General features: G+C 60.1%; 49 protein-coding genes (1 of these 49 running past the window's edge). 34 read left to right on the plus strand and 15 right to left on the minus strand.

From position 1 onward, the window contains the following. Nucleotides 1-153 precede the first annotated feature (153 nt). Together hutC and L901_RS15305 are read right to left on the minus strand one after the other, a co-directional pair. Entirely contained in the window at nt 154-879 is a 726-nt protein-coding gene (gene hutC / locus L901_RS15300; RefSeq protein ID WP_059758272.1) for a histidine utilization repressor, read from the minus strand. 51 nt (nt 880-930) lie between these two features. After that, the gene (locus L901_RS15305; protein WP_059758274.1) at nt 931-2,277 is read right to left on the minus strand and encodes a formimidoylglutamate deiminase; all 1,347 of its coding nucleotides are present in this window, start codon (nt 2,275-2,277) and stop codon (nt 931-933) included. Between the two features lie 114 nt (nt 2,278-2,391). On the opposite strand from L901_RS15305, the gene hutI reads away from it, so the two are divergent. The 5 genes from hutI (at nt 2,392) to L901_RS15330 (ending at nt 8,303) form a co-directional block, all read left to right on the plus strand. Next, nucleotides 2,392-3,651, plus strand: coding sequence for an imidazolonepropionase (hutI, locus tag L901_RS15310; RefSeq protein ID WP_059758277.1), 1,260 nt, complete (start codon nt 2,392-2,394; stop codon nt 3,649-3,651). Further along, entirely contained in the window at nt 3,648-5,183 is a 1,536-nt protein-coding gene (hutH, locus tag L901_RS15315) for a histidine ammonia-lyase (RefSeq protein WP_059758282.1), read from the plus strand. The genes hutI and hutH overlap by 4 nt, the downstream gene beginning before the upstream one ends. Nucleotide 5,184: 1 nt before the next feature. Beyond that, nucleotides 5,185-5,985 (plus strand): N-formylglutamate deformylase, encoded by an 801-nt coding sequence (gene hutG / locus L901_RS15320; protein ID WP_059758285.1) that lies wholly within the window; start codon nt 5,185-5,187, stop codon nt 5,983-5,985. A gap of 11 nt (nt 5,986-5,996) precedes the next feature. After that, nucleotides 5,997-7,670: a urocanate hydratase gene (hutU, locus tag L901_RS15325; protein WP_059758288.1), complete on the plus strand. Its 1,674-nt coding sequence runs from the start codon at nt 5,997-5,999 to the stop codon at nt 7,668-7,670. Nucleotides 7,671-7,733: 63 nt separating this feature from the next. Next, complete coding sequence (locus L901_RS15330) at nt 7,734-8,303, plus strand: HutD family protein (protein ID WP_059758290.1); 570 nt, start codon at nt 7,734-7,736, stop codon at nt 8,301-8,303. Nucleotides 8,304-8,361: 58 nt separating this feature from the next. Here L901_RS15330 and L901_RS15335 read toward each other — a convergent pair whose 3' ends face one another. The 4 genes from L901_RS15335 to L901_RS15350 all read right to left on the minus strand — a co-directional run bounded on the left by L901_RS15335 (nt 8,362) and on the right by L901_RS15350 (nt 13,175). Then, nucleotides 8,362-9,840 carry a M81 family metallopeptidase gene (locus tag L901_RS15335; protein WP_059758292.1) on the minus strand — a complete coding sequence of 493 codons (1,479 nt, stop codon included), beginning with the start codon at nt 9,838-9,840 and terminating at the stop codon, nt 8,362-8,364. A 71-nt stretch (nt 9,841-9,911) separates the two neighbouring features. Continuing rightward, nucleotides 9,912-11,000: a D-TA family PLP-dependent enzyme gene (locus tag L901_RS15340; protein WP_059758365.1), complete on the minus strand. Its 1,089-nt coding sequence runs from the start codon at nt 10,998-11,000 to the stop codon at nt 9,912-9,914. Nucleotides 11,001-11,031: 31 nt separating this feature from the next. Further along, nucleotides 11,032-11,427, minus strand: a complete 396-nt coding sequence (locus L901_RS15345) for a RidA family protein (RefSeq protein ID WP_059758295.1) — start codon at nt 11,425-11,427, stop codon at nt 11,032-11,034. 362 nt (nt 11,428-11,789) lie between these two features. Continuing rightward, nucleotides 11,790-13,175 carry an FAD/NAD(P)-binding protein gene (locus L901_RS15350; RefSeq protein ID WP_059758297.1) on the minus strand — a complete coding sequence of 462 codons (1,386 nt, stop codon included), beginning with the start codon at nt 13,173-13,175 and terminating at the stop codon, nt 11,790-11,792. Between the two features lie 435 nt (nt 13,176-13,610). Here L901_RS15350 and repA point away from each other — a divergent pair, with 435 nt between their 5' ends. The 6 genes from repA (at nt 13,611) to L901_RS15375 (ending at nt 19,569) form a co-directional block, all read left to right on the plus strand. Further along, nucleotides 13,611-14,825: a plasmid partitioning protein RepA gene (repA, locus tag L901_RS15355; protein WP_026363408.1), complete on the plus strand. Its 1,215-nt coding sequence runs from the start codon at nt 13,611-13,613 to the stop codon at nt 14,823-14,825. Then, entirely contained in the window at nt 14,822-15,835 is a 1,014-nt protein-coding gene (gene repB, locus L901_RS15360) for a plasmid partitioning protein RepB (protein ID WP_059758299.1), read from the plus strand. The genes repA and repB overlap by 4 nt, the downstream gene beginning before the upstream one ends. Before the next feature lie 185 nt (nt 15,836-16,020). Then, nucleotides 16,021-17,298 carry a plasmid replication protein RepC gene (gene repC, locus L901_RS15365; protein WP_082710658.1) on the plus strand — a complete coding sequence of 426 codons (1,278 nt, stop codon included), beginning with the start codon at nt 16,021-16,023 and terminating at the stop codon, nt 17,296-17,298. A gap of 459 nt (nt 17,299-17,757) precedes the next feature. Beyond that, a complete protein-coding gene (locus tag L901_RS15370) occupies nt 17,758-17,970 on the plus strand; it encodes a hypothetical protein (RefSeq protein ID WP_059758366.1) in 213 nt (70 codons plus the stop codon). Between the two features lie 68 nt (nt 17,971-18,038). Beyond that, the gene (locus L901_RS26345) at nt 18,039-18,323 is read left to right on the plus strand and encodes a hypothetical protein (RefSeq protein WP_082710659.1); all 285 of its coding nucleotides are present in this window, start codon (nt 18,039-18,041) and stop codon (nt 18,321-18,323) included. A gap of 46 nt (nt 18,324-18,369) precedes the next feature. Next, nucleotides 18,370-19,569: a low temperature requirement protein A gene (locus L901_RS15375; RefSeq protein ID WP_059758304.1), complete on the plus strand. Its 1,200-nt coding sequence runs from the start codon at nt 18,370-18,372 to the stop codon at nt 19,567-19,569. A 7-nt stretch (nt 19,570-19,576) separates the two neighbouring features. Here the strand turns inward: L901_RS15375 and L901_RS15380 are convergent, their stop codons facing one another. Beyond that, nucleotides 19,577-21,046 (minus strand): glycosyl transferase family protein, encoded by a 1,470-nt coding sequence (locus L901_RS15380; RefSeq protein ID WP_059758307.1) that lies wholly within the window; start codon nt 21,044-21,046, stop codon nt 19,577-19,579. A gap of 147 nt (nt 21,047-21,193) precedes the next feature. Between L901_RS15380 and L901_RS15385 the strand changes: the two genes are divergently transcribed. Both L901_RS15385 and soxR read left to right on the plus strand, forming a co-directional pair. Continuing rightward, nucleotides 21,194-23,302, plus strand: coding sequence for a TonB-dependent siderophore receptor (locus L901_RS15385; RefSeq protein ID WP_059758308.1), 2,109 nt, complete (start codon nt 21,194-21,196; stop codon nt 23,300-23,302). 159 nt (nt 23,303-23,461) lie between these two features. Further along, entirely contained in the window at nt 23,462-23,917 is a 456-nt protein-coding gene (soxR, locus tag L901_RS15390) for a redox-sensitive transcriptional activator SoxR (protein WP_003519761.1), read from the plus strand. A gap of 30 nt (nt 23,918-23,947) precedes the next feature. Here soxR and amyA read toward each other — a convergent pair whose 3' ends face one another. From amyA to L901_RS15420, 6 genes are all read right to left on the minus strand, one after another. Then, nucleotides 23,948-25,435, minus strand: a complete 1,488-nt coding sequence (gene amyA / locus L901_RS15395; RefSeq protein WP_059758311.1) for an alpha-amylase — start codon at nt 25,433-25,435, stop codon at nt 23,948-23,950. Nucleotides 25,436-25,546: 111 nt separating this feature from the next. After that, a complete protein-coding gene (locus L901_RS15400; protein ID WP_059758312.1) occupies nt 25,547-27,280 on the minus strand; it encodes a biotin carboxylase N-terminal domain-containing protein in 1,734 nt (577 codons plus the stop codon). Further along, nucleotides 27,277-28,893: a 5-oxoprolinase/urea amidolyase family protein gene (locus L901_RS15405; RefSeq protein ID WP_059758315.1), complete on the minus strand. Its 1,617-nt coding sequence runs from the start codon at nt 28,891-28,893 to the stop codon at nt 27,277-27,279. Before L901_RS15405 ends, L901_RS15400 begins: the two co-directional genes overlap by 4 nt. 7 nt (nt 28,894-28,900) lie before the next feature. Then, nucleotides 28,901-29,710, minus strand: coding sequence for a putative hydro-lyase (locus L901_RS15410; RefSeq protein ID WP_059758318.1), 810 nt, complete (start codon nt 29,708-29,710; stop codon nt 28,901-28,903). Nucleotides 29,711-29,721: 11 nt separating this feature from the next. Further along, a complete protein-coding gene (locus L901_RS15415; protein ID WP_059758319.1) occupies nt 29,722-30,489 on the minus strand; it encodes a LamB/YcsF family protein in 768 nt (255 codons plus the stop codon). A gap of 79 nt (nt 30,490-30,568) precedes the next feature. Continuing rightward, nucleotides 30,569-31,810, minus strand: coding sequence for an NRAMP family divalent metal transporter (locus L901_RS15420; protein WP_059758322.1), 1,242 nt, complete (start codon nt 31,808-31,810; stop codon nt 30,569-30,571). A gap of 265 nt (nt 31,811-32,075) precedes the next feature. On the opposite strand from L901_RS15420, the gene L901_RS15425 reads away from it, so the two are divergent. The 12 genes from L901_RS15425 (at nt 32,076) to L901_RS15485 (ending at nt 47,521) form a co-directional block, all read left to right on the plus strand. Next, on the plus strand, nt 32,076-32,741 hold the full coding sequence (locus L901_RS15425) for a GntR family transcriptional regulator (protein ID WP_035260455.1): 666 nt from the start codon (nt 32,076-32,078) through the stop codon (nt 32,739-32,741). Nucleotides 32,742-32,841: 100 nt separating this feature from the next. Next, the gene (locus L901_RS15430; RefSeq protein WP_035260459.1) at nt 32,842-33,429 is read left to right on the plus strand and encodes an ANTAR domain-containing response regulator; all 588 of its coding nucleotides are present in this window, start codon (nt 32,842-32,844) and stop codon (nt 33,427-33,429) included. 34 nt (nt 33,430-33,463) lie between these two features. Next, a complete protein-coding gene (locus L901_RS15435; protein WP_059758325.1) occupies nt 33,464-34,750 on the plus strand; it encodes a CmpA/NrtA family ABC transporter substrate-binding protein in 1,287 nt (428 codons plus the stop codon). Nucleotides 34,751-35,130: 380 nt separating this feature from the next. After that, a complete protein-coding gene (locus tag L901_RS15440) occupies nt 35,131-36,423 on the plus strand; it encodes a CmpA/NrtA family ABC transporter substrate-binding protein (RefSeq protein WP_035263483.1) in 1,293 nt (430 codons plus the stop codon). A gap of 115 nt (nt 36,424-36,538) precedes the next feature. After that, nucleotides 36,539-37,432, plus strand: coding sequence for a nitrate ABC transporter permease (gene ntrB, locus L901_RS15445; RefSeq protein ID WP_035263481.1), 894 nt, complete (start codon nt 36,539-36,541; stop codon nt 37,430-37,432). A gap of 14 nt (nt 37,433-37,446) precedes the next feature. Continuing rightward, the gene (locus L901_RS15450) at nt 37,447-38,244 is read left to right on the plus strand and encodes an ABC transporter ATP-binding protein (protein ID WP_035225183.1); all 798 of its coding nucleotides are present in this window, start codon (nt 37,447-37,449) and stop codon (nt 38,242-38,244) included. A 5-nt stretch (nt 38,245-38,249) separates the two neighbouring features. After that, complete coding sequence (nirB, locus tag L901_RS15455; protein WP_059758326.1) at nt 38,250-40,697, plus strand: nitrite reductase large subunit NirB; 2,448 nt, start codon at nt 38,250-38,252, stop codon at nt 40,695-40,697. Between the two features lie 5 nt (nt 40,698-40,702). After that, nucleotides 40,703-41,038, plus strand: a complete 336-nt coding sequence (nirD, locus tag L901_RS15460) for a nitrite reductase small subunit NirD (protein ID WP_003505867.1) — start codon at nt 40,703-40,705, stop codon at nt 41,036-41,038. Between the two features lie 214 nt (nt 41,039-41,252). After that, nucleotides 41,253-43,901, plus strand: coding sequence for a nitrate reductase (locus L901_RS15470; protein WP_059758330.1), 2,649 nt, complete (start codon nt 41,253-41,255; stop codon nt 43,899-43,901). Further along, nucleotides 43,873-45,330 (plus strand): siroheme synthase CysG, encoded by a 1,458-nt coding sequence (cysG, locus tag L901_RS15475; RefSeq protein ID WP_059758333.1) that lies wholly within the window; start codon nt 43,873-43,875, stop codon nt 45,328-45,330. The genes L901_RS15470 and cysG overlap by 29 nt, the downstream gene beginning before the upstream one ends. A 316-nt stretch (nt 45,331-45,646) precedes the next feature. Continuing rightward, nucleotides 45,647-46,714: a cupin domain-containing protein gene (locus L901_RS15480; protein WP_059758369.1), complete on the plus strand. Its 1,068-nt coding sequence runs from the start codon at nt 45,647-45,649 to the stop codon at nt 46,712-46,714. A 21-nt stretch (nt 46,715-46,735) separates the two neighbouring features. Then, entirely contained in the window at nt 46,736-47,521 is a 786-nt protein-coding gene (locus L901_RS15485; protein WP_059758335.1) for a maleylpyruvate isomerase family mycothiol-dependent enzyme, read from the plus strand. Nucleotides 47,522-47,596: 75 nt separating this feature from the next. Here the strand turns inward: L901_RS15485 and L901_RS15490 are convergent, their stop codons facing one another. Together L901_RS15490 and L901_RS15495 are read right to left on the minus strand one after the other, a co-directional pair. After that, on the minus strand, nt 47,597-48,427 hold the full coding sequence (locus L901_RS15490) for an IclR family transcriptional regulator (RefSeq protein WP_035263466.1): 831 nt from the start codon (nt 48,425-48,427) through the stop codon (nt 47,597-47,599). Further along, nucleotides 48,424-48,825 carry a thioesterase family protein gene (locus L901_RS15495; RefSeq protein ID WP_059758338.1) on the minus strand — a complete coding sequence of 134 codons (402 nt, stop codon included), beginning with the start codon at nt 48,823-48,825 and terminating at the stop codon, nt 48,424-48,426. The genes L901_RS15490 and L901_RS15495 overlap by 4 nt, the downstream gene beginning before the upstream one ends. An 82-nt stretch (nt 48,826-48,907) precedes the next feature. On the opposite strand from L901_RS15495, the gene L901_RS27430 reads away from it, so the two are divergent. The 9 genes from L901_RS27430 to L901_RS15540 all read left to right on the plus strand — a co-directional run. After that, the gene (locus tag L901_RS27430; protein WP_059758372.1) at nt 48,908-50,050 is read left to right on the plus strand and encodes an FAD-dependent monooxygenase; all 1,143 of its coding nucleotides are present in this window, start codon (nt 48,908-48,910) and stop codon (nt 50,048-50,050) included. Between the two features lie 11 nt (nt 50,051-50,061). Next, a complete protein-coding gene (locus tag L901_RS27435; protein ID WP_059758341.1) occupies nt 50,062-51,729 on the plus strand; it encodes a benzoate-CoA ligase family protein in 1,668 nt (555 codons plus the stop codon). Nucleotides 51,730-51,817: 88 nt separating this feature from the next. Continuing rightward, nucleotides 51,818-52,546 carry a fumarylacetoacetate hydrolase family protein gene (locus L901_RS15510; RefSeq protein ID WP_059758343.1) on the plus strand — a complete coding sequence of 243 codons (729 nt, stop codon included), beginning with the start codon at nt 51,818-51,820 and terminating at the stop codon, nt 52,544-52,546. Then, nucleotides 52,543-53,193 (plus strand): maleylacetoacetate isomerase, encoded by a 651-nt coding sequence (gene maiA, locus L901_RS15515; protein WP_059758346.1) that lies wholly within the window; start codon nt 52,543-52,545, stop codon nt 53,191-53,193. Before L901_RS15510 ends, maiA begins: the two co-directional genes overlap by 4 nt. A 30-nt stretch (nt 53,194-53,223) precedes the next feature. Next, nucleotides 53,224-54,408 carry an ABC transporter substrate-binding protein gene (locus tag L901_RS15520; protein ID WP_059758349.1) on the plus strand — a complete coding sequence of 395 codons (1,185 nt, stop codon included), beginning with the start codon at nt 53,224-53,226 and terminating at the stop codon, nt 54,406-54,408. Between the two features lie 44 nt (nt 54,409-54,452). Beyond that, on the plus strand, nt 54,453-55,367 hold the full coding sequence (locus L901_RS15525) for a branched-chain amino acid ABC transporter permease (protein ID WP_059758375.1): 915 nt from the start codon (nt 54,453-54,455) through the stop codon (nt 55,365-55,367). 4 nt (nt 55,368-55,371) lie between these two features. Then, nucleotides 55,372-56,382, plus strand: coding sequence for a branched-chain amino acid ABC transporter permease (locus L901_RS15530; protein ID WP_082710661.1), 1,011 nt, complete (start codon nt 55,372-55,374; stop codon nt 56,380-56,382). Continuing rightward, on the plus strand, nt 56,379-57,128 hold the full coding sequence (locus L901_RS15535; RefSeq protein WP_059758353.1) for an ABC transporter ATP-binding protein: 750 nt from the start codon (nt 56,379-56,381) through the stop codon (nt 57,126-57,128). Before L901_RS15530 ends, L901_RS15535 begins: the two co-directional genes overlap by 4 nt. Beyond that, on the plus strand, nt 57,128-57,671 hold the 5' portion of the coding sequence (locus L901_RS15540; RefSeq protein WP_059758356.1) for an ABC transporter ATP-binding protein. The gene runs 158 nt beyond the window's last position; only the first 544 of its 702 coding nucleotides appear in the window; its start codon is at nt 57,128-57,130; the stop codon falls past the right edge of the window. The genes L901_RS15535 and L901_RS15540 overlap by 1 nt, the downstream gene beginning before the upstream one ends.

Below are 57,671 nucleotides of genomic sequence, written 5' to 3' on the forward strand. Positions count from 1 at the left end.
GATATGTACCTGATTGTAAAAGGGAATTTGAAAATTATCGTATAGATTAACGACTTTTAACCGTTTTTCCCGTCGGTGACTGCCAAGCTTGATGGGACTTCCCCTATATAGGGGCTCCATATCGCAATAACAGGGGCGAAGGCCTTGCGGATATCAGTCGGAAGACGGGCTGAAGCGGGCGACCAGCGCATGCGCATTGCCGGGATAGGTGAAGCGTACATAGGTGACAGCGCCCGAATTGCTCCAGGTGCGTCGCTCCACGACAAGACACGCCTGCCTGTCCGAAATGCCGAGCAGGCGCGCGATCTCCTTCGACGGTGTTTCGGCGCTGATCCGGTGTTCGGCAGTGCTCCAGGGAACATGGCCGAGCAGCCAGGGGCCGGGCGCAATTTCGGTGAAGTCGGTTTCAGCCGCTTCCGGCACGGCCGTCAGATTGATGAGGCGCTGTTCGACACAGAACTCGCGCGCACCGGCGAAATGGATGCAGAGAATGTCGAGCAAGGGTGTCCCGACGGAAACATCGAGCCGCTCACGATCCGCGCTTTTCGCGCTGCGCCTTTCGTGCTCCAGGATTTTGAAGCCATAGTCGAGGCCAAGGGATTCGACCTCAGCCCCGATATCGTGAATTTGAAGAACGGCGGACTGGATCTGCGGCTGGCGAACGAAACTGCCGGATTTCTTGCGGCGTTCGATCAAACCGGCCTTGGCGAGCTGGCCCATGACCTTGTTCACGGTCATGCGCGAACAATGATATTGATCGGCGAGGTCGACCTCGAAAGGCAACCGATGGCCCGGCGGCCATTCTCCCGAAACGATACGGCCCTCGATCTCACCGAGGATACGCTGGTGCAGGGTCTGCCCGGCTGATGCTTTCGTCACGTCCGCAATGCCTTTCCCCGCTGGCTTTTTCCTGTTTCCGCCGAGCCCATATCAGCTATCGAGAAGTTCAGCCATGACCTTGTTGAAACGATCGGATATTTCGCGGCGATGGATATGCCGGCCGGCCTGCACGCGCTTTTTGCCGCGCACCCAAACGGAATCGACAGAAACGCCGCCCGCGAATATCCACTGATCGAGAATCTGGGATATCGGAAGATAAGAAACGGCGGAAACATCAAGAGCGACGAAATCGGCGCTTTTTCCATTTTCCAGAGCGTTTCGCGACGCCAGAGCCCTGCCGCCGCCTTCGAGCGCCTGCCGGAAGAGTTTTTCTCCCGTGGAATGGCCGGCATCGGCAATGACATTGCGTGCCCGATGCGAGAGGCGTTGCGAATATTCGAGCGTTCGCAATTCTTCCGGCACGGAAATCAGAATGTTGGAATCGGATCCGACGCCATAATGGCCGTTTTCAGCAAGAAACGCCGGAGCCGGGAAGATGCCGTCGCCGAGATTGGCTTCCGTGATCGGGCAGAGACCGGCAACAGCACCGCTTTTTGCCATGCCTCGCGTTTCGGTTTCCGTCATGTGTGTCGCGTGGATAAAGCACCAGCGGCCATCGACCGGCGCGTTTTCAAGCAGCCATTCCACCGGTCTCGCGCCGGAAAAGGCGAGCGAATCTTCCACTTCTTTCGTCTGTTCCGCCACATGAATATGGATCGGCCCACCTTTTGCCAGCGGCTCGATGGCTGCCAGTTCGTCGCCGGTCACCGCACGCAGGCTGTGCGGCGCTATCCCGAGGATGGCCCCCGGCAGCCTGTCCACCACGGCCTGCGTGCCCTGCATCAGCTTTCCGTAACTGTCGAGCGAATGGATGAAACGCTTCTGCCCGTCAATCGGCGCCTGGCCGCCGAAACCGGAATGGGCATAAAAGACCGGCAGCAATGTGAGGCCGATGCCCGTCTGCGAGGCGGCAGCGCCGATACGCTCGGCCATTTCGGCGATATTGCCGTAATGCGAGCCATCCCTGTCATTATGCAGATAGTGAAATTCTCCAACCCGCCCGAAACCGGCCTCGAGCATTTCCATATAAAGCTGGGCGGCAACGGCCTCGACATGGTCAGGCGTCATCGAGAGCGCGAATTTATACATGACGGTGCGCCAGCTCCAGAAACTGTCATCGCCGGGACCACGAATTTCGGCAAGCCCGGCCATGGCGCGCTGAAAGGCATGACTGTGAAGATTGGGCATGGCCGGGACGATGACAGCATGTCGCTCATCCTGCGGCTGCGGGGAAACGCCGGTTTCCACGGATAAGATGACGCCGCCATCGCAGACGATGCGAACATCCTTCGACCATCCATCCGCCAGAAACGCTGCGCCCGCGTGAATTGCCGTCATGCCACCCTCTCCTTTGGTTCTGTCCGGCAAGGCCATTTCAAACACGAAATTGCAGCTTGCCAAGCCGATTATTATGTATATACATTTAACTCACAAAGGAAAGGCGAAAAGCAAATGCCAGGGAACAAATCTGCAAACGGAACGGCGACGGGGAACGCCACGGCTTTGTGGCGCAACGCCCGGCTGGCGACCTTCAATCCCGCCATGGAAGGCATCGGCACCGTCGAAAACGCCGTCATTGCCGTGCGTAACGGCCGCATCGCCTTTGCCGGCCCTGAAAGCGATCTGCCCGCCGATCTGGCAACCGCCGATGAGACCAACGATTGCGGCGGCCGCTGGATCACCCCTGCCCTGATCGACTGCCACACCCATCTTGTCTTCGGCGGCAACCGCGCCATGGAATTCGAGATGCGGCTGAATGGGGCGACCTATGAAGAGATCGCCAAAGCGGGCGGCGGCATTGTTTCTTCGGTGCGCGACACGCGCGCGCTTTCGGAAGATGCTCTGGTGGCGCAGGCTTTGCCGCGTCTCGACACGCTTCTTTCCGAAGGCGTTTCCACGGTCGAAATCAAATCCGGTTACGGTCTCGACATTGAAACCGAGCTGAAAATGCTGCGCGTCGCCCGCAGGCTCGAGACATTGCGGCCGGTCCGCATCGTCACCAGCTATCTCGCCGCACATGCGACACCTGCAGATTATAAGGGGCGCAACGCCGATTATATTGGCGATGTCGTTCTGCCGGGGCTGGAAAAAGCCCATGCGGAAGGGCTGGCGGATGCGGTTGACGGCTTTTGCGAAGGCATCGCCTTTTCCGTCGAGGAGATCGACCGGGTTTTCAAGGCTGCAAAACAGTATGGCCTTCCGGTCAAGCTGCATGCCGAGCAGCTTTCCAACCTTGGCGGTTCCGAGCTCGCGGCATCCTATAACGCACTTTCGGCCGATCACCTCGAATATCTTGATGAGGCCGGCGCGAAGGCGCTGGCGAAAGCGGAAACCGTAGCCGTGCTTCTTCCCGGCGCTTTCTACGCGCTCAGGGAAAAACAATTGCCGCCGGTGCAGGCCCTGCGCGATGCCGGGGCCAACATTGCGCTGGCAACGGACTGCAACCCCGGCACTTCGCCGCTCACCTCCCTGCTGCTGACCATGAATATGGGCGCAACGCTTTTCCGCATGACCGTGGAAGAGTGCCTGACGGCGACGACACGCAACGCGGCAAAGGCGCTCGGCCTGCTTAGCGAAACCGGCACGCTGGAGGCTGGAAAATCCGCGGATTTTGCCATCTGGGACATCGAGCGTCCGGCAGAACTTGTCTACCGCATCGGTTTCAATCCGCTCCACGCCCGCATTTTCAAGGGACAGAAGGTTTCTTCATGACTATCACGCTTCACCCCGGCAATGTCACCTTAGCCGATCTAGCCGCGATATACTGGGAGAACGGCAGCGCCAAACTCGACCGCAGCTTTGATGCAGGCATTGAAAAGGCGGCGGCCCGCATCGCCGAGATCGCTGCCGGCAATGCGCCGGTCTATGGCATCAATACCGGTTTCGGCAAACTCGCTTCCATCAAGATCGACGCGGCCGATGTGGCAACGCTGCAGCGCAATCTCATCCTGTCGCATTGCTGCGGGGTCGGCGCGCCGCTTCCTGAAAATGTCGTGCGGCTGATCATGGCGCTGAAGCTGGTTTCGCTCGGTCGCGGCGCGTCCGGCGTGCGGCTGCAGCTTGTGCGGCTGATCGAAGCCATGCTGGAGAAGCGCGTCATCCCCGTCATTCCCGAAAAGGGTTCGGTTGGGGCTTCCGGCGATCTCGCGCCGCTTGCCCATATGGCGGCGGTGATGATGGGCGAAGGTGAAGCCTTTTATGCGGGCGCGCTTCTGCCAGCCGGCGAAGCGCTTGCGAAAGCCGGACTGACCCCGGTGGTGCTTGCCGCCAAGGAGGGGCTTGCGCTGATCAACGGCACGCAGACTTCGACGGCGCTGGCGCTGGCCGGTCTTTTCCGCGCCCATCGTGCGGCACAGGCAGCACTGATTACCGGTGCGCTTTCCACAGATGCCGCCATGGGGTCTTCCGCACCTTTCCATCCCGATATTCACAGCCTGCGGGGTCATAAGGGCCAGATCGACGCCGGAGCCGCCCTTCGTCGGTTGCTGGAAGGTTCGGAAATCCGCGTCAGCCATATCGAGGGCGATGAGCGCGTGCAGGATCCCTATTGCATTCGCTGCCAGCCGCAGGTGGATGGCGCCTGCCTCGATCTTCTGAGGCAGGTGGCCCGCACGCTGGAAATCGAAGCCAATGCCGTGACCGACAATCCGCTGGTGCTTTCAGACAATTCCGTCGTCTCCGGCGGCAATTTCCACGCCGAACCGGTGGCCTTTGCCGCCGACCAGACGGCGCTCGCCATTTGCGAGATCGGCGCGATCGCCCAGCGCCGCGTGGCGCTGCTGGTCGATCCGGCCCTCTCCTATGGTCTGCCGGCCTTTCTTTCCAAAAAGCCCGGGCTGAATTCCGGCCTGATGATCGCCGAAGTCACCTCCGCCGCGCTGATGAGCGAGAACAAGCAGATGGCGCATCCGGCCTCGGTGGATTCCACACCGACCTCCGCCAATCAGGAAGACCATGTCTCCATGGCCTGCCATGGCGCGCGCCGCCTGCTGCCGATGACGGACAATCTTTTCGCCATCCTCGGCATCGAGGCGCTTTCGGCCGTACAGGGTGTGGAACTGCGCGGGCCGTTGAAAACGAGCCCCGAACTGCAAAAGGTAATCGCGGCATTGCGCGCGGCGGTCCCTTCGCTGGAGGAAGACCGCTATATGGCGCCGGACCTGAAGGCTGCGGCGGAATTGATTGCCTCCGGCGCGCTGGTCGCGGCAATTTCGGACGGCATTCTGCCGAAGCTGGAGGTTTGAGATGCGTGTCTTCGACGTCAAGGAAGGTTCATCGCCGATCATTCTCGGCCTGCCCCACACCGGCACGGATGTACCGGCGGATATCTGGCAACGCCTGAACGATAACGGCAAGATTCTCGCCGATACGGACTGGCATATCCATGAGCTCTATGCCGGCCTCCTCGAGAATGCGACAACCGTAAGGGCGACCTTCCATCGTTATGTGATCGACGCCAACCGCGACCCGGCCGGGGTCAGCCTTTATCCGGGCCAGAACACAACCGGGCTTGTTCCGGAGACCGATTTCGACGGCGAGCCGATCTGGAATGAAGGACAGGAACCCGCGGCGGACGATATTGCGTACCGTCTGGAAAACTTCCACGCGCCCTATCACGCGGCCCTTGCGGCGGAAATCGAGCGGGTCAAATCCATCCACGGCATCGCCATTCTCTATGATTGCCATTCTATCCGTTCGCATATTCCCTTCCTGTTCGAAGGCAAGCTGCCGGATTTCAACATCGGCACGGATATGGGCAAGACCTGCGATCCGGCCATCGAAAAAATCGCCGTCGAGGTGACCGCCGCAGCGGAGGGTTACGACAGCATTCTGAACGGTCGTTTCAAGGGCGGCTGGACGACGCGCCATTACGGAAAACCGCAGAGCAGCGTGCATGCCATTCAGATGGAGCTGGCGCAATCCACCCATCTTCAAAGCGAAACGCCGCCTTTTGCCTATGACACGGGCAAGGCCGAACGGCTTCGCTCCCATCTCAAAACCATTCTCACGCGCATGGAAAAATTTGCGCTCGACACGAAACGATAAGGGGAAAACACATGAACAATCCACGCCACAATATTCGCGATGTCCGCTCGCCGCAGGGCACTGACCTCAATGCCAAAAGCTGGATGACGGAAGCGCCGCTGCGCATGCTGATGAACAATCTCGACCCTGACGTGGCCGAGCGCCCGCATGAGCTGGTGGTTTACGGCGGCATCGGCCGCGCCGCCCGCACCTGGGACGATTTCGACCGTATCGTCGCGACGCTGAAGGATCTGAACGAGGATGAAACCCTCGTCGTGCAGTCCGGCAAGCCGGTCGGCGTGTTCCGCACCCATAAGGACGCGCCGCGCGTCCTGATCGCCAATTCCAACCTCGTGCCGCACTGGGCGAACTGGGATCATTTCAACGAGCTGGATAAGAAGGGCCTTGCCATGTACGGCCAGATGACGGCCGGTTCGTGGATCTATATCGGCACGCAGGGCATCGTGCAGGGCACCTATGAGACCTTTGTCGAGGCCGGCCGCCAGCATTATGACGGCAACCTGAAGGGCAAGTGGATTCTCACCGGCGGTCTCGGCGGCATGGGTGGCGCACAGCCGCTCGCCGCCGTCATGGCCGGCGCCTGCTGCCTTGCCGTCGAATGCGATGAAACCCGCGTCGATTTCCGCCTGCGCACCCGTTATGTCGACGCGAAGGCGCATACGCTCGATGAGGCGCTGGCGCTGATCGACCAATGGACCAAGGCGGGCGAGGCGAAATCCGTCGGCCTGATCGGCAATGCGGCGGAAATCTTCCCGGAACTCGTCCGTCGCGGCGTTCGTCCCGATATCGTTACCGACCAGACCTCGGCGCACGATCCCGTCCATGGTTACCTTCCGGCCGGATGGACCGTTGCCGAATGGCGCGCCAAGCAGGAAAGCGACCCGAAGGCCGTTGCGGCTGCCGCTCGCGCCTCCATGAAGGTGCATGTGCAGGCCATGGTCGATTTCTGGAACGCCGGCGTTCCGACGCTCGATTACGGCAATAATATCCGCCAGGTCGCCAAGGATGAGGGCCTGGAAAACGCCTTCGCCTTTCCGGGCTTCGTACCGGCCTATATCCGCCCGCTATTTTGCCGCGGCATCGGCCCGTTCCGCTGGGCGGCCCTTTCCGGCGATCCGGAAGACATTTACAAGACCGACGCCAAGGTGAAGGAATTGCTGCCAGACAACAAGCACCTGCACAACTGGCTGGACATGGCGCGCGAGCGCATCGCTTTTCAGGGCCTGCCGGCGCGCATTTGCTGGGTCGGCCTTGGCGACCGTCACCGTCTCGGCCTTGCCTTCAACGAAATGGTCAAGAACGGTGAGCTGAAGGCGCCGATCGTCATCGGACGCGACCATCTGGATTCCGGCTCCGTCGCCTCGCCCAACCGCGAGACCGAGGCCATGAAGGATGGCTCGGATGCCGTTTCCGACTGGCCGCTTCTCAATGCGCTGCTCAACACCGCATCCGGCGCGACCTGGGTGTCGTTGCACCACGGCGGCGGCGTCGGCATGGGCTTCTCGCAGCATTCCGGCATGGTCATCTGCGCCGATGGTACCGACGATGCCGCTCGCCGGCTGGAGCGCGTGCTGTGGAATGATCCGGCAACCGGCGTCATGCGCCATGCCGATGCCGGTTACGACATCGCCGTGGAATGCGCCAAGGAACAGGGCCTGCGCCTGCCCGGCATTCTCGGCAATTGATCCTCTTTCGGCCGGACAGAGAAACACCTCTTTCCGGCCGATCCCTCTCAAAAGTGGAAAACCATGACCCTGCTGCGCGCAAGCGACTACAAGCGAATGCCCTGGAAAAACGGCGGCGGCGAGACGGTGGAAATCGCCATCTTTCCACCCGCGTCTTCCGTCGAGAATTTCGACTGGCGCATCAGCATGGCGACGGTGGCGAGCGACGGGCCGTTTTCGATCTTCCCCGGCATAGACCGCACCCTCTCCATTCTTGAGGGAAACGGCATGGCGCTGGCAATTGCGGCCGGCGATCCGCTGCTGCTGACAATGGAAAGCCCACCCCTGCCCTTTCCCGCCGATGTTCCCGTGAATGCGACCCTGCCCGATGGCGCGATCACCGATCTGAACGTCATGACCCGCCGCTCGCGCTTTCGTCATGTCGTTAAAAGGCATTCCAGCCCGTTTTCGGGAAAAGCCGCCGGAAACACGACGCTTGTTCTGGCACTCGACCCGCTGACGATTTTAACCGGTGAAAGCAAGGACCGATTGGGAAAGCTGGATGGTCTGCTGATCGAAGGCGGTTTACCGTTCACCGTCGAAGGAGATCAAAGCGAAAGCGCGTTTTTCCTGATCACCCTCGAGCGTCTCTGAAGCCTTCCGGAAAAGGCTTCACAAGTTCCGTCCAGATAATGCCCAAACCGCTGCCGCCTCAGTCGAGCCCCAGCGGATCGGCCACCCGTGGCCAAAGCTCAAGGCTCGCCTTGCGATAGGGCGTTTTCGCCGGATCGGTCGGATAGGATGTCGGGGCCGCGATATAAACAATCTCGGAGGCGACCGGCGCAAACCCCGCATGGAAATGGTTGGTGGACTTGACCAGCAGCACGTCTTTCTTCGCAAAATCGACGCCGAGATTGGAAAAGATATCCGGCTCATAAGTTTGCGTGCGGCTGGTGATGAGGATGATATCGATCTGCGTACCGAGCGGCCGGACGACAGCGGCACGGCCGAGCGTGACCCGGCTGTTGCGGAAACTCTGCCAGCCGGCCTCGGCCGTGCGCATCACCTTTATGCGGAAATCGAGCGGCTCGCCGCCTTCCGGGCTGGATTTGCCGCCGATGCGCAGATCGATCTCGGCCCCCTCGCCCGCAGCGTGACAGAAAGACACCGCAATCGGGTCCCAGATCGTCGCGACGGCGATGTTGTCCATGCCGCGCTCCACCATGCGCCGCAGAATATGAGTCGCGTCACCGGCGACACCGCCGCCCGGATTGTCCCAGATATCCGATACGACGACCGGCCTGTCCGGATTGTTGCTGCGAATGGCAAGAACCTGGTCGAGACCGGATTCCGTATCCAGCATCGGCATGGCGGTCAGTTTCCGCATGGCATAAAGCTCATGGCCAAGCTTTTCGGCCAGCGCATCGCCCTTTGCCCTGTCATTATCGGTCACGACAACGATGCGCGTTCCCATATCCGGCACATCGCCCGCCATGAAACCGTGAATGACGGAAATCGACAGGATGCCATCCTTGCCTTCCATGGCCTTCAGCCGGTCGACGTAAGAGCGCATCGGCTCACGGCTGGTGGGATAAATGGTGATCATGCGGCAATCGAAAGTGGAGATGACCGGCTTGATCTCTCCCCGAAGCGTGCGCAGCGCCATTTCCACCACATGCTCGCCGCGCTCTTCGAAGTCAGTATGCGGAAACTCCAGAAACGTTGCCATGATATCGAGATTTTTGACCCGAAGCGCCGTCAGATGGCTGTGCGGATCGAATTCCGCCGCGACCAGCACATCCGGTCCAACCAATGCGCGGACGCGTGACAGGAAATCCCCCTCCGGATCGTCATAACCCTGCGCCACCATAGCGCCGTGCAGACCGAGCACCACGGCATCGACCGGCAGGGCGGCATTGAGTTCGGCGAGAATCGTATCCCGCAGCGTTTCATACGTCTGGCGCTGGATAAGACCCGCCGGTTCCGCCCAGCAGGAGGTTCCCTCTATTACCGTGAACCCTTCCGCCTTACCGCGGCGGCGCAAGATCGGCACTGGCGATGAGCAAAGCGTCGGCGTTTCGGGATGTTCCCCCGGCCCGGCATAAAAAGCCGCACGAAAGGCGTCCATATCCGTCGGGACTGGTGAAAACGTGTTGGTTTCGGTGGCGAGTGACGCCGTGAAGATGCGCATGTCTCTAGATTCTCGTTACCGCAATCTGCCCTTCGGCAGCTTTATTTCAGAATTTAATTAGCCGGGTAATTTTACCAGACCGTGCCGCGGGCCGCGACCTGCTCAACCCGCGTCACGACACCGTTTCGATGAAAAACCATCCTGTCGAAAAGATTGCTGACAACGCAGGTGTGGTTCGGAACGACCTTAACCACGTCGCCGATTTCAGGCCGGCCCGAGGCGCAGCCGGATACATCGACAACCGCATGTTCTTCCGAAAGCGAGATGATTTTCGCACCTTCGTAGCCTTCGAGCAGCCCGTAATCGCTGAAACCCAAGAGATCCGAGGTCAGGGCCTTGGAGCCGCAATCCAGCACGGCCCGATCGGCTGTCGGTCGCGATACGACGGTGGCAAGAACATGCATAGCGAGATCGCCCGCCGTGCAATGTCCGGCGCGCAGCATGGCGCGATCATTATAGACATAGGTGCCGGCCCGATGTTCGGTGGCGGAAGGAACGAGATGGGCGGCGTAAAAATCCGGAGAACCGCCGCTGGATCGTACCGGGCAATCCATGCCCTTTGCCGCCAGCAATGCCATGGTCTCGCGAAGGAAGTTTTCCACCGTCGCGGCTCCGCCCGGTGCCGGATAGGTCAAAATGCCCTTGAATGTGAGGCCCGGTGCCGCAGCGATCTTTTCCGCAAGCGCCAGTGCCGCTTCCGGCGTCTGCACACCGCAGCGCTTGCCGCCCGTGTCGCATTCGACCAGTACGGCAAGCGGCCTTGCCGCATCGAATGTATCGGCAAGGCCGGCAATCGTGACCGCGCTATCGGCAACCACGCTCAGCCGACCGATCCGCGCATTCAGCGCCTTCAGCCGCGACAGCTTTGCTGCACCGAGAATATTATAGGTGATCAGAATGTCATCGAAACCGGCATCCGCAAAAACCTCCGCCTCACTGACTTTCTGGCAATTAATGCCGATGGCGCCGGCCTGAAGCTGCTGCTTTGCGACAGCGGGTATCTTGTGCGTCTTGATATGCGGACGAAAGGCCTTGCCGTAGTCATCCAGATAGGATTGCGCCCTGAGGATATTGGCGGCGAGCCTGTCCTCGTCAATGACAGGCATCGGCGTCGAAATCGCATTGAGGGGTGTGCCCGCATCAGGCCAGGGATAGGTCATCATCTACTCTCAAACATCGGCAAATTGGGCTTCAGGCCAGCGGCTTATAGGCGATAACGTCCATTTCCACCTTGGCATCGACCATCAACGGAGATTGCACGGTGGAGCGTGCCGGCGGATGATCGATGAAATATTTCTGGAAGACGGCGTTAAAGCTCGAAAAATCCCGGGCATCGTCCAGCCAGACATTGACCTTGACGACATCCGCAAGTGTACAATCGGCAAGCGCCAGAACATCCTTGATATTCGCAACCACCTGCTCGGTCTGCGCCACGATCCCACCGGTCACCACCTCGCCATCGACGGTCGGCACCTGCCCGGAAACATAAACGAAATCGCCGGCCCGGACGGCCTTGGCAAATGGTCGCCGCTGTCCGCCAGCCTGATTGTCCGCCGCCTCATATCGTATCAGTTTCGGCTTTTGCATGAGTCCTCGCAAATTATTTTCATAATTTCAGAAATTTTCGCGATTTGTAGCCGATTTCATGACGTATTTCCATAAGCAATGTAAATTATTTAGCAATCGCGCACATTACGTGCGAAATCCGCCGCCATGCTTACCGCTGATGATTATTGGGAAATGTACGGCTTATGGTCGACATATGCCATGATTCACGGAGGAACAGCACGCTTATCATGCGGTTCCCGTCGGCATTCGCGCTGCATTCCACTCGCCAAATTCGGCATCCATGGAATTTCCAGCACATTATTCAGAGAACAAGTTTGCCGCGGCTAACCTCTTAGGAGAGGTACTGGACACGTCTCGCTTCGGCCGGTCCTTCAACCAGCTCACCCCCGTGCGGAAAGCCGATCGCTCGCTGTCACCCTATCCGTTATCTCTTGCGCGATCTTCTGCGCCTGCACGCGAATATCCGGAACGGCGGTAATTTCCCAGAAGCGGCCCGCCGTCAGCGCACCGGCGGCGAAAAGACCGGGCCAGCTTCGTCCGTCCGTCCGCAGCAAACGGGACTGGCCGTCAACTTCCACCCCGAGCCCGAAGGGATCGAGTAAAATAACGCCTTCACCGCGCATCGTTTCAAGAAGCCGCGAATGGCCGATGCCGGCCCGCTCCATCCCCGTGCAATTGACGACCCAATCGACCTGCAGTTCCTTCAACATCTGCGTATGCCTGCGGCGGTAACGCACGGCGATCCCCTCCTCTGCTTCTTCTATGGAGCGAAGGTAACCCGCATGAATTTCAAGAACACCATCTGAAAGCAACTTCCCGAAAGCGCCGGACACTTCAGGCGCGATACGGTGCCGATGAATGTTCCACCACGGCAAGGCATGCCGAAGAAACCGGCTGCGTTGCGCAGGTGTAAGACGTTGCCAAAGCGACTGAGTTTGCGGCCGCAAACCGTCCATGACGGTGCGCCACGGCGCCCCATCGCGCACCTGCTTGCGCAGAGAGTGCAGCAACCGGCTAATCTCCGTTGAGCCTTCGGGTAAATTCGGCCCCGCGGGCGGTGACGGTGGGCTGACATGCGGATGCGGCACCAGACCACGACGGGACAGGACATGGATTGGCCCTTGATGTCCTTTTCCCCTCAGAGTCAAAACCTGATCGATCATCGTCAGGCCCGACCCCAGAATACAGATGCGATCCCCGGCTTTAATTTTGGACAACCATCCCGGCTGCCAGCAGTGGCCGATGATACGTTGCGGCCCCTCTTCTTCCCTTGCGACAGTTTGCACCGGCAAACTCGCAGCGCCGACACCGAGACACAGCACGACATTCTGCGCGCGCAGCCGCTCACCATTTTCCAGTGTAAAAGAAAATCCGCCTGCACCATCCGGCCGACAGGCCGAAGCCTTGGCCCGAACAAAATCCACCCGGGCCCGTTGCTCCCTGCTTCTGAGCAGGCCGGCCAGTCTGTCGCGAAGATAAAGACCATAGTCACCGCGCGAGGCGAACAGCAGGGGATTGTCCGCGATCCCGTTTTCCGCCAACCAGTCGACAAAGTCATCAGGCCTGTCAGGGAAGACACTCATTCGCCCGGCCGGCACATTCAGACGATGATAAGGCAGCTCCGTGCGATAGGCGGTGCCGCGCCCGAAATCCGACTCATCGCCGACGATAGCGATAGAGGCTTCCGCAGGCAGGGACGATAAAAGATGGGCGGCGGTACAGATGGCCGAAAAACCCGACCCGACGAGAGCGACATCATAGGACATTCATTCCTCCAACCTGCGACAGCTTGAACAGCCAGACGACGGGTGTCGAACCCAACGATACTCTAGTCAACGAGTAGAGATTAAACAGATGCGAATGTCTACCCTTCACTTTCTGGCGCCGGAATTATCGGAGGTATAGAAGGTCAAGCACAAAAGTTAGCCGCGGCAAACTTCCGCACGAGGCGGATACTCCGCACGCCAAAAAGACACGATCACGCCCCTCAGTGTGATCGCCAAGACGAAGTTAGCCGCGGCTAACCGTCAAACTGTCACAAAAAGCAAATGTGATTCTTCCACAATGCTTTAGCGGCACTTTCCAACCTGAGAAAAAAGCCTATTGCGCCAAAAAGAGAATCGGCGCTTATATCTCAGTTGCGGAAAAAACCGCCTTTTTCGAAAAAAACCGCTACTGCAATTTCGAGCGAAAGAAGACCGATGACACAGAGTGCCGATTTAAGACGTGCCGCAGGAGCACCCGACCTGACGAGTCTTATACAACAGCATTCGGCTGCGTTGTCAGCCCAATTGCAGGCTCATAATGCAAATACATTTTCCCCGCACACCGAAAAGAGCATGCGCCATTTCTCGCCGGCGGAAACCGCACGGTTGATCGGCATCGGCGAAGCCTATCTTCGCCAGATCGCCGCCGAGCGTCCGGAGCTCGACGCGGCGCAGGCTTCCGGTCGTCGTTCCTATTCCGTCGAGGATATGGACGAGATTAGAAAATTCCTCGATCAGGGCGCGCGTGGCACACGCCGTTATCTGCCGCATCGTCGTGACGGCGAAGAGTTGCAGGTCATCGCCGTCATGAACTTCAAGGGCGGCTCGGGAAAAACCACGACATCGGCGCATCTGGCGCAATATCTGGCGCTGCGCGGTTACCGGGTGCTTGCCATCGATCTCGATCCGCAGGCCAGTCTGTCCGCTCTCTTCGGTCATCAGCCGGAGATCGATGTCGGTCCGAATGAAACGCTTTATGGCGCGATCCGTTACGACGATGAACGCCGGCCGATCGCCGAGATCGTTCGTGGCACCTATATTCCCAATCTCCATATCGTTCCGGGCAATCTGGAGCTTATGGAATTCGAACACGACACGCCCCGCGCCCTGATGCGTCGCGCGCCGGGCGATACGTTGTTTTTTGCCCGCATCGGCCAGGCAATAGCCCAGGCGCAGAACTTTTATGACGTTGTGGTGATCGATTGCCCGCCGCAGCTTGGTTACCTGACGCTTTCGGCGCTGACGGCCGCCACATCGGTTCTCGTCACCGTTCATCCGCAAATGCTTGATGTGATGTCGATGAACCAGTTCCTTGCCATGACCGGCGATCTTCTCGCCGAAATCGGCAGGGCGGGAGCGCGTTCCGACTATAACTGGATGCGTTACCTGATCACCCGTTTTGAACCGAGCGATGGGCCGCAAAACCAGATGGTCGCGTTCCTGCGCTCGATTTTCGGTGAAAACGTCCTCATCCACCCGATGCTGAAGAGCACGGCTGTATCGGATGCCGGACTGACCAACCAGACACTTTTCGAAGTGGAAAGAACCCAGTTCACCCGGTCCACCTATGACCGCGCGCTGGAGGCCATGAACAACGTAAACGCTGAAATCGAAGGACTGATTAAAAAAGCGTGGGGTAGGGCAGCATGAGCAGAAAACAGATCTTCGCCAATCTCGGTACGCCGGGCACCGACAGCAACGAGACTGCCACCGAGCGGTCGCGTCCGCGTATCCGGCCTATCCTCGGTTCTCCGGAACTCGTGACGGATGTTCTGAATTCCCCGGTCGGCATGATCGGCCAGTCGCTCAACGAAGTATCGGAACGCGCCAAGCGGGCAGAAGAGATCGAAAAGCAGCTCGCGGAAGGTCTTACGATCGTTTCGCTCAATCCTGCCGATATCGATCCCTCTTTCATACCGGATCGTATGCCAGCCTCGGAAGAGGCAGATGCAGGTCTGGTAGAAGCCATTCGTGAACAGGGCCAGCAGGTTCCCATTCTGGTGCGCCCGCATCCCGAATTCCCCGGCCGTTATCAGGTCGCCTTCGGTCATCGTCGCCTGCGCGCCGTCTCCAGCCTCGGTATTCCGGTCAAGGCGGTCGTTCGTGATCTCAGCGACGAGCAGCTGGTGGTCGCCCAGGGACAGGAAAATAACGAGCGTCGCGACCTCACCTATATCGAAAAGGCGCGTTTTGCCCAGAAACTGCAGATGCGGTTTCCTCGGGATACGATCATGGCCGCCATGTCACTGCACAAGGGCGATCTCTCCAACATGCTTTCGGTTGTCGGCCGCATTCCCGAGGATCTGGTCGATCTGATTGGCCCGGCCCCGACTGTCGGCCGTCGTAACTGGATGGATCTTGCCGATCAGCTTTCCTCCTCGCAGGTCAAGGAAGCAGCCCGCGCCTATGTCAAGGATGCATCGGTTGCCGCCCTGCCATCGGAAGAACGTTTCAAGTCGCTTCTGGATTTTCTGAAGCCCAAGGCGCAGGCGAAAAAAACCGGCGTCTGGTCATCGCAAACCGGCGGCCGACTGGCAAAGGTGGTCGAGAGCGACCGCAAGCTGGATATCTCTATCGACAAGAACGAAGCCCCGGAATTTGCCGAGTTCGTTCTCGAACATCTTCAGACGCTGTTTGCCGAATACCGGTCCAAGCAGTGATTTTTAACTCGAACGACTAACAGGAGACGCATCACAAAAGAAAAAAGCCCCCGAACGTTGCCGCGCGGAAGCCTTTCTTTGATTTAAGCACCCGAAGAATCTCATTTCCGCGAATCATAGTCAAGAGTCTTGGCATCGAATTTTTCGGTGAGCGATTTTCTTTTGCCTTGTGAAAGGTGAAAGACATGGACAGCACATGTGTAACGACGCCCTTTGGGCGGCGAGCGATGTCGTTTGGCGTCCTCGCGACCCAGTTCGCCGCGCAGAAAAACAAGAAAATCGAAGCGGTCGATAAATGGAAACTCTATCGTTCGGTCTGCGAAGCCAGGCCGTTGCTCGGCGTGACTGATCGCTCGCTTGCGGTCCTGAACGCGCTTTTGAGTTTTTATCCGAAAAACGAGCTTTCCAGCGAAGCCGGATTGGTTGTCTTCCCGTCGAATACGCAATTGTCACTCAGGGCCCATGGCATGGCCGAGCAGACATTGCGCCGGCATCTCTCGGCTCTTGTCGAAGCCGGTCTTATCATTCGCAAGGACAGCCCGAACGGAAAACGATACGCCCGCAAGCATAGGGGAGGGGAAATCAGCGAAGCTTACGGTTTTTCGCTGGCGCCGCTTCTTGCCCGCAAAGCGGAAATCGAGGAACTGGCCGAACGCATCGTCAGCGAGCGGCTCGATCTTCAGCGGCTTCGTGAAAATATCAGCCTTTGCCGCCGCGATATCCAGAAACTCTGCGAGATGATTGCCGCGAGCGGTGAAGTCGAAACCTTCGAAGGGTTTCAGACTCGCTACAATGCCATTGCCGGCTCTCTCGGCCGCAATTCCAAGCCTGCGGAGCTTCGGGAAATCGCCGGATTTTTGGCCTCTTTGCGCGCGGAAGTGACCAACTATCTGGAAAATATTGAAAAATCGGAAAAAACGGGCGGCAATGACTGCCAAAATGAGCGCCTCATAAAGAATTCAGAATCCGAATCCATATCTGAACGGCAAGATTTGCGCGAACCGGCAACCGTTGCACCTGCCAGCACGGCAAGCACCCAGCCGGCATATGTGGCACCCGTCAGTGCAAAAGCTTCGCCACAGTCAACAAAGCCTGTTCTTCATAAGCAATTTTTTGTTCCTGATATTGTTTTGGTTTTGAAGGCTTGCCCGGATATCTCGCTCTATGCCCCAGGCGGAACGGTTACCGGATGGCGCGATCTCGAAGTGGCGACATCCGTCATCAAAACCATGTTCAACATCAGCCAGTCGGCGTATCAGGATGCGCTTGTCACATTCGGCCGACAGGGAACGGCAGCCATTCTCGCATGCCTTTTGCAGAAAGCGGACCAGATAAGCTCGCTCGGCGGATATCTGCGTAATCTGACCCGTAAGGCGCAGGAAGGCGGCTTCGATGTGCAGACAATGCTTCTGGCGCAGTTGCGAGGGCGTAAGGACACCATGGAGGCGAACATGCTTTCGTGAGTTCACACGGGCCTCGGGAAATGGTCATCGCTTGCGGAAAAAGCAGACGGAAGGTACATTAACGCCGTTTCCGCAAGTAGAAAGAGATTCGCATGAGGCTGCTGTAGCAACAGTGCAGCCGGTGGATTTCTATGGTTAATGCAAGGTAATGAAAACTAAGTTCAGTTTAGCTTTCGTTTGCGTTTTTCCATGATTGGTTTCAATCGCTTGAGTCGAGGGTGTTTTTCGTCGAAATTGCGACGAGAAGAGCGGAAAAGTGCAATCTGTATGCACGAAGCACCTGGCAAAACAGGCGTGTGGTAGTGAATAGAAGTGCATGCTCGGGCGCCGCAAGACAGGGATATGGCCATCGGAAGTAATGCACGGTCGACAGACAAAGCCTCGCACCGAGGCAGCGAAGTTGAACTTTCTGCAAGGTCCTGCGTTTGCGCTCGATTGCTGGAACGGATGGCTGAGCTGATGAATTTTCCGGATGACATGGAACTGGCCGTCGCCCTCTACATGGCGGATAACGCCTTGCCCCGGGAAAGGGCTATCGAAAAGCTCCTGAGGGCGGAATTCGAAAACACTGGCCATCTGCCCGGTGACGAAGGTCGGCCGCCGGAGATCGTCGGTGGGCAACCGAGCGCGGACTATGTTCAATATAGCTCCTACCTTGATGGGGATAGCTGACGAGCGGCGGAACCAAAGCGGGCGAGGGCTGTTTATGGCGCAAATAATTGTGCCAGGATATGCGTCCCATGTTTCCCAGATCATTTTTTCTCTCAGCTGCACTCGCCGCGATGACGAGCCTGCCGGCAATTGCCCAGCCTCTTGAGGTCAGCACGCTTGCGGTTTCCAGTGCCGACAGCATTCCACTTTCGCCAGAGGCCGCGACCCCGAACTACATTACCGACGTCTCTGGGAAGAAAGTCCGTCTGGTTGGGCCGCGTTTTTATCCCGACAGTGCGCGGGCGCTGGAGTTTCCCGGCCGAAGGTCGAACCCGGTTGCATCGGGTAGCGAAGAGGCTTTGTCGCAACGGTGAGGGGGCATGGTGAGAAGACCGGTCGAAATATTGCGGCGGAGGTGGAATGAGGACCAGGGGTGAGCTTCAAGGACGCAAAGCGGATGCGGAAAGCTGGATAAGGCAGGAGGGCCAGGACGCCGGCAAGGCGAGTTTCCCCGAATTGTTCTTCGACCTGGTCTTTGTTTTCGCGCTGATCCAGCTCTCTCACGCGCTCGCCAAGGATTTTGGGCCAACGGCGGCGCTTGAGGCCGGCATCCTGATATTGTCGCTCTGGTGGCTATGGATACACACCACCTGGATCACAAACCTGCTGAACACGGAAAAGGAGCCGGTCAGGATCCTGCTGTTCGTGCTGATGTTCGGCGGCGTTCTGCTGGCCATCGCGCTGCCGGAGGCTTTTGCGGAACAGGGCCTTGTCTTCGCCCTGATCTACAGCGTGATGCAGGTCGGTCGAAGCCTGTTCGCCCTCTATGCGTTCAGGGGTGAAGACCGGCAGTCTTTTCTGGTCTTCGTGCGCGTGACGATCTGGCTCGTGGTATCGAGCCTGTTCTGGCTGGCCGGTGGGCTCGTCGATCTGGCGGATCGCATTCTCCTGTGGGGCATCGCACTTGCAATTGAATATGCCGGCCCCGCCTGCCGTTATGTCGTGCCGGGTGTGGCCTCGAGCGACGAGGACAGGCTGCATCTTTCCGGTGAGCATCTGGCGGAGCGATGTGCGCTCTTCGTCATCATCTGCCTTGGCGAAACGATCCTGACCACGGGACGCACGGCCACCGAATATATGAATTCGGGCCTGACATTCATCGTCTTCTGCTCCGCTTTCGTCAGTACCGTGGCGATGTGGTGGATTTATTTCCATCACGGGCAGGAGGAGGCTTCGAGAAAAGCCGAGAATGCCGAAGAAAAGGCGAAGATCGCCCATAATCTTTTTAACTACGGGCATTTGCCCATCGTGGGCGGTATCATCCTGACGGCGGTGGGTGAGGATTTCAGCCTCTCCCATGCGCGGGATGGCGCAACGATGCGCGAGGCGCTCGCCATTCTCGGCGGTCCGGTCCTGTTTCTGGCCGGCAATATCGGCGTCAAGATCGCCGTCGCCTATCAGCGACCGGTGTCGCACTTTGCCGGCGTGGCGGCGCTCTGCCTGCTTTTGCCGGTGCCGGGTGTTCCCCTTTTCGTGCTGCAACTGGCGAGCACGGCAATTCTTCTGCTTGTCGCCCTTTGGGAATATCTGGCACTGAAAAGGGCGGTCGCCAATGCCTGACCCTTGATCAGGCGTTGACGAGATTGCGCGCCCTGTCGTTCCAGAGCCGAAGGCTGCGGGCATAGGCTTCCTCGAAGGGCAGAGCCATATCGTTGACCAGCATCAGCGCGATGGCGGTCGTGGAGATGATAATGGTTTCTGCCCTTTCGTCCCTTGCGGCACCCGTCCAGACCGCCCGCCAATATTCGAAGGTTGTGAACATGGTCGGCATTTCGGCGGGCGGCGTTTCGCGTGCGGGAACGATGAATTCTACATCCCTGCCCTTCGAAAGACCGAAAATCCGGGTGCTGCGAAACGGCGTGAATTGCGCGAAATCCCGCGTATTGCCGAGAATGGCGAGGTTTTCCACCGAAAGCAGTCGCGCCGTGTCCCGATGAAGTTCCTGATAGGATGGGCGGGCGACGCCGATGATCGTGCTTCTGGCGCGAAGCGGATTGAGAAGATGCACGACCGTGTTGAGCGGCAGGCGCATCTCCAGAATGCCGTACAGGCCGAGCAGGCTTTGAAACTGCAGGGACAGACCACCGATCGGCAGGTAGGCAATGCGTTCCGAGGCTGTGGCTTTCGCCGCCTGCGAAAGCGAGTGGCAAAGGGGAATGCCGCAGGCCTGTGCTGCAAGTTCAAGCTTGCCGCCGTTTTCTCCCTGCCCCACATGCCCGTGCAGCAGGACGCTGTATCCCGCCATGGCGACAAGACGCGCGGAATGGAGGAACCATGGCGCATCGCGATGTTTTGGCGACATATAAGCGGGCCAGTCGAGGTCCACCGATGCAGGCCCTGGCTGGTCCCTCTCTATATGTCGCCACATGGCTTCGATGAAACCGGCAAGCTCCGCCGCGGTCACGCCGCGATAATGCATGGTGGCGAGCAGCGCGCCTATCTGTATCGGATCGGCATCGCCGTCGAGAATGATAGAGAGCGCATCCATTGCTTCCACCTGGCTGAGCGGGCGGCTGTTGCCGATGCCCATCGCCGAGGTTGCGATATATTTGGCAAGCCTCTGCTGCGGATCGGCATTGTGGCCGATGCGCGCGAGACGGTCGGCGATGTTTTCCGGTGTCGGCTGACCTTCCAGAAGAACGCTGGGGCGAAGCGAAAGCGGCGGCGCCTTCATCAGCACGGGCCGCTCCCAGCCGCTTGCACTGACGTTGGCCGGGGCGGCGGGTTTTTCCTGCGAATAGTCGATCAGGTTCTCGGCCTCTGCCGCCAGCGAACGAATGCGCAGCCGCATGTTTTCGGCAAAGGGGGTGGGACGCAGGCCCTGACCGGTGCGCAGAAAAAGCTGGTCGCCGTATCTTTCGCGCAGCTGCTGCAAGATGCGGCTCATAGAAGATGTCGGCAGTCCCATGCCCGCCGCCGCGCGGCTGACGCTGCCTTCCCGCAACAACGCATCGAAAGCGACAAGTAATTTCAGCTGCCCAAGCCTGTCGGGTTTTGTCGTGGAGGCTGGTTCATCTTTTCTCTTGCCGGTTGTCATCTTGCGATTTTTTTACTCCACTGCTTGTCTGGGGAGCCCTTTTTGCAATTTCTGGAATTTAGAACTGTTCGAAAACAAACGCGTTGCGCCCGCACTCCCTCCTAAATAAGTGGGGTTAAATTCTCAAGTTAAATGCGGGGGCGTAACATGGAATTGAAGTACCGCGGTCGAGATATGGCCGCGACGATAATAAAGGCCGGTCTTTCGGCAGCAATGGCGGGAACGGCCCTTAGCATTGCTCTGCCCGTTTTTGCGCAGCAGGCGTCTGAGGGGAACACGGTTCTTCAGCAGATCGTCGTCACCGCATCCGGTTTCGAGCAGAATGTGAAGGACGCTCCGGCCAGCATCACGGTTGTGACGCGGGAAGATCTGGAAAAGGGATCCTATCGCGATCTGACCGATGCCCTGCGGGAAGTTCAGGGCGTATCCGTCACCGGCATTGCCAATGAAAAGGATATTTTCATTCGCGGTCTGCCCGGTGCTTACACGCTGGTTCTGGTTGACGGCAAGCGGCAGAGCACGCGCGATGCCCGCACCAACGGCAATTCCGGCTTCGAACAGAGTTTCGTGCCGCCGGTTTCGGCGATTGAGCGCATCGAAGTGGTGCGCGGGCCGATGTCCTCGCTTTACGGTTCGGATGCCATGGGCGGTGTCATCAACATCATCACCCGCAAGGTCGGCGATGTCTGGTCAGGTTCCGTCACCACCGAGGGCACGGTTCAGCAGCATTCCAAATTCGGCAATAGCGGCCAGGTCTCCTGGTATGCCAACGGACCGATCCTGAAGGACCAGCTCGGTCTGCAGCTCTGGGGCAGGGGTTTCACACGCGGCGAAGACCGTATTCTGAGCGGCACCACGGGCGCCAAGGAATATGATTTCAACGGTCGTCTGACGTTTACGCCGAACGAAGATCACGACATCTATCTCGAAGGCGGCAAGACGCGGCTGCGCCGCAGCGCCGAGCCCGGCGACACGCTGGCGGCGACGGACGCCAACGGCACCTACAATACCAATACGCGCGACCATTGGTCATTGTCGCATACCGGCCGCTGGGGGCCGACCACATCCGAATTCTCGTTCCAGCAGGAATGGGCGGAGCGCACCAACTTCACCAGAAATATCCGCACCGGCCGCGTGACAGAAAACCCGCGCTCGCCGGAAGTGCGCAACACCGTTCTCGATGGCAAGTTCACCACGCCGTTCGAATTGTTCGGCAACCACACGCTGGTCACGGGCGGACAATATTTCGAGGCGCGGCTGACGGACCAGAACCCGGGACGCCGCACCGGCCGCGACGAGACATTTTCGGCGACGCAATGGGCGCTCTTCCTCGAAGATGAATGGCGCATTGTCGATAATTTCGCGCTGACGGGCGGTCTTCGTCTCGATAATCACGAGAAATACGGCAATCATTTCAGCCCACGCCTTTATGGCGTCTGGAGCGCGACCGAGGAACTGACCATCAAGGGCGGCATCTCTACCGGTTTCCGCGCCCCGGAAATCCGCCAGATCGCACCGGGTTATGCCTATACGACGGGTGGTGGTGGTTGCACCTATGGCCCCAGCGGCACCTGCGGCGTGATTATCGGCGATCCCAACCTCGAAGCGGAAAAGAGCACGAGCTATGAAGTGGCCGCGCTTTGGGACAATGGCGACGTCGCTCTCGGCGCCACCTATTTCTACACCGATTTCAAGGACAAGATTTCCAACGCGCTGGTGCTCAATCCGGATGGAACGCCTGCTCGCTGGAGCGAAGACCGCAACTATCGTCTCTGGTATAATTACAACATCGACGATGCGGTCATTCAGGGTGTGGAACTGACGGCGACCTGGTATGCGACGCCGGATTTGACGCTGCGCGGCAACTATACCTATACCCATTCCGAACAGAAAACCGGCGACTATGAAGGCTTCCCGCTGGCGCGCACACCGGAGCATATGGCCAATCTGCGCGGCGACTGGGTGACCCCAATCGACGGTCTGGAAGCCTGGGCCTCGCTGAACTACCACGGATCGGAAATCAATGCCGGCCCGCGCATCGGCACCAACGGCACGCCTGTGACGATCAACGGCAAGGCCGGGCGTAAATATGACGCCTACACCACGCTGGATATCGGCGCGAAATATGCGGTCGCCGAAAATGTCGATCTCAATGCCGCCATTTATAATGTCCTTGACAAGGATGTTGGCACTGACGATTTCAACACCGTCATGGAAGGCCGCCGTTTCTGGATCAGCATGACAGCGAAGTTCTGATCCGTGGCCACATTCACGAAATTCGGAGGCGCCTTTGGGCGCCTCTTTTTTTGGGTTATCGCCTATTGACCTCAACTATGGTTGAGGAATTATACCGGCTGCTCTTCACTATGTTTCCGCGTTTTCCGAGCGGAAATCGTTACGGAAGCAGGAGCCAGCATGGAAAATACCGTATTCAAGCACAGCCTGACGGTTGGGGAGGTTGCCCGCCGCAGCGGCATCGCCGTGTCCACCATTCATTTTTACGAGGCGAAGGGGCTGATTGAAGGCTGGCGAACCGCCGGTAACCAGCGTCGTTATCATCGCGCCGTCCTGCGGCGTATCGCCATCATCCGCATCGCGCAGCGGGCGGGTATACAGCTCAGCATCATCAGGGACGCGATGGCCGATCTGCCGCAGGATCGGGTGGCGACGACGGCCGATTGGCGCAGGTTTTCCCAATCCTGGCGGGAAATGCTGCAGCTTCGCATCAACAGCCTGATCATGCTGCGCGATCAGCTTACCGGCTGTATCGGTTGCGGGTGTCTTTCGCTGGATGATTGTCCGTTACGCAATCCGAACGATGTTCTGGCCGATGACGGCGCAGGTCCGCGCCGCCTCGTTTCTGCGGAATGAACGGGATTTCCGAACCGGAACGGTTGTTCCTCACTCGGAATCGGCTGCAACCCAGACGCTGACGCTGCCGCCATTGGTGGGAAAGACGCCCTTGCCGCTCTCATCGAGGGTAATCCGTTCTTCACGGTGCCCGAGAAAGTCGCGCCAGACCGCCCCGGCGTGATCGGGACCGAGATCGATCTGCTTTTCCGCCGGCTCGCCATTCGACATCACCACCACGCAGCCCGGCGCATCGGCGGTGCCGTGGCGAATAAAGGCGATGCAGCTTGCATCGTCGAGAATATCCGTCTGGGCTCCGTTGGCGAAACGGCTGCGGGCTTCGATGAGCTTCGGCAGGCATTCAATGGCGGGCATATCGATTTTATATTCGTTGCCGTCATTGCCGGTGTCGGTATAGCTCGTGCCGAACAGATCCGGATAAAAAACGCAGGGCACACCCTCTTCGCGCAGCAGGATGATCGCATAGGCAAGAGGTTTGAACCATGGTTCCACCGGCGCTTCCAGCGATTGCAGCGGCTGCGTATCGTGATTGTCGACCAGCGTGACGGCATGGTCTGGAACGGCGGAGACAAGCGAACCATCGAAGATGCTGCGCATATCGAAATCGCCGCCCTGTTTCGAGGCGTCATGGAAGCTGTGGTGAAGCGCGACATCGAAAAGCATCAGCTGCTTGTCGACGAGTTCTAAATAGCTTTTTAGCGCCTCGAGATCGGGGTGCCAATATTCCGCCACGACGAAAAGATCGGGATCGACCGTTTCGCGCATATGGCCGACCCAGTCGCGGAAGAACCAGGCCGGAATATGTTTGGCGGCATCCAGCCGGAAGCCATCCACCTGCACCTGCTCGGAGAGCCAGCGGCCCCAATATTTGAGTTCCTCATAAACCGCCCGGTTCCTGAACTCGACATCGGCACCCATCAGATAATCGAAATTGCCGTTTTCCTGATCGACCTCCTCATTCCATTCCCCATCGCCATACTCATTGACGAGGCGGAAAATGCCGTCTTCAGTGGGTTCCTCGATGTGGTCGACACCGCTGAAGCACTTCAGGTCCCAGATGAATTTGGAATGTTTGCCGTTGCGGTCGGGAAAGGTGAAACGCGTATAGGCCAGCGCCTGAAAATCTTCATCGTCGATATCGGTACGGTCTTCGGGATTGACGCGGCGAACCCGCACCTTCTCCTTTTCATCCGCACCCATCTTGTGGTTGAGAACCACGTCATGAATGACGCGGATGCCGTTTTCCTTCAGCGTCCGGCCCGCATGTTCAAGGGCGCCGCGATCGCCATATTTTGTGGCGACGGTGCCCTTCTGGTCGAATTCGCCAAGGTCGAAGAGATCGTAGGTATCGTAACCGACCGAATAACCGCCGGCAGCACCCTTATAGGCCGGTGGCAGCCAGATATCGGTGATGCCCATTTTGGCAAGGCTTTCTGCCTTTTCGGCCACCTCGCTCCATAATTTCCCTCCGTCCGGATAATACCAATGGAAGAACTGAAGCAAGGTGCGTCCGGCCATATTTCCCTCACAGTCGTTAGCTGGTCGCGCCATAAACGGCCCGGCGGCGAAAGGGTTCCGCCGCCGGCCATACGCGATCTGCAATTGTGAGGCCGGTGGCCTGTCCGTATATTAGCCGGCTATGTCGAGAAGGGCAGCGCCCGCCTGCAGATAGTCGCCTTCCTTGACGATCAGGCGAACTTTGCCCGCCTTGGTGGCGACAATCTGCGTCTCCATCTTCATGGCTTCCATGACGGCCAGAAGATCGCCTTGCGAAACCGCATCACCGTCTTTTACCTTGAAGGACTGCAGGGTGCCGGAAACCGGGGCGGTGATTTCGCCTTCCTTTTCCTTGGGGGCGGCGGTGCTGGGAGCAGCCGCGCTGCTGCCGCTAACCGCACCGAGGCTGGAGAGCAGCAGGCTGGGCAGACCGACCGATACACGCTTGCCGTCAATCTCCAGAAAAGTGCGGGTGACGGAAGGGTCGTCGGCCGGTGCCGGGCGCTCCATGGCATCCGGCATGGCGGCGAAATCGGTCTCGATCCAGCGGGTGTGAACCTTGAAGCCGTCCGTGCCGATGAAGTCTTCGGTCTCGATCGCGGCGCGATGGAAGGGCAGCACCGTGGCGATGCCCTCGATGCGGAACTCCTTCAGCGCGCGGCGGGCGCGGCGCAGGACCTGATCACGGTCGGCACCCGTGACGATCAGCTTCGCCATCAGCGAGTCGAACACACCCGGTACGCTGGAGCCGCTGACGACACCGCTATCCACGCGAATGCCGGGTCCGGAGGGGGCGTCGAAAAGCGAGATCGAGCCAGGCGTCGGCAGGAAGCCTCGGCCGGGATCTTCGGCATTGATGCGGAATTCCATCGAATGGCCACGCGGTTCCGGCGTTTCGAGGACCCGCAGCTTATGGCCTTTGGCAATACGGAATTGCTCGATAACGAGATCGATGCCGGTGGTTTCCTCGGTAACGGGATGTTCCACCTGCAGGCGCGTATTGACCTCGAGGAAGGAAATCGTGCCATCGACGCCGAGCAGGAATTCGACGGTGCCGGCGCCGGAATAACCGGCAGCGGCACAGATAGCTTTTGCAGCCGCATGGATTTTCTGTCGCTGTTCGTCGGACAGGAACGGGGCAGGAGCCTCTTCGATCAGCTTCTGGTTCCGGCGCTGCAGCGAACAATCGCGGGTGCCGAGGACGAGCACATTGCCATGCTTGTCGGCCAGAACCTGCGCCTCGATATGGCGCGGCCGGTCGAGGAAGCGCTCAAGGAAACATTCGCCGCGGCCAAAGGCGGCCGTTGCCTCGCGCACCGCGGATTCGTAGAGATCGGCGATCTCTTCCATCTTCCACGCAACCTTCAGGCCGCGACCACCGCCGCCATGGGCCGCCTTGATAGCGACGGGCAGGCCGTGTTCTTCGGCGAAGGCGGTGACTTCGGCAGCGGAAGCGACAGGGCCATCACTGCCGGCGACCAGCGGTGCGCCGACGCCGGTGGCAATGCGCCGTGCCTCTACCTTGTCGCCCAGTGCCTCGATGACATGCGGGTCGGGGCCGATCCAGATGAGGCCGGCATCGAGAACGGCACGCGCAAATTCGGCGCGTTCGGACAGGAAACCGTAACCGGGATGAATGGCATCCGCGCCGGCGCGTTTGGCAATCGCAATCAGCTTGGCGATATCGAGATAGGTCTCGGCCGGGCGCACGCCCTCCAGCGCATAGGCCTCATCCGCGAGCCGGACGAAAAGCGCATCCTGATCGGGATCGGCATAAACGGCGACCGATTGCAGGCCGTAATCGCGACATGCGCGGATGATGCGGACCGCGATCTCGCCGCGATTGGCAATCAGCACTTTTTTCATCGCTCTTCTCCTCGGAATTCTGTGTTCTTGGCCGCGATTTCGGCGAAGGGGCCGATCGGGCGGAATTTGATTTTGGCGTTGACGGGGATTTGTCCCGCAAGATCGAGATGATATTCGGCGACCGCGCCGATGACGGGATAACCGCCCGTCAGGGGGTGATCGGCAAGGAAAAGAACCGGCTGGCCGCTATGGGGAATCTGGATCGCCCCTGTCGCGGTGCCTTCGCTCGGCAATTCGGCGCTGTCCTTGCGCTCCACCGGCACGTCGCCGGCAAGGCGGATGCCGACCCGGTTCGATTGCGGCGTGACCTGCCAGAGCTGGCCGGTCAGCGTCTCGACGCCCTTTTGCGTGAACCAGTCGGTGCGGGGGCCGAGAACGACGTCCAGCGTGACGACCTCACCCATTGCCGGCGCTTCGAAGGCCGGAACCTCGTCGATCGATACGCTGGAAAGGCCAGTCTTCTCGTCCTTGAGCGAAAGGATGGCGCCCGCGCCCACTGGCTCGGGACCGACGATAGCAAGCGTGTCGGTGGCGAAGCTGCCCAGCACCGGCTCGACATCAAAACCGCCGCGCACCGCAAGATAACAGCGCATGCCCTTTGGCGGCTGGCCGAAAGTGACCACATCACCGGGTTCGAGCGACACCGGGCCATGGGTCTTGGCCGCGAAGCTACGATCTGCCGTGGTGATGGTGACGGGGCAGGGCGCACCTGCAATGCCGATGACGGCGCGGCTCGTGCTCTTAAAGGAAAATCCGCCGAGCGTCAGTTCGAGACAGGGCGTGTTGATGGGGTTGCCGACGATGCGGTTTGCGGCATTGAACGCGCCGCGATCCAGTGCGCCGGAGGCCGAAACGCCCTGACCGGTCTGGCCGAAGCGGCCGAGATCCTGGAAGATGGCGGGCATGGGTGCGGCGAGCACCTCGAAATGCGGGCCGTCTTTTGCAGCCTCTTTCGTGGCGTTTCGCGGTGCCGAGACGGGGCTGTCGACCGTTTTGCCGGCCTTGTCCATGTCGACGAAACGCACCCGGTAACCCGGCTGGAAAAGTGCGCCGGGATCGCGGTCTATATCCCACATCTTGACTGGCGTGGTGCCAATGATCTGCCAGCCGCCGGGGCTGTTTTGCGGATAGACGCCGCTGAAGGCGCCGGCCAGTGCCACCGAACCTGCCGGAATGCGGGTGCGTGGGCTTTGCCGACGCGGCACATGCAGCGCCGGATCGCCGCCGACCAGATAACCGAAGCCGGGGGCGAAACCGCAAAATGCGACGGTGAATTCGCTTTCGGTGTGGCGGCGGATGACTTCTTCGATGCTCATGCCGGTCAATTCGGCAACATCGGCGAGGTCCTCACCATTATAGTGGACGGGGATTTCCACGAGATTGTCCGAAGGCGCGATTTTTGCCGAGAGATCGCGGCTTGCCAGCCGCGCGGCCAGCGCTTCGGCACCGATCTTTTCAGGACGAAAGCGGATCATCAGGGTGCGGGCAGCCGGCACCGTCTCTTCGATGCCTTCCACCGGATCGTTCTGAAGCGAGGCGAAAAGCGCCAGCGTTTCATCGAGATCGGCGAGTTCGACAAGAATGGTGGTGAGGCTGACGGGGAGAAAACGCATCATGTCCTCACGCGTGATAGGCGGAATCGGGAATGTCGGTGATGAACATGTGTCCCGGCGCATGGGTGATCGCAAAGGGCACGCCGGACGCCATCACGGCCGCCTGCGGGGTCACGCCGCAGGCCCAGAACACCGGAACTTCGCCCGGCTCGATCCGCACCGCATCGCCGAAATCAGGCTTCGCAAGATCGGTAATGCCGATCTCTTCCGGTGCACCGACATGCACGGGTGACCCGTGTACGGCCGGAAAACGTCCCGAAATGGTCGCAGCATCGGCCACGCGTGAGGCCGGGATCGGCCGCATGGAAACGACCATATTGCCCTTCAGCCGACCGGCCGGGCGGCAGGGCCGATTGGTGAGATACATCGGCACATTGCTCTTGTCGGTCATGTGGCGGATTTCGATGCCCGCTTCCACCATCGGCGTTTCGAAGGTGAAGCTGCAGCCGATCAGGAAGGCGACGAGATCGTCACGCTCGGCCCAGGCGGCGGTGGCGTCAGCCGTTTCCTCGACGAGTTTGCCGTCCCGCCAGATGCGGTAGAGCGGCAGGTCGGTTCTCAGATCGGCACCGGGCGCCAGAAGCGTGGTGGGCGAACCGGGATCGGAGACATCCAGCACCGGGCAGGGTTTGGGATTGCGCTGCGCATAAAGCAGGAAATCGAAGGCCCAGTCGCGCGGCAGCACGATCATGTTCGCCTGCGTGAAGCCGGGCGCAATGCCGGAGGTGGGGGCGACGAGGCCCTCGCGATAGGTGGCGCGGGCCTTGCGCGCGGCTTCGGCGTCCGTGTGGTTGAGATAGGATGTCGGTATCGTCATCGGCTATCCTTTCAGCGATTGGATGCGAAAGAGCGGATGTCGATGCCATCAGCCTCGAAACGGCGGCGGATTTCCTGGGCGATGGCGACTGCGCCGGGGCTGTCGCCGTGCACGCAGATGGATTGCGCCTCGATTTTTATGATGCTGCCATCGATCGCCTCAAGCGTGCCTTCGCGGGCAAGCTGTACCATACGGTCGGCGATTTTGGCCGCGTCATGCAGCACGGCACCGGCTTCGCGGCGGGAGACGAGCTGGCCCTGAGGCGTATAGGCGCGATCCGCGAAAGCTTCGGCGACGACGGCAAGGCCCGCCTTGCGGGCGAGATCGAGAATGGGGGCATTGGCAAGGCCCATCAGTACCAGCGAAGGGTCTATGGCCTTGATGCCGTCGATCACGGCCTGCCCCTGTTTCGCGTCGTTGGCGATGCGGTTGTAAAGCGCGCCATGCGGCTTGACGTAACGCACCGTTGTGCCGGCAGCGGCGGCGACGCCTTTCAGTGCGCCGATCTGGTAGATGACATCGGCGATCAGTTCTTCCGAGGTCGCGTCCAGATCGCGGCGGCCGAAGCCGACGCGGTCCGGATAGGAGACATGGGCGCCGACGACCACGCCTTTTTCGGCGGCGGCCTTGACGGTGCGGTAGATACCGGCCGGATCGCCGGCATGAAATCCGCAGGCGATGTTGGCGCTGGAAACGATGGCGAGCATCGCCTCGTCGTCTCCCATGCGCCATGCGCCGTAACTTTCGCCAAGATCGCTGTTGAGATCGATAGCGGCCATGTTTGCCTCCCTTTAGAGCATTTCCAGCAAAAGTGCGTAGCGGTTTTGCGTCCGGAAAATGCGTAAAAACACTAGTTTATTACAGGCCGAGCAGGCCGAAGATTGTGCCGGCGGACTTGTAGCCCATGTACCATGTCAATGCGCAGGTCAAAACGCCAAGCACAAGCAGGATGCGCGGGTAACGATAGCCGCCCATCAGGTCTTCGCGTTTCCATGCGGCGAACAGGAAGATGCTGAGGCCGATGGGCAGGATGAGGCCGTTCAGGCCGCCGACGAAGACCAGCATGGCGGCGGGCGGCGTGGTGATCAGCAGGTAGCAGACGAGCGAGACGGCGATGAAAACGATCGTCGCCATGTTGCGGGCGCGTTCGGTCATGTCCTGCTTGAAGACGGGCAGGAATGAAACGGAAGTATAGGCCGCACCGATGACGCTGGTGATGGCCGCGGCCCAGAAGATGATGCCGAAGAGGCGGAAGCCGAGATCGCCTGCAGCCGAGCGGAAGGCCTGTGCGGCAGGGTTGGCGGCCTGGCCCGACGTATCGATGATGACGCCGCTGGCGACGACGCCGAGAATGGCGAGGAACAGCACGTAGCGCATGACGCCGGTGACAGCGATGCCGGTTAGCGCCGCGCGGTTGACGGCAGGCAGGTTTTCAATGCCGACCATGCCCCGGTCCAGCAGCCGATGGGCGCCGGAATAGGTGATGTAACCACCGACGGTGCCGCCGACGATGGTGGTGATGGTCGCGAAATTGATCGTGTCCGGCAGGAAGGTCTGGCGGAAGGCGTCACCCACCGGCGGCGCGGAAACGAAGGCCACATAAAGCGTCAGGACGATCATCAGGATACCGGCGAAAATGATGAACCGGTCGACGGCAAGGCCCGCGCGTTTGGAAACGAAGATGGCGATGGAAAAGACCGCGCTAATCGCGCCGCCGATTTTCGGGTCCAGCCCGAAAATGGCGTTCAGGCCAAGGCCGGTGCCGCCAATATTGCCGATGTTGAAGAACAGGCCGCCGATGATGACGAGAATGGCCAGAAGATAACCGGAGCCGGGAATGGCGGCATTGGCAATATCGGATGCGCGCATGCGCGTCAGTGTGACGATGCGCCAGATGTTGAGCTGGACGACGAAGTCGATGAGGATGGAGGCGAGGATGCCGAAAGCGAAGGCGGCACCGAGCTGGGTGGTGAATGTCGCCGTTTGCGTGATGAAGCCGGGACCGATGGCGGATGTCGCCATCAGGAAGATCGCCCCCATCAGGGATGCGCGTTTTGACATTTTCATATCGGCAGTCGGGGTGAGCTTTTTCTGCTCCATGGATTTTCTCCGCTCCTGTCGCAATCCGCCCCTCGCGGATGCTTTATGCCGCCGATCTTGTCGTGTTCTGCGAAATTGTCAACTTTGTTCAACAATATAAAGTTATCGTTCTTTCATTTTGTCTATTTGTTGGACGCCATGAGCAGGATTTGATCACGTTTTTTTCGTGCTTTGCTAATGCTTTGTGCTATGGGCAATCATGCCGTGCCCGAACTTGCCTGTCACGGAATTCCCGATGCTGCATTGCCTTAAGGAAAGAAGCGCCATGACGGAAACGATAGAAGGTCTTCCGCTTGCGGATCGATTGGCCAAGGGTATCCGCACCCTGCTGATCTCCGGCGAGTTGATGCCGGGACAGCGTTTATCGGAGGCAGCCTTCAGCGAGCGCTTTGATGTCTCTCGCAATTCCCTGCGCGAAGCCTTCCGTCTGCTGACAAAGGATGGACTCTTGCGCCACGAGGCCAATCGCGGGGTTTTCGTTGCTGTTCCCACGATGGCATCCGTGATCGACATCTATCGCGTGCGACGCATGGTGGAATGCGGCGCACTTCGCCAGGCCTGGCACAAGCATCCCGCAATCAAGACGATGCGGGCAGCGGTCGAGGATGCCAAGGTCAAGCGTGAAGATGCCGACTGGCTGGGTGTGGGCAGCGCCAACATGAAATTTCACGCCGCCGTCGTCGATCTTCTCGACAGCGCCCGCCTCAGCGATTTTTACGAGCGTATCGCCGCTGAACTCAGGCTTTGTTTCGGCTTGCTGAAAGATCCCGAACAGCTTCATTCCCCCTTCGTGGACATGAACAGCAAGATCCTGTCGCTGATGGAAGAAGGTAAGGCGCAAGAGGCCGGCGACGAGATGGAAATTTATCTCAATCTGTCCGAGCGGACGGTTCTGAAGGCGCTTGAACGCGCTGTCGAGCACGCTTCCTGACATGACGGGCGGCAGGGCGGAAACGACCCTTGCCGCTCCCGCCATTTTTTGCAGCCGCAGCCGATTGCCAAGTTTGCTGCGCTGCGTCATCAATGCTGACATGACGCTTCGCGACCTGACCATTCTCGTTATCGACGAAAACGCGATCCGCGCCTCCATCATCGAGGAGGGGCTGCGCGAGGCCGGCTATCATCGTGTCACCGTCATCCATGAGGTGAACGGGGTGGCGCGCACCATCGAGACGCTGCAGCCCGATGTCATCTTCATCGATCTCGAAAACCCCAACCGTGACATGATGGAGCATCTGTTCCAGCTTACCCGCACGGTCGGGCGGCCGATCGCCATGTTTGTCGATCGTTCCGATACCGCGTCCATTGAGGCGGCCGTCGAGGCGGGCGTTTCCGCCTATGTGGTGGACGGGCTGAAGAAGGAGCGGGTCAAGCCCATTCTCGATATGGCGGTCAGCCGCTTCAATGCCTTCAGCCGTCTGCAGCAGGAACTTGCCGAAGCGAAATCGGCGCTTGAGGAACGCAAGGTCATCGAGCGTGCCAAGGGCATTCTGATGAAGATGCGCGGCCTTTCCGAAGAGGAGGCCTTTGCGCTTTTGCGGCAAACGGCGATGAACGAGAAGAAGAAGATTTCCGAGATCGCGCAAAGCGTGGTCACCGCGGCCGGTTTGTTGATGTGACGAACCGCCGGTCGGACAGTGTGGAGTGAATGATATGGCGGCACCGGAAAAAACGGCCGGATCAGACAGCGGAGTAACGCAAGCACCGGCAATCGTCGGCAGCGACCGGCAGAAAATCCTGCGCGCTGGCTTTATTCCCCTTGTCGACGCATCCGTCCTGATTGCTGCGGCCGAATTCGGTTTCGCAGAACGCGAAGGCCTTTCGCTCGATCTCGTCAAGGATGTTTCCTGGGCGAATGTGCGCGACCGCCTGGCGTTTCGGCAATTCGATATCGCCCACATGCTGTCGCCAATGCCCGTCGCCTCCATGCTCGGGCTTGGCTCAAATCCGTCGCCGACCATCACGCCTTTTTCACTCGGACGCGGCGGCAATGCGATCACGCTTTCGACCCGGCTGTTTGCACGGATGAAGGCTTTGACCGGGCTTTCCGAAACGGCGGGAGCGCTCGAAAATGCCGAGGCGTTGAAGCGGGTGCTCGATGATATGCGCGCCCGCGGCGAACCGCCGCCGACGCTTGGCATGACCTATCCGTTTTCATCGCATAATTACGAGTTTCGCTACTGGCTTGCCGCCGGCGGCATTCACCCCGATCACGATGTCAAGCTTGTGGTGGTGCCGCCGCCATTGACCTCGGATGCGCTTGCCGCAGGGGCCATTGACGGTTTCTGCGTCGGAGCGCCGTGGAACATCGTCGCCGCCGAGCGCGGTGTCGGTCGCATCGTTGCGGCCAAGCAGGATTTGTGGCCTTCCGCACCGGAAAAGGTCATCGGCATGCGACCCGACTGGGCGGAAAACCAGCAGGAAACGGTCGGACGGCTGCTGACGGCGCTCGATGCCGCCGCGCGCTGGTGCGACCTTGCCGAAAATCACGATGATCTCAGCGCAGCCCTTGCCGATCCCCGCTATATCGGCGCACCGGAAGGCATCATCCGCCGTGTGCTTGCTGGTGAATTCAGTATCGACAGCCAGGGCAACCGCCGGGTGATCGACAATTATTTCATCTTCCACGGCGGTCACGCCAATTATCCGCGCCAGAGCCAGGCATTGTGGATTTACAGCCAGATGATCCGCTGGGGGCAGGCCGAGTTTTCACAGGCCGGTGTGGAGGCCGCCCTGTCTGCCTACCGGCCGGATATTTATCGGGCGGCGCTGGGCGACGCCAATGCACCTGATGATGCCGATATCCGCATCGAAGGGCAGGAAGAGCAGGACCGTTTCGTGGATGGCCTCGTATTCGATCCCGCCGACATTACAGGCTACGTAAACGCCTTTTCCGTGCGCACCGCCGCACCGTTTTCTCCGACTTCAGGCGAGACGTAAGCGGCGTCATGCTTTACAGGCTGCGCAAATTTCAAGCGCAGGATTCTTCTCTTTGCACAAATGGAAGACAGAAAACGCGCTGGTTAAAATTTAATCAGTAGATCGATTTTCAAAAATACTCTTTTATTTTCAATAATATAATCTTTCTTTTATAAACTGGCACGCCTCTTGCTTCTTGTTTTTTGCACCGGTCAACGGCGATCGGGGCAAGCAAGGCGCGGCATAGGCGCTTTCACAAGACACAGACGTCGCAAGGTTTTGCTGCCCGGAACACCTCCCGTTCCGCAGGCGCAAGCACCGAGCGGCGTTTTTTTATTTTCAGGTTTTTTCGCAAGCGAAAACGTCACCCGCCGAGGTGGCCCAATAAGGGGAACATGCGAATGAAAAAGATATTCTCCGGCGATGTCAGCCGCCGCACGATACTGAAGACGACAGCCACCGCCGCCCTTGTCAGCGCCGTGCGCGTGGCCTTTCCGTCCGGTGCTTTCGCAGCCACCGCTGAGCCAGAAGTGAAAGGCGCGAAAATCGGTTTTATCGCGCTCACCGATGCCGCCCCGCTCATCATTGCGGCGGAAAAGGGCCTGTTCGCCAAACACGGCATGCCGGATGTCGAGGTTCTGAAACAGGCCTCCTGGGGTGCGACGCGCGACAATCTCGTGCTTGGCGGCGCATCGAACGGCATCGATGGCGCACACATCCTGACGCCGATGCCCTATCTCATGCATACCGGCAAGGTGACCCAGAACAATGTGCCGGTGCCGATGACCATCCTCGCCCGCCTCAACCTCGACAGTCAGGGCATTTCCGTCGCCAAGGAATATGCCGAAACCGGCGTTCAGCTGGATGCCTCCAAGCTGAAGGCGGCTTTCGAGAAAAAGAAGGCCGAAGGCAAGGAAATCAAGGCCGCCATGACCTTCCCCGGCGGCACGCATGATCTCTGGATTCGCTACTGGCTTGCCGCCGGCGGCATCGATCCGGACAAGGACGTCTCCACCATCGTCGTTCCGCCGCCGCAGATGGTCGCCAATATGAAGGTCGGCAATATGGACGTCTTCTGTGTGGGCGAACCCTGGAACGAGCAGCTCGTCAATCAGGGCATCGGTTTCACCGCCTGTACCACTGGCGAACTCTGGAAGGGCCATCCGGAAAAGGCGCTCGGCATGCGTGCGGACTGGGTGGAGAAGAACCCCAACGCCACCAAGGCGCTGCTGATGGCCGTGATGGAGGCGCAGCAATGGTGCGATGAAATGGCGAACAAGGAAGAAATGTCCACCATCCTCGGCAAACGCCAATGGTTCAACGTGCCGCCGAAGGACGTGCTTGGTCGCCTGAAGGGCAATATCAATTACGGCAACGGGCGTGTGCTCGAAAATACCGGCCTGCAGATGAAGTTCTGGCAGGACCATGCCTCCTATCCCTTCCGCAGCCACGACAGCTGGTTCATCGCGGAAAATATCCGCTGGGGCAAATTCGCGCCCGATACGGATGTGAAGGCGCTGGTGGAGAAGGTGAACCGCGAGGATATCTGGCGCGCGGCGGCCAAGGATCTCGGCGTCGCCGATCTTCCCGCCTCCACCTCGCGTGGCAAGGAAACCTTCTTCGACGGCAAGGTCTTCGACCCGGAAAATCCGTCGGCCTATCTCGAAAGCCTGTCCATCAAGGCGGCCTCCTGAGGAGGAGACCCGGGGTGTCGCCCCTCATCTGCCAGATGCGCTGCCCAACCGGCGCGACTGAAGACCGGATGAGGGGCGAACCCCAGACCGCAACCGAAATCAAGAGGAAACGCCCATGTCCGCATTGGCCCGAAAATTCAACGAAGAGCCGCAGCAGCCGGTAGCGCAGAAGGCAAACGTCGTGTCGCTTGCGCCGAAACAGTCGCCGCGGATCGATCTGCGCAAATGGGGTGCGGCGGCGGCCCGCAACATCGTACCGCCGTTCATCGTTCTCGCCATTCTGCTGGGCGTCTGGCAATTGCTCTGTTCCGCCCCCGGCTCATCGCTGCCGCCCCCGAGCCAGGTTTTCGAGGAGAGCTACGATCTCATCGTATCGCCGTTCTTCCATAACGGTTCGCAGGATATCGGCCTTGGCTGGCGCGTTCTGGTCTCGCTGGAGCGTGTGGCTTACGGTTTCGGCCTCGCCGCCATTGCCGGCATCATCCTCGGCGCGGTGATCGGCCAGTCGGTCTGGGCCATGCGCGGTCTCGATCCGATCTTCCAGGTGCTGCGCACCGTGCCGCCGCTTGCCTGGCTGCCGCTTTCGCTGGCCGCCTTTCAGGACAGCAATCCTTCGGCCATTTTCGTGATTTTCATCACTTCCATCTGGCCGGTCATCATCAATACCGCAGTCGGCGTGCGCAATATTCCGCAGGATTACCGCAACGTGGCGCAGGTGCTGCGGCTCAACCAGCTGGAATTCTTCTTCAAGATCATGCTGCCTTCGGCGGCACCCTACATCTTCACCGGCCTGCGTATCGGTGTCGGCCTTTCGTGGCTCGCAATCGTCGCGGCGGAAATGCTGACCGGCGGTGTCGGCATCGGCTTCTTCATCTGGGATGCGTGGAACTCCTCGCGCCTGCCCGACATCATCGTGGCGCTCGTCTACATCGGCGTCGTCGGCTTCGTGCTCGACAAGCTGGTGGCGGCGCTCGGCAAGGTCATCACCCGCGGCGCTGCGGCGAACTGAAAGGGCGAACCATCATGAACGCTTATCTCAAGCTCGATCACATCGACAAATATTTCGACAAGGGCGGTTCGCGCGCCGAGGTGCTGAAAGGCATCAACCTCACCATCGAAAAAGGCGAATTCGTCTCCGTCATCGGACATTCCGGCTGCGGTAAATCCACCATGCTCAATCTCATCGCCGGACTGACGAAAGTGTCTGCCGGCGCGGTGCTTCTCGAAAACCGCGAGGTTAACGAGCCCGGCCCGGAACGCGCCGTCGTGTTCCAGAACCACAGCCTGCTGCCCTGGCTTTCGGTTTATGAAAACGTCAATCTTGCCGTGGAAAAGGTCTTCCGCAATACCAAGACCCGGGCCGAGCGGCATGACTGGGTCATGCGCAATCTTGATCTCGTGCAGATGGCCCATGCCAAGGACAAAAAGCCTTCGGAAATTTCCGGCGGCATGAAACAGCGTGTTGGCATCGCCCGCGCGCTCGCCATGGAGCCGAAGATCCTGCTGCTCGACGAGCCTTTCGGTGCGCTGGACGCGCTGACCCGTGCACATCTCCAGGATGCGGTGATGGAAATCCACGCCCGGCTCGGCAACACCATGGTCATGATCACCCATGATGTCGACGAGGCGGTGCTGCTCTCCGACCGTATCGTGATGATGACCAACGGTCCCGCCGCCCATATCGGCGAAGTGCTTGACGTGCCGCTGGCACGCCCGCGCAACCGCATCGAGCTCGCATCCGACAAGACCTACCTCAAATGCCGCGAGGCCGTGCTGAAGTTCCTCTACGAACGTCACCGCTTCGTCGAAGCTGCGGAGTAACGCCCATGACGCAAAAACTCGTCATCATCGGCAATGGCATGGCGCCGGGGCGCATGCTGGAAAACCTGTTCGAAACCGCCCCCGGCCTTTACGACGTCACCATTTTCAACGCCGAGCCGCGCGTCAATTACGACCGCATCATGCTCTCGCCGGTACTTTCTGGCGAAAAGAGCTATGAAGACATCGTCATCCACAATGACGAATGGTATGCGGCTAACAATGTTACGCTGCACAAGGGTGCGAAGGTCACAGGCATCGACCGCGACAGGAAGACCGTGACCAGCGAAAACGGCATCACGGTTTCCTACGACAAGCTGGTGATCGCCACCGGTTCGTCGCCCTTCATCATTCCCGTCCCCGGCCATCAATTGCCGGGCGTGCTCGCCTACCGCGATCTCGACGATGTGACGAAGATGCTGGCGATCGCCGAGGGCAAGGGCCGCGCCATCGTCATCGGCGCCGGTCTTCTCGGGCTGGAAGCCGCTTATGGCCTCAAGCGCCAGGGCATGGATGTCACCGTCATCCACCTGATGCCGACGATCATGGAGCGTCAACTCGATCCGGCAGCGGCCTATCTTCTGGAAAAAGCGCTCAATGAGCGCGGCATCGACATCATCACCAAGGCCAATACCAAATGCATTCTCGGTGAGGAGAAGGTCGAAGGCATCGAGCTGGAAGACGGCCGCGTCATCAAGGGCGATATGGTGGTGATGGCGGTCGGCATCCGTCCTGCCTCGGGTCTCGCCAAGGAGGCCGGTATCGCCGTCAATCGTGGCATCGTGGTGGATGACGGGATGATGACGTCGGACGCCTCGATCTATGCGCTTGGCGAATGCGCCGAACATCGTGGCCTGTGCTATGGACTGGTCGCGCCGCTTTATGAATCCGCGCGCGTGCTCGCCGACCGGCTGTGCGGCGGTTCGGCCGAATATCACGGCTCCGTCACCAATACCAAGCTGAAGGTCACCGGCATCAACCTGTTTTCCGCCGGCGATTTCGCAGAAGGCGACGACCGCGAAGAAATCGTGCTGCGCGATGCCACCGCCGGTGTCTATAAGCGCCTGATCCTCAAGGAAAACCGCATCATCGGCGCGGTGCTTTACGGCGAGACGGCGGACGGGTCGTGGTTCTTCGACCTGATGAAGAAATCGACCGATATTTCCGCCATGCGTGAAACCCTGATCTTCGGCCAGGCCTATCAGGGAGGGTCTCCGCTGGACCCTATGGCGGCCGTTGCAGCCTTGCCGGATGATGCGGAAATCTGCGGCTGCAACGGCGTCTGCAAGGGCAAGATCACCTCGGCCATCACGTCCAAGGGGCTGACTTCGCTGGACGATGTGCGCGCCCACACCAAGGCGTCCGCCTCCTGCGGCAATTGCACCGGCCTTGTCGAACAGCTGATGACGATAACGCTCGGCGACAGCTATAACCCCGCTGCCGTGCAGCCCATGTGTAAATGCACGGATCTCGGCCACGACGATGTGCGCCGTCTCATCAAGGCCAAGGGGCTGAAGACCATTCCCGCCGTGATGCAGGAGCTGGAATGGAAGACCTCCTGCGGCTGCGCCAAATGCCGGCCGGCGCTCAATTATTACCTCGTCTGCGACTGGCCGGATGAATATGCCGACGATTACCAGTCGCGTTTCATCAATGAGCGCGTCCACGCCAATATCCAGAAGGACGGCACCTATTCCGTCGTGCCGCGCATGTGGGGCGGCGTTACCTCTTCCTCCGAACTCAGGGCGATTGCGGATGTGGTCGACAAGTTCGAAATCCCCATGGTCAAGGTGACGGGCGGCCAGCGCATCGATCTTCTCGGCATCGAGAAGGAGGATTTGCCCGCCGTCTGGGCCGATCTCGGCAAGGCCGGTTTCATTTCCGGCCAGGCCTACGCCAAAGGTTTGCGCACGGTCAAAACCTGCGTCGGCCAGCAATGGTGCCGCTTCGGCACGCAGGATTCCACCGGCCTTGGCATCCGCATCGAAAAATTCATGTGGGGTTCGTGGACGCCCGCCAAGCTGAAACTTGCCGTTTCCGGCTGTCCGCGCAACTGCGCGGAGGCCACCTGCAAGGATATCGGGGTCATCTGCGTCGATTCCGGTTTCGAAATCCATTTCGCCGGTGCCGCCGGTCTCGATATCAAGGGCACGGAAGTTCTGGGTCTCGTCAAAACCGAGGATGACGCGCTGGAGCATATCGTGGCGCTGACGCAGATGTATCGCGAACAGGCGCGCTATCTCGAGCGCATCTACAAATGGGCCAAGCGCATCGGTTACGACGAAATCCGCCGCCAGATCATGGACGATGCGGAAAAGCGCAAGGCCTATTTCGATCGCTTCGTCTTCAGCCAGAAATTCGCGCAGGTCGATCCCTGGTCGGAACGCGTATCCGGCCACGACAAGCACGAATTCAGGCCCATGGCGGCAATCGGTTTCAGTGAAGCGGCGGAGTGATAACGATGGACAGCAACTGGATCGATATTGGCGATATCTCCGACATTCCGCTGCGCGGCGCGCGTTGCGTCAAAACGCCGATGGGCAAGATCGCCGTGTTCCGCACGGCGGAAAATCAGGTCTTCGCCATCGAGGACCATTGCCCGCACAAGGGCGGGCCGCTGAGCCAGGGCATCGTGCATGGGGCTTCGGTGACGTGTCCCCTGCACAATTGGGTCATTTCGCTGGAAACCGGCAAGGCGCTGGGGGCGGATGAGGGTGAGGTGAAGACCATACCCGTCCGCAATCTCGACGGTCGGCTTTCCATCGCGCTTGAAACCTTGATGATCGCGGCGGAGTGATTTTCGATGGCGGCGGCGTTACCCCCCTCTGTCCTGCCGGACATCTCCCCCTCAAGGGGGGAGATCGCCAAGCGGATGGCTCCCCGTTCCCTCTCCGCTGGCGACGACGCCAGTTGTGAATGGAAGTTTGTGCCGCGATTGATCTCCCCCCTTGAGGGGGAGATGTCCGGCAGGACAGAGGGGGGTAAACGCCACGCACTGAGAGGGCAAACCCATGCCCGTTGAAACCAAAACCACCTGTCCCTATTGCGGCGTCGGCTGCGGCGTCATCGCCACCGTCAACGACGATGGCGCGGTGTCCGTCAGAGGCGATCAGGACCACCCCGCCAATTTTGGCCGGCTGTGTTCCAAAGGTTCGGCTCTGGCCGAAACCATAGACCTCGACGGTCGCCTGCTCCACCCCGAAATCAGCGGCAGGCGGGCGTCATGGAACGAAGCGCTTGATCTCGTCGCTTCCCGATTTTCTCAAGCCATCGCCGAACACGGCCCGGACTCCGTCGCCTTTTACGTCTCCGGCCAATTGCTGACCGAGGATTATTACCTCGCCAACAAGCTGATGAAGGGTTTCATCGGCTCGGCCAATATCGATACGAATTCAAGGCTTTGCATGTCGTCTTCCGTCGCCGGCCATCGCCGTGCCTTCGGGGCCGATACGGTGCCGGGCACCTATGAGGATATGGAGCTTGCCGATCTGGTGATCCTCACCGGTTCCAATCTCGCTTGGTGCCATCCGGTGCTTTACCAAAGGCTTGCGGCGGCAAAGGCCGCGCGGCCGGAAATGAAAGTCGTTGTCATCGATCCGCGCCGGACGATGAGCGCCGATATTGCCGATATGCACCTCGCCATCCGCCCGGATGGAGATGTGGCGCTGTTTACCGGCTTGCTGGCGCATCTTTCCGATAGTCCTGCAATCGATCGCGGTTATGTGGAAAGTCACACGGTCGGTTTTGATGCAGCGATGCAGGCAGCAACCGCACATAGCCTGCCGGAGATCGCCGAGGCCACCGGCCTGACAGTCGCCGAACTGATTTCCTTTTATGAATTGTTCGAACGCACCGAAAAAACCGTCACCTGTTACAGTCAGGGCGTCAACCAGTCGCAAAGCGGCACGGACAAGGTCAACGCGATCATCAACTGCCACCTTGCCACCGGCCGCATCGGCAGGCCGGGCATGGGGCCTTTTTCGCTGACCGGCCAGCCGAACGCCATGGGCGGGCGCGAAGTCGGCGGGCTGGCCAACATGCTGGCCGCCCATATGGCTATCGAAAATGCCGAGGATCGCGACCGCGTGCGGCGCTTCTGGGCCTCGCCCGCCATTGCGGAAAAACCCGGCCTGAAGGCGGTGGACATGTTCAGGGCGGTGGCCGATGGCCGCATCAAGGCGCTGTGGATCATGGCGACCAACCCGGTGGTTTCCATGCCGGATGCCGGTGCCGTCGAGGCGGCTATCAAGGCCTGTCCTTTCGTCGTGGTGTCCGACGTCATGGCGAGTACGGATACGGCCCGCCATGCCCATGTGCTTCTGCCATCGCTTGGCTGGGGCGAAAAGGACGGCACCGTCACCAATTCCGAGCGGCGCATTTCCCGCCAGCGCGGTTTTCTCGATGCGCCCGGCGAAGCGAAAGCGGACTGGTGGCAAATGGCGGAAGTGGGCCGGCGCATGGGTTTCGAAGCCGCCTTCGCTTACCTGCGGCCATCGGAGATTTTTGCCGAACATGCCGCTCTTTCCGGTTTCGAGAATGCGGGCAGTCGCGATTTCGACATTAGCGGTGTCGAACGGAATTCCTATGATGCGATGACGCCCTTTCAATGGCCGAAGGCCGGGTCGGGCGATGCCGTCGTTACCCGCTTTTTCGCGGATGGGCGGTTTTACCATGCCGATGGCAAGGCGCGGTTCATCGCCACCGCCCTGCCGGAGACCGGCAGGACATCGGCGGATTATCCGCTGACACTGAATACCGGCCGCATCCGCGATCAATGGCACACCATGACCCGCACGGGCAAAAGTGCACGCCTTACTGCCCATATCGCCGAACCCTTCGCCGAGCTTCACCCGCGCGATGCGCAGGCGCTGGGAATAGAAAGCGCCGATCTGGTGGAGCTGGAAAGTCCCCATGGCAAGGTTCTGCTGCGGGCGCTGGTGAGCGAAAGGCAGGCGCGCGGATCGGTGTTTGCGCCGATGCACTGGAACGACCAGTTTGCCTCGCAGGCGCGCATCGATGTCGTGGTTGCCCCGGTGACGGATCCGCATTCGGGCCAGCCCGCCTCGAAAAACGTGGCGGTAAGGGCACGGCGCTTCGAAGCGAAGGCCTATGGTTTCGCCATCTCCCGCATCCGGCCGGATGCGCCGGATTGTGCCTATTGGGCCACGGCCAAAGCGGATGGCGGCTATCGTATGGAGCTTGCCTTTGCCGAGGAGCCGCAGGACTGGACACTCTGGGCGCGACAGGTCTTCGGCATCGAGGCCAGGATCGAGCCGCTGGGTTATAGCGACCGGCAGACGGGCGACCTGCGCCTTGCCTTCTTCGACGGCGATATCCTGCTGGCGGCGCTGTTCATCGCCAGGCAGCCGGTGGCCGTTGCCCGCAACTGGGCGATCTCGCAATTGACTGAGCGCCATGAGGACCTGCGCATGCGTTTTGCGCTGGTTGCCGGTCGCCCCGGTGCCGGCCGCGCCGATCCGGGCGCCACCGTCTGCTCCTGCTTCAACGTCGGAGTGAACCAGATTACCGCCGCCATCCGCGAAGGCTGCCACAGCGTCGAAGCCATCGGCAAGGCGTTGAATGCCGGAACCAATTGCGGCTCCTGCCGCGCCGAAATCAGGGGGATCATCGATGGATGCCTTAAAACCGCAGCGGAATGAACCGGCCCGCATGGAAAGATTAGCCAAGTTGCCGGTCTTCTGGGGGCTTGAGGGCAAGCGCGTGGTGCTGGCGGGCGGATCGGATGGAGCCGCCTGGAAAGCGGAACTGCTGCTGGCCTGCGGGGCGGAATTGCATCTTTATTGCGAGGAAAGCGAGCTTTCGGAAAGCTTTGCGGCGCTTGTCGCAAAAAGCCAGATGCTGACATGGCATGACCGTCCGTGGTGTCCGGATATCTTCGACGGCGCGGAATTGGCGCTGGCGGATTGCGAGACCGATGCGGAAGCCGCGAGCTTCTACGATGCCGCGCGGGTGGCCGGCGTTCCCGTCAATGTCATCGACAAGCCGGAATTCTGCCAGTTCCAGTTCGGCTCCATCGTCAATCGCTCGCCGGTGGTGGTGTCGATCTCTACCGATGGCGCAGCACCCATTCTGGCGCAGGCCATCCGCCGGCGCATCGAGACATTGCTGCCGCTGTCGCTGAAGGACTGGGGCGTGCTTGCCCAGACAATCCGCGAGCGCGTCAATCTGCGGCTCGCTCCCGGTGCGTCGCGGCGTTCTTTCTGGGAAAAATTCGTCGATCGGGCCTTTACCGAAAGGCTGGGTGAGGGCAGCGAGGAACGGCTGCTTGCGGATATCGGAATGCAGGCTGCGCGGGCAGGATCGGGGCGCGGCCTTGTAACGCTTGTGGGTGCCGGACCGGGCGATGCCGAACTGCTGACGCTGAAAGCGGTGCGCGCTTTGCAGGCGGCCGATGTCATCCTGTTCGATGATCTCGTTTCAGCCGAGGTGCTGGAACTGGCGCGGCGGGAGGCGAAGCGCATGCTGGTCGGCAAGCGCGGCGGCCGGGAAAGCTGCAGGCAGGAAAACATCAATGACATGATGATCCGTCTCGCCAAGGCCGGCAAACGGGTGGTGCGGTTGAAATCCGGCGATCCGATGATTTTCGGGCGCGCCGGCGAGGAGATCGCCGCGCTGGAGGCTGAAAATATCCCGGTCGAGATCGTGCCCGGCATTACCGCCGCAAGCGCCATGGCCTCGCGCCTGGGTGTTTCCCTGACCCATCGCGACCATGCCCAGTCGGTACGCTTCATCACCGGCCATTCCAGGCAGGGAAAGCTGCCGGAGAATATCGACTGGCAATCCCTGTCGAACCCCTCCGTGACCACCGTTTTTTATATGGGCGGGCGAACCGCAGCCAGCATAGAGGCTTGCCTGCTCGCTCACGGCATGCCCGCTTCAACACCCGTTGCGATCATGATTTCCGTCAGCCGTGCGAATGAGCAGCGCTGGTGCGGGCCCCTGATGGAACTTGGTGCCGCCGTCGAGAGACTGGGCGTGAACGAACCTGTGCTGATCGGTATCGGCGATGTGTTCAGCGCCGCATCCTCGAAAGCTCTTGAATGGCAGCCCGCACGAACCGCAATCTGAGACAGGCGGGACGCAAAACCCCGTTCTAGCCTCCGGGCATGGTGGCACGATGCTGCTCGTCCACCTCTTCGCGCGGTCCGGGCAAAGGCCCATCCAAATCACAGATCGATATCGCGGTCCTCGATGGTTCTGGCCATGGAGGCTTTCCTGCATTTTTTTGATATTGCATTCAATGCAATATATTTTACTGTACGTAATAAGAGATGGATAGGGCGATGGCTATACCGGGATGAGGAGATGCTCCCGACCTGAAGCGCCGCCGCAGAAGACGACAGGGAGGAACGAAACCGTGCAGAGCGAGACGAAAAGCAACATGATGGTGCCGGACGACACGCCGGAGCTTCGCCAGCTTTATGCGGATTTCGAAGCGGAACATCTAAAACCGCTCTGGACCCAGATAGACGACCTGATGCCGGTGGTGCCCAATCCCAAGGCCGTAGCTCATGTGTGGAAGTGGTCCAGGCTCTATCCGCTTGCGAAACGGTCGGGCGATCTCGTTCCGGTCGGGCGTGGCGGGGAGCGGCGGGCGATCGGGCTTGCCAATCCGGGTCTTGGCGGCAGGGCCTATATCAGTCCCACGCTCTGGGCTGCGATCCAGTATCTCGGGCCGCGCGAGACGGCACCGGAACATCGCCACGCACAGAATGCCTTCCGCTTCGTCGTCGAAGGCGAAGGGGTCTGGACCGTGGTGAATGGCGACCCGGTGCGGATGAGCCGGGGTGATTTTCTGCTGACGCCGGGCTGGCATTTTCATGGCCATCACAACGATACAGACCACCCCATGGCCTGGATCGACGGGCTCGATATCCCCTTTTCCTACCAGAACGATGTCGGCTTTTTCGAATTCGGGTCGGACCGCGTCACCGATTATGCGACACCGAAATTTTCGCGGGGCGAAAGGCTCTGGTGTCACCCGGGCCTGCGGCCGCTTTCTGGCCTTGCGGCAACCGTGTCCTCGCCGATCGGCGCCTATCGCTGGGAACATACCGACCGCGCCCTGACAGAGCAGCTTTTGCTGGAGGAGGAGGGGCAGCCGGCCACCATGGGGCCGGGGCACGCGGCGGTGCGCTACATCAACCCCACCACCGGCGGCGACGTCATGCCGACCATCCGGGCGGAGTTTCATCGCCTGCGGGAAGGTGCCGTCACGCCCGGTCGGCGCGAGGTGGGCTCGTCGGTTTTTCAGGTATTCGATGGCCGGGGCTCCGTCGTGCTCAACGGCAAGGAACACAGGCTCGACAAGGGCGATATGTTCGTCGTGCCGTCCTGGGTGCAATGGTCGCTGCGAGCGGAAAGCCAGTTCGATCTTTTCCGTTTTTCGGATGCGCCGATCATGGAGCGGCTTCATTTCGCCCGCACCCATGTAGAAGAGCGGGACCGGTGACGCGACCGGGAGTGATGAACGATGTCTTCTGATCTCACCGATGCCCGTTTGGAACTGCGCCAACGTCTGGGGGCTGGCGCCCGTTACGATTCGTCTGCGGCACCGGCCGTTGAATTGCGATACGCACGGCTGGGGACTGCTTACTTCGCGAGAAAACTGAACGAACTCTCCGATGGCGAACTCGCTCTTCCTTCGCTCGTTCCCGGCTGGACCAGGCGACACGTGATCGCCCATGTCGGTTTTCAGGCACGGGCGCTTGCCCGATTGGTCGAGGCGGCGCGCCTTGGGCGGCGACGGGAAATGCTGGAGGAGCCGGAAGCGCAGAACGAGGATATCGCCTTCGGCGCAAGCCTGCCGGCCCATGCGCTGCGGTACCTTTTCAAACATTCGCAGGTGCATCTGGATGTCGAGTGGCGCGATCTCGATGGGGCGGGGTGGCGAGCGCAGGTGGAGCCCCTGAATGGCGGTCTTGTCGAGATCGCTCAGACACCCTGGCTGCGGACCCGGGAAATATGGCTCTGCGCCGTCGATCTCGACAATGGGGCCTCCCTGCTGGATGTTCCGTCCGAAGTGGTGGATCGCCTTCTTCGAGAGGCGGCGCAGGCGCTGGACATGCGCGGCCAGCCGTTTTCATTGACGTTGAAGCCGACGGACAGGGTGGACTCTGCCGTCATCGGCTCCGGTAAAAACACGGTCAGCGGGCCGGCCGCCGACCTGCTTCGGTGGCTGACGGGACGTGGCCCGCGCCGCAGCCTTGTTTTTAACGGCGAAATTGCAGATCCGCCCTTCTGGCCGGAGAGGCCCTAATGCATGTCGCCCGAAGTGTGCAGCCGTTTCGGGATAACAACATGCATAAAACAAAGAGATTAAACGCGACGCACTTTAGGCCTTCGATGAAGGCCATTGCCGCCGGCTGGATATGGCTGTTGTAAAATCAAGCAGCTGGCGCACGGCCGGATTATCCGCCGACAGGATCTGCTCGGAGTTGCTGATTAAGGTAACGGCAGCTTCCGCCTCGCCCTGCCAGTTGATGACGGGTGCCGCCACCGCCCGAAGGCCGGGGACGTAGCGGCCGTCGACGCTGGCAAAGCCATCGGCGCGAATGGTTTCCGCCAGCCGGTCGATGCTTGCGCCGCTGAGATCGAGGTCGGGCCAGGAGAGACCCGCATCCATCGCGCGTTCGACCTCGAGATAAAGCCGGGCGGCGGTGACATGGCGCGGCAGAAAGGCGAGAAAGACCCGGCCGCTCGATGAGGTGAGAAGCGGCAGGCTGCTACCGAGGCCGAAGGATGTCACCATCGGGCTCGGCGCCCGGCACCAGCGGATCACGGTCGCACCCTGGCTGCCCCATACGGTGAGCAACACCGTCAGGCCCGTCTGTTCCACGAGGTCCGGCAGCGCATCGGCGGCCTGATTGACGAAATCGCTGCGGCCGAGTGCGGCGATGCCGAGAGAAGCCGCAAACGGTCCCAGCTCGTAACGGCCGGATCGCTGGGTCTGCCGGACAAAACCGGCATGGATGAAACTGGCGAGATAACGATGGACCTTGCTGGACGGCATGGATACCGCCCGGGCGATGTCGATCAATGCGGCAGGCCCTTCGAAATCGGCAAGCGCATGCAGCACGGTCAGGGCCGCATCGAGAGCCTGAATGCCGCCTCGGGCATTGCCGTTGCCCGAAGCCTCGTTGTCGACATCGTCCTCGCCGTTCATTGCAGTCGCCTCCTGAATTCCGCGGATATGGGCGCGCCCTTGAGACCATTATCCGTCATGGTCGCCCATGCTCGAACCTCATAACCCTCTGCGATGATCTTTTCACCGGAAAAAATGCGGTAGGCGATGCGGAACCTGCGTTCCTGCCATTCCACGATGGTGGCCTCGATGCGAAGCGTGTCGTCATAGCGGGCCGGCGCCTTGAACTGCAGGCCGACATCCACCAGCGGCGTCACCGCGCCGAATTCCGTCCTGTTCTGCCGTTGCCCCAGATTTTGCGAACGCAGCAGCCTCTGGAAGGTGCAATCCAGCCAATAGAAATAGTTCGGATAAAAAACGATGCCCGCCTCGTCGCAATCCCCCCATTCCACCGTGATTTCCGTTGCGAAGGTTTTCATTCGTTGCGCTCCATAAAATCTATTGCACTATACGTAATATCCGCTAGATTGATGAAAAGCAATTGCGTGAGGGAGGATGCGCATGAAGCGGGTGGCTGTTATCGGCGGCGGGCCAGGAGGGCTTTATTTCGCCGGTCTGTGGAAAAGGCGGCATCCGGCCGACGTCGTGAAGGTGTTTGAGCACAATCCGCAAGGTGCGACTTTCGGTTTCGGTGTCGTGTTTTCGGCAAAGGCCATGGATTTCCTGCGTACCGACGATCCGGAAACGGCGGACCTTGTCACGGCCCGCATGGAGACCTGGTCGGATATCACCCTCGTCCATCGTGGTGAGAGTGTCGCGCTGGATGGCGTCGGGTTTTCGGCCATCGGCCGCCTCGACCTTATCCTGCTGCTGATGGAAAGGGCGCGCGCCGCAGGTGTGGAGCTTTCATTTTCAACGACAGTGCAGTCGGTGTCGGAACTCGATGGTTACGATCTTATCGTTGCCGCCGATGGTGTCAATTCGCTGGTGCGCCGCGCCTTTGAAGGCGACTTCCAGACGTCGCTTACCTATCTCGATGAAAAATTCGTCTGGTTCGGTACCACCAAGCGCTTCGAAACGCTGACACAGACTTTTGTCGAGACGGAATTCGGTGCTTTCAATGCCCACCACTATCGTTATTCGCCAACCATGAGCACTTTCATCGTCGAGTGCGATCGTGAAAGTTGGCTGAAAGCAGGCTTCGATCGGCTCGGCCCCGAAGACAGCAAGGCGCGCTGCGAGGCGATTTTCGCCGAAACGCTCGATGGCCACGGGCTTGTCGCCAACAAGTCCACCTGGCGCAATTTCCCGTGGATATGGAACGGGCGCTGGTCGCATCGCAATATGGTTCTAATCGGCGACGCCTTGCACACCGCGCACTACTCCATCGGATCCGGCACCCGGCTGGCGCTCGAGGATGTTCTGGCGCTGGTAAAGGCGCTCGAGGCGCATCCTGGCGATGTGCGCGATGCGCTTGAGCATTATCAGGCCGAAAGGCAGCCGGTGGTGGAAAAGCTGGTGCGGGCCGCGCGTGAAAGCGCCGGCTGGTATGCGGATGTTCCAAAACACATGCGCCTTTCGCCGGTCGATTTCGCCCATAGCTACATCACTCGCTCCGGCCGCATCGACGATGAGCGGCTGCGGTCGATGTCCCCGCGTTTCATGCAGCGCTACGACGCCTCGCGTCCGCGCCCGGCCGCCTGAAGGAGGAAGATATGACCGTTCAGGCCAAGCTTTACGAAACCCTGCCGCAGCCGCCCGAAGACGGGGTGCCGCGCAATGCCCCCGGCAGTCTCGAAATCGGCTTTTCCGTGCCGGAAATCTACAATGCCAGCGCCATCCTTTTCGATAATCTGGAAAGGGGCCGGGGCGACCATCCGGCCGTGATCGGCCCAGCCGGAACCCGCAGCTATGCAGAACTCTGCGCCGATGCCTGCCGTTTCGGCAATGCCTTGATTGAAGCCGGTCTTGGCCATGGCGAAAGGGTGGTGCTGTTTCTCGATGACACGCCCGCCTGTCCGGCGGCTTTGTTCGGTGCGCTTCGGGCCGGCCTCGTGCCGCTGCTCATCAACACGCTGACGCCGCCCGACCTCTTGAATTTCTATCTGCAGGATTCCTCGACGCGTATCGCCATCGTCGATGCCGCTTTCGCTTCCCGTTTCGACACTGTCGCCTGCACCGATACGCTGCTGGAAAAGGTGGTCGTCACGAACGGTCCGGTTCCGGCCGATTGCCCGGTGCCGGCGGTCGAAGCCAGGACATTCCTCGCCGATGCCGGCACGGAGCTTGAAGCGGCGCCGACGCGGCGTGACGATATGGCCTTCTGGCAATATTCCTCCGGTTCCACCGGGCGTCCGAAGGGCATCGTTCATCTGCAGCACGACATGGCTTTTACGGCGCAATCCTTCGGGCATCATGTTCTGGATATCTCGCCCGACGACATCTGTTTTTCGGTTCCGAAGATTTTCTTCGCCTATGGTCTCGGCAATTCGCTGACCTTTCCCTTTTCGGTCGGGGCGACCAGCGTTCTCGTTCCGGGGCAGCCGAAGGCCGATGTGGTCTTCGATGCGATCCGGCGTTATCGGCCGACGCATTTCTTCGGGCTGCCGACGCTATATACGTCGCTCATCAACGCGCCGGAGGCGGCCGGAGCCGATCTTTCCAGCCTGAAACTCTGCCTTTCGGCGGCGGAAGTGCTGGCCAATGAGGTGGCGGAAGCCTGGCGGGCACTGTCGGGTCACGACATTGTCGAAGGTCTCGGTTCCACCGAGGTGCTGCATATCTATCTTTCGAATACCAAAGAGATGCGGCGGCCGGGCGCTGCCGGGCTGCGCGTGCCGGGTTACGAGATTTCGCTGCGCGATCCCGATGGCAATGAGGTGCCGGATGGCGAAAGCGGTGTCCTATGGGTGCGCGGCGATTCCAACGCGCCGCTTTACTGGAACCGGCCCGACAAAACCGCTGAAACCATGCGCGGCGATGGCTGGATCTACACCTCCGACCGCATGAAGCGCGATGCCGACGGGTTCTATTATTTCCTCGGCCGCGCCGATGAGTTCGTCAAGGTTTCGGGCCAGTGGGTCTATCCGCTGGAAGTGGAGCTTTGCCTCGCCGACCACCCGCTGGTGCGCGAATGCGCGGTGCTGGCGGTGGAAATGGCCGACCGGCGGATGACGCTTCAGGCTTTTGTCGTTCTCGAGCAGCCGGATACGGATGAGGCGAGCGCCGCCGAGACGCTCAAGCAACACGTCAAGAAGACGCTGCTGCCCTACAAATATCCCCGCAGCGTCATTTTCTTCCAGGAATTGCCGAAGACGGGAACCGGCAAGATCGATCGGCAGACCCTGCGGAAAATCGATCTGAGCGCCGAGCGCGTCCATTGAGGACACGCTGGCCTTGACAGGACCACGAGATGGTCTGACGCCGCTTTTGCGGCTTTCAGACCCGGATAAAGGACAGATTGGAAAACCCATGAGCGATTTCGAATTCGATCCCCCGGCACCGGCATCCATTGCCATCCATGACAGCGAGAGCCGTTTCCCGGTGCGGCGCATATTCTGCGTCGGCCGAAACTACGCCGCCCATGCCCGTGAGATGGGCAAGGACCCGGACCGCGAACCGCCGTTCTTTTTCACCAAGCCGGCGGACGCCGTGGTGGATACTGGCAGCACGATACCCTATCCGCCCGAGACCGAGGATTTTCACTACGAGATCGAGCTTGTCGTGGCGATCGGCCAGGATTGCGTGGATGTGCCGCAGGAAGCGGCCCTCGATATGGTCTGGGGTTATGGCGTGGGCATCGATCTCACCCGCCGCGATCTGCAACTGGCGGCGCGTGACAAGGGACGGCCCTGGGATTGGGGCAAGGCCTTCGATCTTTCCGCTCCCATCGCGCCCCTCCGCCGCGCCTCGCAGGTGGGGCATCTATCGCAGGGGCGGATCTGGCTTGCGGTCAACGGTGCGAGCCGGCAGGAAGCGGATATTGCCGAGCTGATCTGGGATGTGCCGGAAATCGTTTCCATCCTGTCGCGCTCCATGTCGCTGAAGCGCGGCGATATCATCATGACTGGAACGCCTGCGGGTGTCGGCGCGATTGTGCCGGGAGACAAGGTGACCGGCGGTATCGACGGGCTGGGTGAGATCGCCATCGAGATCGTGGAGCCCGCATCCGCCGCCCGGCGCGCGGGGAAGGCCGCATGAACCGGCCGATCCTGCATAATTATTTCAGAAGCTCCACCTCCTATCGCGTCAGGATCGCCCTGGCGCTCAAGGGTGTGGACTATGATTACGAAGCGTTCCATCTGCGCAAGGGCGAGCAGCGGTCCGACCGTTTCCTCGGGCTCAACCCGCAGGGCCTCGTGCCGGCGCTCACCTGGACCGATGGCGAAACCTATACGCAGTCGCTCGCGATCATCGAATTTCTGGAGGAGAAAATTCCGGAGCCGGCTTTGCTGCCGAAGGATGCCGAAGGGCGTCAGCGTGTGCGCAGTCTTGCGCAGATGATCGCCCTCGATATCCATCCGATTAATAATCTCAGGGTGCTGGCCTATCTCAAGGAGCATTTCGGCGCCGACGAAAAAGCGCAGGCCGCGTGGTTCCGGCATTGGGTGGCCGAGACCTTTGCCGCGCTGGAGCAACGGCTTGCGACAGAGCCGGAAACCGGAAGGTTCTGCCACGGCGACAGCGTGACGCTGGCGGATATCTGCCTTGCGGCGCAGCTCGTCAACAACAGGCGTTTCGATGTGGATATGGAGGCTTATCCGCATATCGGCAGGATTGGGCAGGCGCTTTCGGAACTGGAGGCGTTCCGCAAGGCGGCGCCGGCCAATCAGCCGGATAACGAATAACGAAATTATGTTTTCAGGGAGGAGAACACAATGAAACGTTTCGTAGCAGCGGCTCTGTCCGCCTTGCTCATGAGCGGAACGGCGGGCGCACAGGAGCCGATCAAGATCGGCTTCATCACCACGCTGACCACGCCCGCCGCATCCATCGGCAACGATATGGTCGATGCGGTGAAGCTCGCGGTCGAACATTCCGGCGGTAAGATCGCTGGCCATCCGATTGAGGTCGTTTTCGAAGATGACGGGCTGAAGCCGGAACTCGGCCGCCAGAAGGCGGAGAAGCTGGTCCGTCAGGACGGCGTCGATATCGTCGCGGGTTTCATCTGGTCCAATGTGCTGATGGCGGCGCGCAAATCGGTGCTCGATTCCGGCAAGTTTCTGATCAGCACCAATGCCGGGCCTTCCGAGCTTGCCGGCAAGCTTTGCAGCCCCAATTTCTTTTCGCTGCGCGGCCAGAACGACATGGTGCCGATTGCGCTCGGCAAGGTCATGAACGAGCGCGGCGTGAAGAAGCTTTATGTGATGGCGCCCAACTATACCGCCGGCAAGGACATGGCCGCCGGGGTGGAAAGCAGCTTTGGCGGGGAAGTGGCTGGCCGCGATTTCACCAAATGGGGCGATGATCCGCAGCTCGATTTTTCGGCGGAATTCGCCAAGGTGGCGGCATCGGGCGCGGACGCGCTTTTCGCCTTCTATCCCGGCCGCGCCGCGATTTTTGCGCGCCAGTTCGAACAATCGGGACTGAGCAAGAAGGTCAAGCTTTACAGCGTCTATACCATGGACCAGATCGCGCTGCCAAAGCTTCAGGAAGCGAAGATCGATGCGGTTCTGGGGTCAAGCTCGGCGGATTACTGGTCGCCGGATCTTGCAACACCCGCAAACCAGCGTTTCGTTGCCGATTTCAAGGCGAAATATAACCGCGTGCCCTCGAATTACGCGGCCGCCGCCTATGATCTTATCCCCTATGTCAAAGCGGCCGTCGAGCAGGCGGGCGGAGATATTTCCGCGACCGATGCGGTGCGTGCGGCGCTCGCCAAGGCCGACTATGACTCCGTGCGTGGCCGTTACAAGCTTGCCCGCAATCATTTCCCCATCGACCGCTATCTCAGCCTTGAAGTCGCACCGGATGCGAACGGTGTCTGGAGCCTCAGGTCGGACGGTCTCGAAATGAAAGATCTGACCGATCCCTATGTGGAAGCCTGCCGCAACGAGGGGTGAGAAAACATCGTTTGGCGGCACGGCTCTGGGAGGAGAAAATGGATATTATCCTGTTTGCCAATCAACTTCTGAACGGGGTTCAGCTCGGGCTGATCCTGTTTCTGCTGGCCGCCGGCCTGTCACTGGTCTTCGGCATCATGGACTTCATCAATCTGGCGCATGGCGTTTTTTACATGATCGGCGCTTATATCTGCGCCACCGTCGCCATCGCGCTCGATTCCTTTGTGCTCGGCATGCTCATCGCCCTGCCGGCGACGCTGGCGGCCGGTTTTATCGCCGAATGGCTGATTGCCCGGCATTTCTACAAGCGCGATCATCTCGACCAGGTTCTGGCGACATTCGGCCTTGTGCTCTGCGCGGATACGGCGGTGAAATATCTCTGGGGCCCGGAAGGACTGTCGGTTCCCCTGTCGGCCTGGCTCAGCGGGCAGATCGCGCTTGGCGGCATCACCCTGCCGTCTTACCGGCTGTTCATCGTGGTCGTCGCGGCTCTCGTGGCGATTGCGCTCTGGCAGGTCATCACCCGCACACGGGTTGGAATGATGGTGCGGGCATCTGCTTCCAACGAGGAAATGGCGCGGGCGCTGGGCATAGAAACGCGCATGGTCTTCGCATTGGTGTTCGCAATCGGCGCGGTTCTGGCCGGCATCGGCGGTATCATGGTGGCCCCCATCACCGGTGCTTCTATCGGCATGGGCAACCAGATCGTCATATTGGCGCTGGTGGTGATCATCATCGGCGGCATCGGTTCGATTATCGGCGCCTTTATCGCCTCTCTCGGGGTCGGGCTGATCGATACGCTTGGGAGGGCCTATCTGCCGTCGCTGTTGAATGCGGTGTTTCCGCCGGAAGTCGCCTCTTCGGCGGGTCCGTCGCTCGCCTCCATCCTGATCTATCTCACCATGACTCTGGTGTTGATATTCCGGCCCGAGGGCCTCTTCCCGCCAGCAAGCAGGTGATGTGATGACAGAAACCACTTCGGTAATCGCTCCGTCGACACAGCCGGCCGCAAAGCGGGAGACTGCGGCGGGCAGGGCGGTGGATCGCGACCTGCTAACGGCGATTGCCGTGCTCCTGCTTCTTGCCGTCGCGCCATCGGTGCTTGCGGCGCTCGGCTACGACTTCTGGGTGGAAGTGCTGCTGCGGGCGATGATCCTCGGCATCGCCGCCGTCAGCCTCAATTTCATCATCGGCCTCGGTGGGCTGGTTAGTCTCGGTCACGCGGCCTTTCTCGGCATCGGCGCTTATTCCGTCGGCATCCTCGCCGATTTCGACATCGACAACGGTGTCATCCAGTTGCTGGTCACGGTAGGCGTCAGCGGGCTTTTCGCCTGTCTGACCGGCCTCGTCGCGCTTAGAACGCGCGGCGTGCATTTCATCATGATCACGCTCGCCTTCGCGCAGATGGTTTATTTCACCATGATTGGCCTCAGACAGTTCGGCGGCGATGACGGGCTGACGATCAATTATCCGAGCAGCTTCGGCACGGTGCTCGATCTCGGTGACAGGTCCATCCTTTACTACGTGGTGCTGGCGGTGCTGGCGCTTGTGATGCTGGGTTTCGCCCGTATCCGGCAATCCGATTTCGGCCTGCTCCTGAAGGCGGCGAAGGGCAATGAACGGCGGGTGAGGGCGGTCGGGTTCGATCCCTATCGCTATCGCCTCGCCGCCTATATCGCGGCTGGTGTGATCTGCGGCCTTGCCGGCTTCCTCGATGCGAATTTTACGAGTTTCGTGACACCGGAATCGATGAGCTGGACAAGTTCCGCCGAGCTTATCTTCATGGTCATCGTCGGCGGCGTGTCCACGGTGGCCGGTCCCGTCGTCGGGGCGCTGGTCTTTCTCCTGATCGAGGAATTTCTCGGCGGACTGACGGTCTACTGGCACTTCTGGTTCGGTCTGTTCCTGATCGCCGTCGTGCTTTTCGCCAAGGGTGGCCTCGTCGGTCTCATCTGTTCGGGGAGGCGCGCATGAACGCGGTGCTCGAGGTTCGCAATCTGCAAAAATTTTTCGGTGGCCTGCACGCCACCCGCAATCTCTCCATGTCGCTCGCCAAGGGCGAGCTTCATGCGGTGATCGGTCCCAACGGCGCGGGCAAGACGACGCTGATCAGCCAGCTTTTCGGAGAAATCCTGCCGACATCCGGCGCCGTGCTCATCAACGGTGTCGATGTCACCAACCGGCCCTCGCATGAGCGGGCGAGGCTCGGCATGGCGCGGTCGTTCCAGATCACGACGCTGGTTCGAGACCTCAGCGTCGGGGAAAACCTCATCCTGGCGCTTCTGGCAAGCGATGGCCATGCATTCCGCTTCTGGCGTCGGGTCGACCGCAATGCGGATTTGCAGGCGCGTGCGGCGCAGATGCTTGCGCTCATCGGCCTGAACGGCATGGATATGTCGCGCCGGGTGGCCGATCTCAGCCATGGCGAGCAGCGCATGCTGGAGCTTGCCATCGCGCTTGCCGGCAATCCGGCCCTTGTTCTGCTCGACGAACCGATGGCCGGGCTGGGCTCGGAGGAAAGCAGGGCGATGACGCGGTTTCTCGCCGGCCTCAAGAGCCTCATCACCATACTTCTGGTCGAGCATGACATGGAGGCCGTGTTCGAACTGGCCGACCGGGTGACCGTGCTTGTGCGCGGCGAGATCGTCGCCGTTGGAACGCCCGAAGACATCCGCAACGATGCGCGGGTCCGGGAAGCCTATCTCGGGGAGGATGCCTGATGCTGAAAGTCCGCAATTTGAAGAGCGGTTACGACCGCAGCCAGATTCTGTTCGACATGTCTTTTGAGGTCGATGCCGGCGAGGTGGTCTGCCTCATGGGCCGCAACGGCATGGGCAAGACGACCACCGTGCGGGCGCTGATGGGCCTGCTGCCGGCATGGGGCGGCGTGATCGAGTTCGAGGGCAAAAGGCTCGATGGCCTTTCGACCGCCCGCGTCGCCCGGACGGGGTTGGGACTGGTGCCGGAGGGGCGGCAGGTTTTTCCAAACCTCACCGTGCATGAAAACCTGAAGGTGGCGGCCGCCAACCGCCGGGCGGAGCCGCAATGCTGGACGGTGGAGCGCATATATGAGCTTTTTCCGGGGCTTTCCGAGCGAAACGGTTCCTATGCCAATCTTCTTTCCGGAGGAGAGCAGCAGATGCTGGCAATCGGCCGGGCGCTGACGACCAATCCACGGCTGCTTATTCTCGATGAGGCGACGGAGGGACTGGCACCCGTCGTGCGCGACCAGATATGGCACTGCATCGCCCGCCTTCGGGAGT

The sequence above is a fragment of the Agrobacterium sp. D14 genome (assembly GCF_001526505.1).
In the GTDB taxonomy this organism is placed as follows: domain Bacteria; phylum Pseudomonadota; class Alphaproteobacteria; order Rhizobiales; family Rhizobiaceae; genus Agrobacterium; species Agrobacterium leguminum.

Bases quoted from the DNA above. Each gene is read 5' to 3' on its own strand.
- L901_RS15305 (WP_059758274.1), bottom strand. From the start codon at position 2,277: ATGACGGCAATTCACGCGGGCGCAGCGTTTCTGGCGGATGGATGGTCG.
- hutI (WP_059758277.1), top strand. From the start codon at position 2,392: ATGCCAGGGAACAAATCTGCAAACGGAACGGCGACGGGGAACGCCACG.
- hutH (WP_059758282.1), top strand. From the start codon at position 3,648: ATGACTATCACGCTTCACCCCGGCAATGTCACCTTAGCCGATCTAGCC.
- hutG (WP_059758285.1), top strand. From the start codon at position 5,185: ATGCGTGTCTTCGACGTCAAGGAAGGTTCATCGCCGATCATTCTCGGC.
- hutU (WP_059758288.1), top strand. From the start codon at position 5,997: ATGAACAATCCACGCCACAATATTCGCGATGTCCGCTCGCCGCAGGGC.
- L901_RS15330 (WP_059758290.1), top strand. From the start codon at position 7,734: ATGACCCTGCTGCGCGCAAGCGACTACAAGCGAATGCCCTGGAAAAAC.
- L901_RS15335 (WP_059758292.1), bottom strand. From the start codon at position 9,840: ATGCGCATCTTCACGGCGTCACTCGCCACCGAAACCAACACGTTTTCA.
- L901_RS15340 (WP_059758365.1), bottom strand. From the start codon at position 11,000: ATGACCTATCCCTGGCCTGATGCGGGCACACCCCTCAATGCGATTTCG.
- L901_RS15345 (WP_059758295.1), bottom strand. From the start codon at position 11,427: ATGCAAAAGCCGAAACTGATACGATATGAGGCGGCGGACAATCAGGCT.
- L901_RS15350 (WP_059758297.1), bottom strand. From the start codon at position 13,175: ATGTCCTATGATGTCGCTCTCGTCGGGTCGGGTTTTTCGGCCATCTGT.
- repA (WP_026363408.1), top strand. From the start codon at position 13,611: ATGACACAGAGTGCCGATTTAAGACGTGCCGCAGGAGCACCCGACCTG.
- repB (WP_059758299.1), top strand. From the start codon at position 14,822: ATGAGCAGAAAACAGATCTTCGCCAATCTCGGTACGCCGGGCACCGAC.
- repC (WP_082710658.1), top strand. From the start codon at position 16,021: ATGGACAGCACATGTGTAACGACGCCCTTTGGGCGGCGAGCGATGTCG.
- L901_RS15370 (WP_059758366.1), top strand. From the start codon at position 17,758: ATGAATTTTCCGGATGACATGGAACTGGCCGTCGCCCTCTACATGGCG.
- L901_RS26345 (WP_082710659.1), top strand. From the start codon at position 18,039: ATGTTTCCCAGATCATTTTTTCTCTCAGCTGCACTCGCCGCGATGACG.
- L901_RS15375 (WP_059758304.1), top strand. From the start codon at position 18,370: ATGAGGACCAGGGGTGAGCTTCAAGGACGCAAAGCGGATGCGGAAAGC.
- L901_RS15380 (WP_059758307.1), bottom strand. From the start codon at position 21,046: ATGACAACCGGCAAGAGAAAAGATGAACCAGCCTCCACGACAAAACCC.
- L901_RS15385 (WP_059758308.1), top strand. From the start codon at position 21,194: ATGGAATTGAAGTACCGCGGTCGAGATATGGCCGCGACGATAATAAAG.
- soxR (WP_003519761.1), top strand. From the start codon at position 23,462: ATGGAAAATACCGTATTCAAGCACAGCCTGACGGTTGGGGAGGTTGCC.
- amyA (WP_059758311.1), bottom strand. From the start codon at position 25,435: ATGGCCGGACGCACCTTGCTTCAGTTCTTCCATTGGTATTATCCGGAC.
- L901_RS15400 (WP_059758312.1), bottom strand. From the start codon at position 27,280: ATGAAAAAAGTGCTGATTGCCAATCGCGGCGAGATCGCGGTCCGCATC.
- L901_RS15405 (WP_059758315.1), bottom strand. From the start codon at position 28,893: ATGCGTTTTCTCCCCGTCAGCCTCACCACCATTCTTGTCGAACTCGCC.
- L901_RS15410 (WP_059758318.1), bottom strand. From the start codon at position 29,710: ATGACGATACCGACATCCTATCTCAACCACACGGACGCCGAAGCCGCG.
- L901_RS15415 (WP_059758319.1), bottom strand. From the start codon at position 30,489: ATGGCCGCTATCGATCTCAACAGCGATCTTGGCGAAAGTTACGGCGCA.
- L901_RS15420 (WP_059758322.1), bottom strand. From the start codon at position 31,810: ATGGAGCAGAAAAAGCTCACCCCGACTGCCGATATGAAAATGTCAAAA.
- L901_RS15425 (WP_035260455.1), top strand. From the start codon at position 32,076: ATGACGGAAACGATAGAAGGTCTTCCGCTTGCGGATCGATTGGCCAAG.
- L901_RS15430 (WP_035260459.1), top strand. From the start codon at position 32,842: ATGACGCTTCGCGACCTGACCATTCTCGTTATCGACGAAAACGCGATC.
- L901_RS15435 (WP_059758325.1), top strand. From the start codon at position 33,464: ATGGCGGCACCGGAAAAAACGGCCGGATCAGACAGCGGAGTAACGCAA.
- L901_RS15440 (WP_035263483.1), top strand. From the start codon at position 35,131: ATGAAAAAGATATTCTCCGGCGATGTCAGCCGCCGCACGATACTGAAG.
- ntrB (WP_035263481.1), top strand. From the start codon at position 36,539: ATGTCCGCATTGGCCCGAAAATTCAACGAAGAGCCGCAGCAGCCGGTA.
- L901_RS15450 (WP_035225183.1), top strand. From the start codon at position 37,447: ATGAACGCTTATCTCAAGCTCGATCACATCGACAAATATTTCGACAAG.
- nirB (WP_059758326.1), top strand. From the start codon at position 38,250: ATGACGCAAAAACTCGTCATCATCGGCAATGGCATGGCGCCGGGGCGC.
- nirD (WP_003505867.1), top strand. From the start codon at position 40,703: ATGGACAGCAACTGGATCGATATTGGCGATATCTCCGACATTCCGCTG.
- L901_RS15470 (WP_059758330.1), top strand. From the start codon at position 41,253: ATGCCCGTTGAAACCAAAACCACCTGTCCCTATTGCGGCGTCGGCTGC.
- cysG (WP_059758333.1), top strand. From the start codon at position 43,873: ATGGATGCCTTAAAACCGCAGCGGAATGAACCGGCCCGCATGGAAAGA.
- L901_RS15480 (WP_059758369.1), top strand. From the start codon at position 45,647: ATGGTGCCGGACGACACGCCGGAGCTTCGCCAGCTTTATGCGGATTTC.
- L901_RS15485 (WP_059758335.1), top strand. From the start codon at position 46,736: ATGTCTTCTGATCTCACCGATGCCCGTTTGGAACTGCGCCAACGTCTG.
- L901_RS15490 (WP_035263466.1), bottom strand. From the start codon at position 48,427: ATGAACGGCGAGGACGATGTCGACAACGAGGCTTCGGGCAACGGCAAT.
- L901_RS15495 (WP_059758338.1), bottom strand. From the start codon at position 48,825: ATGAAAACCTTCGCAACGGAAATCACGGTGGAATGGGGGGATTGCGAC.
- L901_RS27430 (WP_059758372.1), top strand. From the start codon at position 48,908: ATGAAGCGGGTGGCTGTTATCGGCGGCGGGCCAGGAGGGCTTTATTTC.
- L901_RS27435 (WP_059758341.1), top strand. From the start codon at position 50,062: ATGACCGTTCAGGCCAAGCTTTACGAAACCCTGCCGCAGCCGCCCGAA.
- L901_RS15510 (WP_059758343.1), top strand. From the start codon at position 51,818: ATGAGCGATTTCGAATTCGATCCCCCGGCACCGGCATCCATTGCCATC.
- maiA (WP_059758346.1), top strand. From the start codon at position 52,543: ATGAACCGGCCGATCCTGCATAATTATTTCAGAAGCTCCACCTCCTAT.
- L901_RS15520 (WP_059758349.1), top strand. From the start codon at position 53,224: ATGAAACGTTTCGTAGCAGCGGCTCTGTCCGCCTTGCTCATGAGCGGA.
- L901_RS15530 (WP_082710661.1), top strand. From the start codon at position 55,372: ATGACAGAAACCACTTCGGTAATCGCTCCGTCGACACAGCCGGCCGCA.
- L901_RS15535 (WP_059758353.1), top strand. From the start codon at position 56,379: ATGAACGCGGTGCTCGAGGTTCGCAATCTGCAAAAATTTTTCGGTGGC.